Annotated in this window: 81 protein-coding genes (2 of these 81 cut by a window edge); 28 read left to right on the forward strand and 53 right to left on the reverse strand. The window is 50.8% G+C overall.

The annotated features are described in order from the left end of the window. From KWG64_RS06070 to KWG64_RS06180, 23 genes are all read right to left on the reverse strand, one after another. Positions 1-85 carry the start of a hypothetical protein gene (locus KWG64_RS06070; RefSeq protein WP_218521250.1) on the reverse strand. The gene continues 353 nt to the left of window position 1, outside the view, so 85 of the gene's 438 nt are visible here — the first part of the coding sequence; the start codon lies at positions 83-85; its stop codon lies off the left edge, out of view. Between the two features lie 181 nt (positions 86-266). After that, complete coding sequence (locus KWG64_RS06075; protein WP_218521251.1) at positions 267-653, reverse strand: hypothetical protein; 387 nt, start codon at positions 651-653, stop codon at positions 267-269. A 12-nt stretch (positions 654-665) separates the two neighbouring features. Then, positions 666-1097 (reverse strand): hypothetical protein, encoded by a 432-nt coding sequence (locus KWG64_RS06080; protein WP_218521252.1) that lies wholly within the window; start codon positions 1095-1097, stop codon positions 666-668. 44 nt (positions 1098-1141) lie between these two features. Then, on the reverse strand, positions 1142-2689 hold the full coding sequence (locus KWG64_RS06085; RefSeq protein ID WP_218521253.1) for a phage tail protein: 1548 nt from the start codon (positions 2687-2689) through the stop codon (positions 1142-1144). Between the two features lie 61 nt (positions 2690-2750). Next, the gene (locus tag KWG64_RS06090) at positions 2751-2948 is read right to left on the reverse strand and encodes a hypothetical protein (RefSeq protein ID WP_218521254.1); all 198 of its coding nucleotides are present in this window, start codon (positions 2946-2948) and stop codon (positions 2751-2753) included. Positions 2949-2951: 3 nt separating this feature from the next. Further along, positions 2952-3773 (reverse strand): hypothetical protein, encoded by an 822-nt coding sequence (locus tag KWG64_RS06095; protein ID WP_218521255.1) that lies wholly within the window; start codon positions 3771-3773, stop codon positions 2952-2954. Between the two features lies 1 nt (position 3774). Beyond that, positions 3775-4416: a hypothetical protein gene (locus KWG64_RS06100; RefSeq protein ID WP_218521256.1), complete on the reverse strand. Its 642-nt coding sequence runs from the start codon at positions 4414-4416 to the stop codon at positions 3775-3777. Position 4417: 1 nt separating this feature from the next. Next, complete coding sequence (locus KWG64_RS06105; RefSeq protein ID WP_218521257.1) at positions 4418-4810, reverse strand: hypothetical protein; 393 nt, start codon at positions 4808-4810, stop codon at positions 4418-4420. Next, complete coding sequence (locus KWG64_RS06110; protein WP_218521258.1) at positions 4810-4980, reverse strand: hypothetical protein; 171 nt, start codon at positions 4978-4980, stop codon at positions 4810-4812. The genes KWG64_RS06105 and KWG64_RS06110 overlap by 1 nt, the downstream gene beginning before the upstream one ends. A 50-nt stretch (positions 4981-5030) precedes the next feature. Beyond that, positions 5031-6155 (reverse strand): P22 phage major capsid protein family protein, encoded by a 1125-nt coding sequence (locus tag KWG64_RS06115; protein WP_218521259.1) that lies wholly within the window; start codon positions 6153-6155, stop codon positions 5031-5033. A gap of 15 nt (positions 6156-6170) precedes the next feature. After that, entirely contained in the window at positions 6171-6926 is a 756-nt protein-coding gene (locus KWG64_RS06120) for a DUF6651 domain-containing protein (protein ID WP_218521260.1), read from the reverse strand. Positions 6927-7047: 121 nt separating this feature from the next. Then, complete coding sequence (locus KWG64_RS06125; RefSeq protein WP_255562099.1) at positions 7048-8442, reverse strand: DUF4055 domain-containing protein; 1395 nt, start codon at positions 8440-8442, stop codon at positions 7048-7050. A 12-nt stretch (positions 8443-8454) separates the two neighbouring features. Then, on the reverse strand, positions 8455-9939 hold the full coding sequence (locus KWG64_RS06130; RefSeq protein WP_218521261.1) for a terminase: 1485 nt from the start codon (positions 9937-9939) through the stop codon (positions 8455-8457). After that, positions 9939-10457 carry a hypothetical protein gene (locus KWG64_RS06135; protein ID WP_218521262.1) on the reverse strand — a complete coding sequence of 173 codons (519 nt, stop codon included), beginning with the start codon at positions 10455-10457 and terminating at the stop codon, positions 9939-9941. Before KWG64_RS06135 ends, KWG64_RS06130 begins: the two co-directional genes overlap by 1 nt. Positions 10458-10460: 3 nt before the next feature. Further along, positions 10461-10838, reverse strand: a complete 378-nt coding sequence (locus KWG64_RS06140; RefSeq protein ID WP_218521263.1) for a hypothetical protein — start codon at positions 10836-10838, stop codon at positions 10461-10463. Between the two features lie 336 nt (positions 10839-11174). After that, positions 11175-11411 carry a hypothetical protein gene (locus KWG64_RS06145; RefSeq protein WP_218521264.1) on the reverse strand — a complete coding sequence of 79 codons (237 nt, stop codon included), beginning with the start codon at positions 11409-11411 and terminating at the stop codon, positions 11175-11177. Beyond that, positions 11408-11953 carry a KilA-N domain-containing protein gene (locus tag KWG64_RS06150; RefSeq protein ID WP_218521265.1) on the reverse strand — a complete coding sequence of 182 codons (546 nt, stop codon included), beginning with the start codon at positions 11951-11953 and terminating at the stop codon, positions 11408-11410. The genes KWG64_RS06145 and KWG64_RS06150 overlap by 4 nt, the downstream gene beginning before the upstream one ends. Positions 11954-12147: 194 nt before the next feature. Beyond that, positions 12148-12420, reverse strand: a complete 273-nt coding sequence (locus tag KWG64_RS06155; protein WP_218521266.1) for an Ig domain protein group 1 domain protein — start codon at positions 12418-12420, stop codon at positions 12148-12150. Next, positions 12417-12938: a DUF2514 family protein gene (locus tag KWG64_RS06160; protein ID WP_218521267.1), complete on the reverse strand. Its 522-nt coding sequence runs from the start codon at positions 12936-12938 to the stop codon at positions 12417-12419. Before KWG64_RS06160 ends, KWG64_RS06155 begins: the two co-directional genes overlap by 4 nt. Beyond that, entirely contained in the window at positions 12935-13141 is a 207-nt protein-coding gene (locus KWG64_RS06165; protein ID WP_218521268.1) for a hypothetical protein, read from the reverse strand. Before KWG64_RS06165 ends, KWG64_RS06160 begins: the two co-directional genes overlap by 4 nt. Further along, the gene (locus KWG64_RS06170) at positions 13132-13761 is read right to left on the reverse strand and encodes a glycoside hydrolase family 19 protein (RefSeq protein ID WP_218521269.1); all 630 of its coding nucleotides are present in this window, start codon (positions 13759-13761) and stop codon (positions 13132-13134) included. The genes KWG64_RS06165 and KWG64_RS06170 overlap by 10 nt, the downstream gene beginning before the upstream one ends. A gap of 2 nt (positions 13762-13763) precedes the next feature. Continuing rightward, positions 13764-14078 carry a phage holin family protein gene (locus KWG64_RS06175; protein WP_218521388.1) on the reverse strand — a complete coding sequence of 105 codons (315 nt, stop codon included), beginning with the start codon at positions 14076-14078 and terminating at the stop codon, positions 13764-13766. 167 nt (positions 14079-14245) lie between these two features. Further along, positions 14246-14791 carry a hypothetical protein gene (locus KWG64_RS06180; protein ID WP_218521270.1) on the reverse strand — a complete coding sequence of 182 codons (546 nt, stop codon included), beginning with the start codon at positions 14789-14791 and terminating at the stop codon, positions 14246-14248. A gap of 195 nt (positions 14792-14986) precedes the next feature. On the opposite strand from KWG64_RS06180, the gene KWG64_RS06185 reads away from it, so the two are divergent. Further along, a complete protein-coding gene (locus KWG64_RS06185) occupies positions 14987-15301 on the forward strand; it encodes a hypothetical protein (protein ID WP_218521271.1) in 315 nt (104 codons plus the stop codon). A gap of 222 nt (positions 15302-15523) precedes the next feature. Here KWG64_RS06185 and KWG64_RS06190 read toward each other — a convergent pair whose 3' ends face one another. The 22 genes from KWG64_RS06190 to KWG64_RS06285 form a co-directional block, all read right to left on the reverse strand. Further along, complete coding sequence (locus tag KWG64_RS06190) at positions 15524-16138, reverse strand: hypothetical protein (protein WP_255562100.1); 615 nt, start codon at positions 16136-16138, stop codon at positions 15524-15526. Beyond that, positions 16135-16269, reverse strand: a complete 135-nt coding sequence (locus KWG64_RS25615) for a hypothetical protein (RefSeq protein WP_255562101.1) — start codon at positions 16267-16269, stop codon at positions 16135-16137. Before KWG64_RS25615 ends, KWG64_RS06190 begins: the two co-directional genes overlap by 4 nt. Beyond that, positions 16266-16445, reverse strand: coding sequence for a hypothetical protein (locus tag KWG64_RS06195; protein ID WP_218521272.1), 180 nt, complete (start codon positions 16443-16445; stop codon positions 16266-16268). Before KWG64_RS06195 ends, KWG64_RS25615 begins: the two co-directional genes overlap by 4 nt. Further along, positions 16442-17080, reverse strand: coding sequence for a recombination protein NinG (locus KWG64_RS06200; RefSeq protein ID WP_218521273.1), 639 nt, complete (start codon positions 17078-17080; stop codon positions 16442-16444). Before KWG64_RS06200 ends, KWG64_RS06195 begins: the two co-directional genes overlap by 4 nt. After that, complete coding sequence (locus tag KWG64_RS06205) at positions 17077-17310, reverse strand: hypothetical protein (protein ID WP_218521274.1); 234 nt, start codon at positions 17308-17310, stop codon at positions 17077-17079. Before KWG64_RS06205 ends, KWG64_RS06200 begins: the two co-directional genes overlap by 4 nt. Before the next feature lie 129 nt (positions 17311-17439). Continuing rightward, the gene (locus KWG64_RS06210) at positions 17440-17868 is read right to left on the reverse strand and encodes an HNH endonuclease (RefSeq protein ID WP_218521275.1); all 429 of its coding nucleotides are present in this window, start codon (positions 17866-17868) and stop codon (positions 17440-17442) included. Between the two features lie 2 nt (positions 17869-17870). After that, a complete protein-coding gene (locus KWG64_RS06215; RefSeq protein ID WP_218521276.1) occupies positions 17871-18074 on the reverse strand; it encodes a hypothetical protein in 204 nt (67 codons plus the stop codon). Continuing rightward, the gene (locus KWG64_RS06220; RefSeq protein ID WP_218521277.1) at positions 18067-18423 is read right to left on the reverse strand and encodes a phage protein NinX family protein; all 357 of its coding nucleotides are present in this window, start codon (positions 18421-18423) and stop codon (positions 18067-18069) included. The genes KWG64_RS06215 and KWG64_RS06220 overlap by 8 nt, the downstream gene beginning before the upstream one ends. Then, positions 18420-18767 (reverse strand): hypothetical protein, encoded by a 348-nt coding sequence (locus KWG64_RS06225; protein ID WP_195812708.1) that lies wholly within the window; start codon positions 18765-18767, stop codon positions 18420-18422. The genes KWG64_RS06220 and KWG64_RS06225 overlap by 4 nt, the downstream gene beginning before the upstream one ends. Continuing rightward, positions 18767-19312, reverse strand: coding sequence for a phage N-6-adenine-methyltransferase (locus KWG64_RS06230; protein WP_218521278.1), 546 nt, complete (start codon positions 19310-19312; stop codon positions 18767-18769). Before KWG64_RS06230 ends, KWG64_RS06225 begins: the two co-directional genes overlap by 1 nt. After that, positions 19312-19779: a recombination protein NinB gene (locus tag KWG64_RS06235; RefSeq protein WP_218521279.1), complete on the reverse strand. Its 468-nt coding sequence runs from the start codon at positions 19777-19779 to the stop codon at positions 19312-19314. Before KWG64_RS06235 ends, KWG64_RS06230 begins: the two co-directional genes overlap by 1 nt. A 508-nt stretch (positions 19780-20287) precedes the next feature. Further along, positions 20288-20686 carry a hypothetical protein gene (locus KWG64_RS06240; RefSeq protein ID WP_218521280.1) on the reverse strand — a complete coding sequence of 133 codons (399 nt, stop codon included), beginning with the start codon at positions 20684-20686 and terminating at the stop codon, positions 20288-20290. A 3-nt stretch (positions 20687-20689) separates the two neighbouring features. Then, the gene (locus KWG64_RS06245) at positions 20690-21013 is read right to left on the reverse strand and encodes a hypothetical protein (RefSeq protein ID WP_218521281.1); all 324 of its coding nucleotides are present in this window, start codon (positions 21011-21013) and stop codon (positions 20690-20692) included. After that, entirely contained in the window at positions 21010-21279 is a 270-nt protein-coding gene (locus KWG64_RS06250; RefSeq protein ID WP_218521282.1) for a hypothetical protein, read from the reverse strand. The genes KWG64_RS06245 and KWG64_RS06250 overlap by 4 nt, the downstream gene beginning before the upstream one ends. Then, complete coding sequence (locus KWG64_RS06255) at positions 21279-21470, reverse strand: hypothetical protein (protein ID WP_218521283.1); 192 nt, start codon at positions 21468-21470, stop codon at positions 21279-21281. Before KWG64_RS06255 ends, KWG64_RS06250 begins: the two co-directional genes overlap by 1 nt. Next, positions 21470-21643, reverse strand: coding sequence for a hypothetical protein (locus tag KWG64_RS06260; protein WP_218521284.1), 174 nt, complete (start codon positions 21641-21643; stop codon positions 21470-21472). The genes KWG64_RS06255 and KWG64_RS06260 overlap by 1 nt, the downstream gene beginning before the upstream one ends. Then, on the reverse strand, positions 21640-21762 hold the full coding sequence (locus KWG64_RS25620; protein WP_255562102.1) for a hypothetical protein: 123 nt from the start codon (positions 21760-21762) through the stop codon (positions 21640-21642). Before KWG64_RS25620 ends, KWG64_RS06260 begins: the two co-directional genes overlap by 4 nt. After that, positions 21759-22490 (reverse strand): ATP-binding protein, encoded by a 732-nt coding sequence (locus KWG64_RS06265; RefSeq protein WP_218521285.1) that lies wholly within the window; start codon positions 22488-22490, stop codon positions 21759-21761. The genes KWG64_RS25620 and KWG64_RS06265 overlap by 4 nt, the downstream gene beginning before the upstream one ends. After that, positions 22487-23290 (reverse strand): replication protein, encoded by an 804-nt coding sequence (locus tag KWG64_RS06270; RefSeq protein ID WP_218521286.1) that lies wholly within the window; start codon positions 23288-23290, stop codon positions 22487-22489. Before KWG64_RS06270 ends, KWG64_RS06265 begins: the two co-directional genes overlap by 4 nt. Before the next feature lie 62 nt (positions 23291-23352). Continuing rightward, positions 23353-23958 (reverse strand): GIY-YIG nuclease family protein, encoded by a 606-nt coding sequence (locus tag KWG64_RS06275; protein ID WP_218521287.1) that lies wholly within the window; start codon positions 23956-23958, stop codon positions 23353-23355. A 34-nt stretch (positions 23959-23992) separates the two neighbouring features. Continuing rightward, positions 23993-24271 carry a CII family transcriptional regulator gene (locus KWG64_RS06280; RefSeq protein ID WP_218521288.1) on the reverse strand — a complete coding sequence of 93 codons (279 nt, stop codon included), beginning with the start codon at positions 24269-24271 and terminating at the stop codon, positions 23993-23995. Between the two features lie 138 nt (positions 24272-24409). Continuing rightward, entirely contained in the window at positions 24410-24643 is a 234-nt protein-coding gene (locus KWG64_RS06285) for a helix-turn-helix domain-containing protein (protein ID WP_218521289.1), read from the reverse strand. 103 nt (positions 24644-24746) lie between these two features. On the opposite strand from KWG64_RS06285, the gene KWG64_RS06290 reads away from it, so the two are divergent. From KWG64_RS06290 to KWG64_RS06390, 21 genes are all read left to right on the forward strand, one after another. Beyond that, positions 24747-25445, forward strand: coding sequence for a S24 family peptidase (locus KWG64_RS06290; RefSeq protein WP_255562103.1), 699 nt, complete (start codon positions 24747-24749; stop codon positions 25443-25445). 305 nt (positions 25446-25750) lie between these two features. Continuing rightward, the gene (locus KWG64_RS06295; RefSeq protein WP_218521290.1) at positions 25751-26539 is read left to right on the forward strand and encodes a hypothetical protein; all 789 of its coding nucleotides are present in this window, start codon (positions 25751-25753) and stop codon (positions 26537-26539) included. Between the two features lie 694 nt (positions 26540-27233). Beyond that, positions 27234-27437 carry a hypothetical protein gene (locus tag KWG64_RS06300; protein ID WP_255562104.1) on the forward strand — a complete coding sequence of 68 codons (204 nt, stop codon included), beginning with the start codon at positions 27234-27236 and terminating at the stop codon, positions 27435-27437. A gap of 5 nt (positions 27438-27442) precedes the next feature. After that, positions 27443-27649 carry a hypothetical protein gene (locus KWG64_RS06305; RefSeq protein WP_218521292.1) on the forward strand — a complete coding sequence of 69 codons (207 nt, stop codon included), beginning with the start codon at positions 27443-27445 and terminating at the stop codon, positions 27647-27649. Positions 27650-27668: 19 nt separating this feature from the next. Beyond that, positions 27669-27866 carry a hypothetical protein gene (locus KWG64_RS06310; protein ID WP_218521293.1) on the forward strand — a complete coding sequence of 66 codons (198 nt, stop codon included), beginning with the start codon at positions 27669-27671 and terminating at the stop codon, positions 27864-27866. Positions 27867-28303: 437 nt separating this feature from the next. Next, entirely contained in the window at positions 28304-28468 is a 165-nt protein-coding gene (locus KWG64_RS06315) for a hypothetical protein (protein ID WP_195812724.1), read from the forward strand. A 3-nt stretch (positions 28469-28471) separates the two neighbouring features. Then, positions 28472-28684: a hypothetical protein gene (locus KWG64_RS06320; RefSeq protein WP_218521394.1), complete on the forward strand. Its 213-nt coding sequence runs from the start codon at positions 28472-28474 to the stop codon at positions 28682-28684. A gap of 360 nt (positions 28685-29044) precedes the next feature. Then, complete coding sequence (locus KWG64_RS06325) at positions 29045-29251, forward strand: hypothetical protein (protein WP_218521294.1); 207 nt, start codon at positions 29045-29047, stop codon at positions 29249-29251. Beyond that, positions 29248-29523 carry a hypothetical protein gene (locus KWG64_RS06330; RefSeq protein WP_218521295.1) on the forward strand — a complete coding sequence of 92 codons (276 nt, stop codon included), beginning with the start codon at positions 29248-29250 and terminating at the stop codon, positions 29521-29523. The genes KWG64_RS06325 and KWG64_RS06330 overlap by 4 nt, the downstream gene beginning before the upstream one ends. Further along, the gene (locus tag KWG64_RS06335) at positions 29520-30449 is read left to right on the forward strand and encodes a recombinase RecT (RefSeq protein WP_218521296.1); all 930 of its coding nucleotides are present in this window, start codon (positions 29520-29522) and stop codon (positions 30447-30449) included. Before KWG64_RS06330 ends, KWG64_RS06335 begins: the two co-directional genes overlap by 4 nt. Continuing rightward, positions 30446-31126 carry a YqaJ viral recombinase family protein gene (locus KWG64_RS06340; protein WP_218521297.1) on the forward strand — a complete coding sequence of 227 codons (681 nt, stop codon included), beginning with the start codon at positions 30446-30448 and terminating at the stop codon, positions 31124-31126. Before KWG64_RS06335 ends, KWG64_RS06340 begins: the two co-directional genes overlap by 4 nt. A 2-nt stretch (positions 31127-31128) precedes the next feature. Next, entirely contained in the window at positions 31129-31425 is a 297-nt protein-coding gene (locus tag KWG64_RS06345) for a hypothetical protein (RefSeq protein ID WP_218521298.1), read from the forward strand. A 20-nt stretch (positions 31426-31445) separates the two neighbouring features. After that, positions 31446-31964 (forward strand): hypothetical protein, encoded by a 519-nt coding sequence (locus tag KWG64_RS06350; protein ID WP_218521299.1) that lies wholly within the window; start codon positions 31446-31448, stop codon positions 31962-31964. Next, positions 31964-32221, forward strand: coding sequence for a hypothetical protein (locus KWG64_RS06355; RefSeq protein WP_218521300.1), 258 nt, complete (start codon positions 31964-31966; stop codon positions 32219-32221). The genes KWG64_RS06350 and KWG64_RS06355 overlap by 1 nt, the downstream gene beginning before the upstream one ends. Before the next feature lie 2 nt (positions 32222-32223). After that, on the forward strand, positions 32224-32817 hold the full coding sequence (locus tag KWG64_RS06360) for a hypothetical protein (RefSeq protein WP_218521301.1): 594 nt from the start codon (positions 32224-32226) through the stop codon (positions 32815-32817). 59 nt (positions 32818-32876) lie between these two features. Continuing rightward, the gene (locus KWG64_RS06365) at positions 32877-33245 is read left to right on the forward strand and encodes a hypothetical protein (RefSeq protein ID WP_218521302.1); all 369 of its coding nucleotides are present in this window, start codon (positions 32877-32879) and stop codon (positions 33243-33245) included. Further along, on the forward strand, positions 33245-33481 hold the full coding sequence (locus KWG64_RS06370; protein WP_218521303.1) for a DNA polymerase III subunit theta: 237 nt from the start codon (positions 33245-33247) through the stop codon (positions 33479-33481). The genes KWG64_RS06365 and KWG64_RS06370 overlap by 1 nt, the downstream gene beginning before the upstream one ends. Next, entirely contained in the window at positions 33481-33771 is a 291-nt protein-coding gene (locus KWG64_RS06375; RefSeq protein ID WP_218521304.1) for a hypothetical protein, read from the forward strand. The genes KWG64_RS06370 and KWG64_RS06375 overlap by 1 nt, the downstream gene beginning before the upstream one ends. A 282-nt stretch (positions 33772-34053) precedes the next feature. Beyond that, positions 34054-34347, forward strand: a complete 294-nt coding sequence (locus tag KWG64_RS06380) for a DUF5405 family protein (protein ID WP_218521305.1) — start codon at positions 34054-34056, stop codon at positions 34345-34347. Next, the gene (locus tag KWG64_RS06385; RefSeq protein WP_218521306.1) at positions 34348-34557 is read left to right on the forward strand and encodes a hypothetical protein; all 210 of its coding nucleotides are present in this window, start codon (positions 34348-34350) and stop codon (positions 34555-34557) included. A 5-nt stretch (positions 34558-34562) separates the two neighbouring features. Then, positions 34563-35036, forward strand: coding sequence for a class I SAM-dependent methyltransferase (locus KWG64_RS06390; protein ID WP_218521391.1), 474 nt, complete (start codon positions 34563-34565; stop codon positions 35034-35036). A gap of 400 nt (positions 35037-35436) precedes the next feature. Here the strand turns inward: KWG64_RS06390 and KWG64_RS06395 are convergent, their stop codons facing one another. Beyond that, positions 35437-36618, reverse strand: a complete 1182-nt coding sequence (locus KWG64_RS06395) for a site-specific integrase (RefSeq protein ID WP_218521307.1) — start codon at positions 36616-36618, stop codon at positions 35437-35439. A 179-nt stretch (positions 36619-36797) separates the two neighbouring features. Between KWG64_RS06395 and sbcB the strand changes: the two genes are divergently transcribed. Next, complete coding sequence (gene sbcB / locus KWG64_RS06400) at positions 36798-38228, forward strand: exodeoxyribonuclease I (protein ID WP_218521308.1); 1431 nt, start codon at positions 36798-36800, stop codon at positions 38226-38228. A 649-nt stretch (positions 38229-38877) separates the two neighbouring features. Here sbcB and KWG64_RS06405 read toward each other — a convergent pair. Together KWG64_RS06405 and KWG64_RS06410 are read right to left on the reverse strand one after the other, a co-directional pair. Then, on the reverse strand, positions 38878-40254 hold the full coding sequence (locus KWG64_RS06405) for an APC family permease (protein WP_218521309.1): 1377 nt from the start codon (positions 40252-40254) through the stop codon (positions 38878-38880). 480 nt (positions 40255-40734) lie between these two features. Further along, positions 40735-42159 carry a glutamine synthetase family protein gene (locus KWG64_RS06410; protein ID WP_218521392.1) on the reverse strand — a complete coding sequence of 475 codons (1425 nt, stop codon included), beginning with the start codon at positions 42157-42159 and terminating at the stop codon, positions 40735-40737. Positions 42160-42508: 349 nt separating this feature from the next. On the opposite strand from KWG64_RS06410, the gene puuD reads away from it, so the two are divergent. Genes puuD through KWG64_RS06425 form a run of 3 tightly spaced genes read left to right on the forward strand, consistent with a single transcriptional unit; the run spans position 42509 to position 45237 of the window. Then, entirely contained in the window at positions 42509-43312 is an 804-nt protein-coding gene (puuD, locus tag KWG64_RS06415; RefSeq protein WP_217153051.1) for a gamma-glutamyl-gamma-aminobutyrate hydrolase, read from the forward strand. A gap of 4 nt (positions 43313-43316) precedes the next feature. After that, positions 43317-43874: an HTH-type transcriptional regulator PuuR gene (gene puuR, locus KWG64_RS06420; RefSeq protein WP_195812747.1), complete on the forward strand. Its 558-nt coding sequence runs from the start codon at positions 43317-43319 to the stop codon at positions 43872-43874. A 49-nt stretch (positions 43875-43923) separates the two neighbouring features. Continuing rightward, the gene (locus KWG64_RS06425; RefSeq protein WP_195812748.1) at positions 43924-45237 is read left to right on the forward strand and encodes an FAD-binding oxidoreductase; all 1314 of its coding nucleotides are present in this window, start codon (positions 43924-43926) and stop codon (positions 45235-45237) included. A 38-nt stretch (positions 45238-45275) separates the two neighbouring features. Here the strand turns inward: KWG64_RS06425 and KWG64_RS06430 are convergent, their stop codons facing one another. Further along, a complete protein-coding gene (locus tag KWG64_RS06430; RefSeq protein ID WP_195812749.1) occupies positions 45276-45470 on the reverse strand; it encodes a hypothetical protein in 195 nt (64 codons plus the stop codon). 195 nt (positions 45471-45665) lie between these two features. Here KWG64_RS06430 and KWG64_RS06435 point away from each other — a divergent pair, with 195 nt between their 5' ends. Next, positions 45666-47393, forward strand: a complete 1728-nt coding sequence (locus KWG64_RS06435; protein WP_195812750.1) for a potassium/proton antiporter — start codon at positions 45666-45668, stop codon at positions 47391-47393. Positions 47394-47437: 44 nt separating this feature from the next. Here KWG64_RS06435 and osmE read toward each other — a convergent pair whose 3' ends face one another. After that, positions 47438-47770 carry an osmotically-inducible lipoprotein OsmE gene (gene osmE, locus KWG64_RS06440; protein ID WP_195812751.1) on the reverse strand — a complete coding sequence of 111 codons (333 nt, stop codon included), beginning with the start codon at positions 47768-47770 and terminating at the stop codon, positions 47438-47440. Positions 47771-48014: 244 nt separating this feature from the next. On the opposite strand from osmE, the gene KWG64_RS06445 reads away from it, so the two are divergent. After that, the gene (locus tag KWG64_RS06445; protein WP_218521310.1) at positions 48015-48614 is read left to right on the forward strand and encodes a cupin; all 600 of its coding nucleotides are present in this window, start codon (positions 48015-48017) and stop codon (positions 48612-48614) included. A gap of 14 nt (positions 48615-48628) precedes the next feature. Here KWG64_RS06445 and KWG64_RS06450 read toward each other — a convergent pair whose 3' ends face one another. From KWG64_RS06450 to KWG64_RS06460, 3 genes are all read right to left on the reverse strand, one after another. Next, positions 48629-50254, reverse strand: coding sequence for a methyl-accepting chemotaxis protein (locus KWG64_RS06450; RefSeq protein ID WP_218521311.1), 1626 nt, complete (start codon positions 50252-50254; stop codon positions 48629-48631). Positions 50255-50366: 112 nt separating this feature from the next. Further along, entirely contained in the window at positions 50367-50867 is a 501-nt protein-coding gene (locus tag KWG64_RS06455) for a GNAT family N-acetyltransferase (protein WP_195824428.1), read from the reverse strand. A gap of 57 nt (positions 50868-50924) precedes the next feature. After that, positions 50925-51856, reverse strand: the 3' portion of a protein-coding gene (locus KWG64_RS06460; RefSeq protein ID WP_218521312.1) for an ABC transporter ATP-binding protein. 160 nt of this gene lie beyond the right edge of the window; 932 of the gene's 1092 nt are visible here — the last part of the coding sequence; its start codon lies off the right edge, out of view; the stop codon is at positions 50925-50927.

Below are 51856 nucleotides of genomic sequence, written 5' to 3' on the forward strand. Positions count from 1 at the left end.
CTACCATTTTAAACCTGACAGCCATTTCGATAGGTATTGCTTTTGAAGAGGCTGCAAATGCATTCGCGAATTCTTCCAAATCCATTATGTAACCTCCTCATACTGCATTGTATTCCAATTGAATTTATTGCCGTCCAATTCACTAATTACCACACCCATAGCTTTACGCTCGTGAGGTAGAAGTTCAGTTATTCCAGGGAAGATTACATTGAAAGGAACCCCGTTTTTCATCAAGTGGCACTGATTAACGAAAGCGGGGTTCTGGGCTAGTTTTTTGCTGCTTTATCCTGCGCAGCAGCCTCTTTCTCTGCATCGGCTTCACCTTTGCTGCGCAGGTACTTATTTACGGCAGCCATACCTTCCTTGCCAAGCATCACCAGCATGCTCTCTACCTGCTTGCTATTTGCCGGCACTGGGCAATCATCGCCATCCAGACTCTCTACCGAAGCCACTGGGAACACATACATGTTCATGTACATAACATTGAGCGCATATTCAGCACCCACCGCACACGTCAGTCTGGATTCTTGCAGCGGGTTAAGTTCGCGAAATTTAATAACGCGGCCTTTAGAATCGGTGATCTGATTTGGTTTTTCTTCCGCAACAACCGGCGCTTTTTCTTCTGGATTCTGATGCACTTTTAAATTAGCCATTTTATTCCCTTATTAAGCTACTTGAACTCGACGAGTAGCGGTAAATGTCATTGTCTGGCGTACAGTTTTGTCGCCTTCTTTTTTGCCAGGGTCAGTGAAATGGAGTTGCACTTTCTGATAACGCCAAACAGAAACGGAGCCGTTGGCTTCTGTGATAGTTTCAGTGATCGTCCCCGGCAGTCGTTCAATGCCGTTGTAGTAATCTGCTTCAAATTGAGCCCAATACGCGTCCAAGGTTGCGTCTTGACGCTCAGCCTCAATTGTCCCACCCCAGTTTTTCGGGATGAGCAACTCATCGGTTTGTCCGTTAAGCGGGATCACTTCGATGCTGTTTACTTTCGGTTTTGCATCAAAACTGATGATTACCGGAATGCGAATCGGCCCATTTGCCGTTGTAATGTCGACGGCGATGTCGCGGCCTAATGTGTAACCATTCTGCGGCATGTTATTTCTCCGAATAAAAAACCCGCCGAAGCGGGCTTAGGGGATTATGAGTTAGATACTGTTACGGAGACGCTGCCGCCGCCTTCCAGGTTAATCAGGAAGTAGCGAACCACGTTGAGGTATTTGACCTGCACGTCGGCGATCATGTAGCCCAGCGCGACTTGTGAGTCTGGGTTGTTTGATGCGTCCAATTTCACAGAAAACGCAGGGCCACCATTAGGGTCACCAATCATGCCTTGCAGTTCAAGGTTCGACAGGAACGACTCGATAGTGCTTTTTGTCTCACGGCGCAGGTCAGCTGTCTGGTCTTGGCCTACAACATCGCCGAAGCTTGCTGCAAGGGTGAGTGCCAGATAGTTGGTCATGCGGGTATAAGTGTCATCGTTGGTCGTGCTCAGAGAGCTGGTATTTCGACCTGACCGCATGCCGTAGTAATTACCGCCCGGACATGGGTTGGTGATGACATCTAAACGCGCTGAGTTAATCGCGCCGATTTCAGCGATTGAATAAGGCTGGTTAGCCAAATTGCGCTGCGTTGAAACCACTGTGCTGATGGACTTGTTCAGCGTTGAGATGTGTGGAGCACGTGACGCGATATTGGCAGCCTCAAAGGTTGCCGGTGCAATCATGCGATTGATGCCATTAACCGTATCTTTCCAGTAAGGCCAGTCGCCGACAATTGCCTTAAATCCATAGCTGTCCACACCTGCGGTATTAAGCAAGGTTGCCAGTGCTGCATACGTGGTACCAGCAGCGCCCTGCCCGATCACATAAGAGCCTTCAGCCATCGCAAAAGTCGCCATGGTAGGCCACGATGTGGTATCGGTCAGATCAATAAGGTTGATGACCTGCGAGTTAGTGCCGCGCAGCGCATACATCCCCTTGCGGGTTGTACTTGTCCCGTCCGTGCCGAGCAACACGGTATCGGTAATTGTAGCTACACCGTCTGTACCGCCGGTCAGGGTATAGGTCTGCGACACGTTTGGCAGGGCTGTACTCGTGCCGATTGTTGCTACGGCCAACTGACTTGCACCGCGCACGCTGGTTTGGCCGTTGTTCACCGCACTGACCAGATTCGCCCAGAGCGTTGCACCGGTACCGGCGATATTGTCGAACACTTCCGCACTTTGACCTGGCAGATTAATCGTCAGCTTGAACGTGTTGTTCGCGGTGCCAGCCGTAATCGCTGCCTGCATCGTGTTACCACGCGTGCCGGTGTAGATGGCTGTAAGCGTTGCACCTGTTACCGGGGTGGTGGCCACATCTTTAAGCGGGATGCTTGCTGCAACATCTGTACCATCAGTGACGCGCACGGCATTGATGTTTGTCGCGCCGAGTTGCAAAGAAATGGCGACTGCCGTGGAAAGGTCATATTTCCGCACTTGCTGAGCGCCGAGATATTGAGCCTGATCGTTAGCTGAACCGATGAGGTAAGCGCTGTTTACCGGCCCCCAACTGCCAATCCCTACAATACCGAGACCATCAGTGGCAACGCCGTTGATATAGCGGGTTTTCGGAGCCACCACCTGAACGTACAAATCAGGAGCCGTGAGCGCCGTCGTATTTAAACTGCCAGCTTGATAAATCGGCATGTTTTTACTCCAATAAAAAACCCGCTCAAGGCGGGTTCTGATGTGAATTTAGGGAGAGGATTTAAGCGGCGCGTTTAATCACGTATACAGCCTGCTCACCTTCGACAATCTCTTTAATCAGCGCTGCGTCCGTAATCTCTTCACCGATTTGATAATCGGCAAAGGCGTGGCGAACGACCAGGATAAAGCCAAGCCCTTTGTTCGATGCGCTCGTTACGGTTGAAGTGGCAGCGGGTGCCAAATCGTCAGAATCTGCCATGGTTTACTCCAGAATTGTTTTGATGGGGTTGTTTGATGTGTCTGCAATATGCATGACAGGCGCGACGACCTGAGCGGCATCGATTGTTTGAGTTGTTGCGTAATTCACCGTGTAAACAAAGTCACGGCGGTAGACGAGATAGTTCTCGCTGGCGTCGGACTGAAATGATCGGGTGTAAACCATGTAGGCCGGCGCTCCGTCAGAGAGTGAAATATTGCTCTCTTCTGATAGGGCTATATCGAGAGCCGAGGCTACCTTGTCGCGTAGCGCTGGCGTAGGCGACCAAATGGTTATCTGGAAGTCTTTCACCTGTCTGCGTAGCTCTCTGGCTGCCGTGCCGATACCACCAGTACGAGCTACGATTGAATTTCCGTTTGGGATTGTCACGACAGCTCCGACACTCGTTGCCCCGGCTATCTGAATTGCCATTGCCGTTGCAATAGTCGTCAGCGTGTCATTGCTTTGCACTGAGTAGTGATATCCGGTTTTATCAATCAGGAAATAGACGTTTGTGGGTGTTGAAACTGCACCGCTGAATGTGACGGCATGCCCTGACACGGTAGCAACCAACGTTGGCGTTCCCGTTGTGATAACTCGGTATGGCCGACCTAGCGTCACGCTCACTTTCTTCTCTGTAGGTAGCGGGTAAATGGAAATATGCACGCCGCCTGCGTTGATGTCAGTTTGCAACTTATTCGGAACCGGCCAGCCTGGGTAAACTTTGACGATTGCGCCGGTAATGCTCGGTGCGCCGGTTCCGTTTGGGTAAGCCACTGCCGCCGCCTTGGCAGCCAGCAGGTTCATTACGTCTGATTGGTCAGCCATATCACACCAAACCTTGCATGGCAGTTACACGCCATCCCATATCAGTGAGTTCAGCGCTGGAAACTACGTATCTGCGCCCGATGTCATCTGTGATGATGTCACTCGTTCGCAGGATAATGTCGCCGTAAGACGGGAACAGTAGGAGATACCACGGCGTTTTCGCATCTGCTGGCAGGTTGACCGGTAATTTCTCGCCCTTCGTGCCATTCAGGATGCTTGCAGGCCACCCAGTCATCAGAGCGACTTCGTTTTCCGCTGTTGTCCCGCCGTACTCGACCACACCACCGGCATCCGACTGACTGGTTCTCAGCACCGAAATAGTCCGGTTACACTGAACGCAGTAGATGGGCAAAGTCGTTTGCATTGCGGCCACGAAGAACACACCGTCCTCAGAATTTGAGAGAAAATCACCGACAACAAACTGTCGCCCGTCAAATACTCCAAGCCATGTGGCCTGCCCGTATTTGTTCGGTGCGCTGTAGGTAAAGTTAGTAGTGAATGAGGCATGAAGCGACTGTAATGGCGTGGTTTGCATGGGATTGAATGCGCTGGTAGCCCTGAACTGCTGAGCCACATAGCCAATCCTCTGTGCTGCCTTACCATAGCCGATATAGACTTTGTTTCTCAGCTTTGCTGCGTCCATATCAGCCCCTTATCAGCCGTGTTCCGCCCTGACCGAGAGATGGCCCCGGAGCCAACCCGATGAAGGCACACAGCTGGCGTCGCCAGAGGTTGTAAAGCTTCATCCGGTCATTCACTTCATTTTTGTTGTGATACCAGACGGCGGCCTGATCAGTGTCCAGATTGTCGCTTGAATCGGTCACTGCGACTTCTAAGGTCGCAATTGTCGTTAAATAATTAACAACTATCGTTTCCTCTTCTGGCCTCAGACTAATCAGGCGGTGGTATAGAGTTTGCCAGGTGCCGGGAGACACCCAGCCGTAGGCGAAATCGCGGCTATTATCAGCAACGGTATCGCCAAGCATCGGATAGCCGACATATCGCCTCACGTCTGCCATTTGCTGATCGGTTAGCATTATTTCGCCTCGTCTTTCTTCTCTAACCAGCCGCCGGAGTAATAGTTCTTCACTTCGTCTGGGTGCACTTGTGCTTCGTGCGGTGCCGGATGAACGGCAGCGTCACGAACCATCGTTACAAATACGATTTCTGGCTGGCCGTCATCGGTGCCATCAGCTTTCTTAGCCATATTGAATCTCCAAAATTAAAGCGCCGCCAGTTGCCCAGCGGCAGGCTTGATTAACCCAGCAGGATTGCAGTGTGAGCAGGCTTGATGTTCTGGCAGCCCCAAGCAGCAGCAATTTCGTAGCGAACGCGACGATACTGTTTGTACATGGAGACTTCGAACGCCATGCCGGTACGCGGGTCTTGGATCATGATGCGGTCATCAGCCATATCGCCTTCTTCCGGCAGTGCAGGAGCACGAGTTGCCAGAACAATCGCAGAGCGACTGAACGCGAAGTTAGCAGTGAACGCCGACACGCCAGTGATGGTTGAGCCAGTTGCTACCGCTGCGCGGAGACCAGGAGCGCCGATGGTGAATGAACCACCAGAGAGAGCTGTGGTAACGACATATTTGTATGCGCCGATAGTCACAACGTCACCAGCCAGAAATGTTCCGGTACCAGTCTGTGCAGGGATTGTGGTTGCGCCAACAGCAAGCGCACCATTAGTTACATAGTTTGCACCGGTGCCCGGCGTATGTGATGCCACGCCAGCAGACTCACGAATGGTGAAGCCGTGCAACTCCAGCAACGTACCCTGAGCACGAAGTGCGGTAGTACCGGCTTCGTTCGCTTTGGTCAATTGAGCCAGAGTACGCAGTGACGCACCGGAGGTGGTATCGATGACGCATTGCAGGTCGCTCAGCGGAGCACCGTTATCAGAGAGGATTTTACGCACCTGAGCAGTGTCGCCGAGATTGGTTGCAAACGGAGTTGTGCCCGCAGTGCCTGACGCACGAGACGACAGGAAAGCGAGGTTGCCCAAGTCCACTTCAATTTCGTTAACCAGAGTACGCATCGCTTGGGAAATCTGGTCGCGGCGGATATTTGCATAGCCTGGCCCGGTGATAACGCCTTTCTGTTCTTCACCAGTCCAGCGGAATGGAACCATGCGGGATTTGGTGATTGAGAACGGGATGTTGCTAATAACCTGATCACCGTCATCAGGTGGTAACTGACCAGGTGAGACGTTTTCAGCAGGTGCAGCTGGAGTGATTGGAATGCGGATCGCCTGATTAAGAGAAGCGCGTTCTGCTGTGGCATCCATGGTTACGGATGGAATAAAGCCAGACAGTTCGCGGGACACGACGTCCAATGATGCGTACAGGTCTGGAATAAGGCTGGTTAAGGTATTGGACATCGAATTTGATTCCTATTAATCGGTAATTTGAACACCAGCAATCGCCTGAGCGCTTTGTTCTTGCGGACTCAGTGATTCAAACTGGGAGCGTGTAATTGTTTTAGCGCCCGAACCACTACCGCCACCGCCTTGAGCACCTGAACCGGATGAGCCGGTGCCTTTGAGGATTTGGTCTTTGTACGGGTAATGCTCGACGAGGATTTCCATGGCTTCATCAAACTTCGCGACTTCACCAGGATTGCTGCGGCTGAACAGTTTGTTGCCTGCTTTGTCGTATGCGACGACTTCGCCACCTTCAAGTTTGAAATTGCTACCGAAACGCGCTTCTGCCAGATCGAACGGAATTGCGAGTTTTTCGGTGATGAACTTGGAGCGGGAGAAGCTGCCGCCGACCTTTTCGTTTACCAATGCTGCATTCAGGTCATCACGCTCTTTCAGGACAGGTGCGTATTTTTCCTCAACAGCTTTGATAGCCTCAAGCTTGACCTTTTCGACTTCACCGGCATCCACCAGTTTTTTGTCATCGAAATTTTTCAGGGTTTCGAGAGCTTTTTTCGCTGCCGCAGGGTCTGCAATCCCGTCAAAGGATTTCAGTGCTGTTTCAGCAGTTTCAGCGCGTTCTCGGTGTGATTTGGCTTCACCGTTAAGGCGTGAAATTGTCGCTACAGTACCAACCGCATCGAAAGCCACTTCTTTGCCATCGTCATGCACGTATACAGGCTTGCCATCTTGAACAACTACATGGCCTTGTTCGTCGAGTTTCAGTTTCATACTGGTCATCCAACCTTATTTCGTGAGCCATCCGACTCGTTGCGCTGGCCTGCATCCGCAGATTTCAGCAATAAAAAAGCCCACGCGTTATGCATGGGCTGATATGGGGTAATTAAGTGATTTACGCGCTGAGCTGAGTGGTTCCTGGCTTAGGCGGCTGCGATTTGATTTTCTCCTGCTCTTCCTTCCATTTCACTTCGGGACTAATCATCCCTCGGCGCTGAATTTCGGTGAACAGGGTTTCATTGGACAGGGTGCCGGCGACATTCATCTCAATCAGGATGTCGGCTGAAGCTTCTGCAAGCGTTGCTGCGCCGAAGTCACGGAAGATAGAGATATGTCCACCTTGTGGCTCCTTAATCCAGTCGGCGAGCAACTGAAGCGCCTGATTTGCGGCATCCTGCAAGTCGCCAACAATACGCTGCAATGCACAGGTGCCTGATTCGTCTTCTGCCATTGTCTGGGCTACGGTGATTCGCCCTGGCTTCACGACGAGCAATTCTGCGCCGATCTGACGCATCTTGTCTTCAAGGTCGAGAATATAAAGTCGGCCTGATTCGATAGCCTTGCCTGAGTGCTCGACATATTTCAGGTCAGCGTCGTCTTTGTCAGAAATTACGGCACTTGCTGCCCCTACAGTTATATCCTGATCGCTGTCCATGCCTTTGCCGAAAAGAATCGGCACGCGAGCAACATGAAGAATCGTCTGCTGGTCGCTTTTCGTTTGCCAGTGTTCAACGTTCAGGTAGGCAAGTTCTGCCATCGGTGGCCGTGAGCGCATGAAGCCTATCTTCTCGCCGTAAATCGGCACGAAAGGGATCTTGTTCAGGCTTGTTTTGCCTTCTTCATGGAGCAGCCACTTCACTTCTCGCGTTTGTGGGTCTTCTTTCTTTCGGTATGTCCGCCACCGGCCAATGTCCAGAACGCGCACTTGCTCAATAGTTTCTTCCTTGAACTCGTTTTCAGGTGATGTTTCGGCGACCATCTCAACAAACCGGAGTTTGGTGATCGTCTCAAGACCGTTGATACGCTTAGATTGGAAATCCAACAGGCATTCAGCATCAATTTTCACAAAGTAAGGCCGGAGACCTAGCGCCTTTTCTTCAGCGATGGTTTTTACGCCCTCTGAGTGAGGATAATCAACCAGTATGCCAGCAATGCCGTAGCCGAGAGCCGCCTCGCAAGCGTTAGCCAGGAAGCTATGCAGGTTAGTGCCTTGCAGGTCGATGTCGTCGAACATAACTTGAATGTTTTTAGGGACGTCATCGCCGGTTGTGATCGGACGGGAAAACGGCTTCCCGCTCAACACCTCAACCGTGCGTGGGAAAGCTGGGAACAGCGTCGCCGTATCTTTCCTGTTTTTGTAAAACCCTTCGTCTTCATTCGGCCATTGTGGCAAATATATCTTGCCTGCCTGCCGCATTGCTGGTGTGCCGCCGAGTAAGGCAGTAATCATCGGCCAACACGTGGCGATGGCCTCGATTTTTGCTGACCTTTTACGAACGTCATCAGTCATTTTTTTATCCAATTAAGCAGTGAATGGGCGAACCGTGGTTTTGATTGGTTTCTTGTTGTTTTTGGCTGCGGCGAAGTAACGGAAGGCATCAGCGCCGTGAGACGTGAAGTCATGAAGAGGTTTGTCTTTCCAGCAGCCGCGTTTGTCGTCCCACTCTTTCCGGTAGCCTTCGAGGTGCGATATACCGACTTCGCATTTGGCCGCATCGAAAACGCAACGAGGCAGAATTTCACGCACTGACTCTATGCCCGTATCAACGCCAACTTTTGGCACGACAGTGAAGGTCATTGAGTAATTCTGACCGTCGATTTCATAACCTTCTTTGGCGAGCTGCTTACGTGACTTAGCATCAGAACCGAACTCACGGTTCTCTATATCGTGTGGCCCCCAATGCTGGGCATAGTTGTAGCCACGATCTTTCAGCACCTTCATATAGTGCCTCAGGCCTTCACCGGAGTTTTCGTAGTAGTCGATAACGTGGAACTCTTCACCCACTTCACGCACGAACCAGATAGCCGTAGAGTCACCTACACCGATATCCCAGAACGTGTGAACGGGAAGGTGTGAGTTTTCAGGCAGCGTTCCGACCCGCTTGTTGGTATAGAGGAAACGGAATTGCTGAGCGTAGTAAGCGCCTTCAACTGATTGCTGGAATGCCTCTGCGGGTATGGTTGGGTATTCCCGCTTCATGTCATCGCCGAGCGTCTTCTCTTTGGCGAAGTACCAAGCTTTCTGACGCTCATTAAGGTGAACGTCGTGCTTGGCTTCCATCTCGCCGAAGTAATCAATCAGGCGCTGCGGTAAAGCCTCTACCGGGTCGATTGCATACAGCGGATTTTTCCACCAGGAGAAGAAAAAGAATTTCCAGTCGAGAGCGGATAATCTCTTACCCTGTAGCTGTGCTTTCTCTGCTGTCTGGCAGTAATCGAAGAAGTAACCGGCTCGACCTTCAGCAGTGCTCTCGATAGTGGCAAAGCATCCGGTTGATACGGCCTCAAATGCGCCTGTAACAATCTCACGGGCTTTGTCTGGATACTTAGCGCATATCTTGCCGAACTCTGACACGTGCAGGTAGCGCAGCGTTCCGCCACGAAATGAGGTACTGACGTAGAGTGATCCACCCTTCTTGAATACCAACTCGCCCGCAGAGTCGTTACTGGCCTGGTTAGCGGCTTTAATCTCGTCGGGTAATTTGTCGTAGGCGTATCTCACCTTTTCACGGAATAGTCGCTTAGCGTCGTTCAACGTGTGGGCGATCAGGGCGCACTTAGCAGACTCAAACAGCGCTGCATCCAGCTGAATGATACAAACCTCAGTCGTGAAGCCGAGCTGACGAGCTTTGAGAATGATGTTTCGGGTGTGGATACCTTCGAAGTATTCGCGCTGCTCAGGTGTCATCCTGAAGCGAACCGGCTTGCCTTCTTTATCGGTGATCCAATAGAGATTATTCAATCGCCAGTCTTTATCAGCCAACAACTTGAGGTGCTCAGGTTTCATTACGCCCCCTGAGACAGTGAATCCATCAGGTCAGAGATGTTATCGACTGATTTGTTTCCTTCGTCAGTATCGAGGTTGTAAGCCTTGCGCTCTGCTGCGATCACTTTGATTTGAGCATCAACACCGGCCGCGATTGTGCGAGCCATTGAAGCGTGATTCTCAGTGGTGATGACGGTGTCTTCAACAAACTCTCTAAGCTTGTTCGTAATTTCTCGCCAGCCCCTCAACCCCTCTCGGTGGCTGAGTACTAACTCGGCGGTTGCATCTGATGCTTCATCAACGATTTCTTCATCAGTTCGCACCTTTGACTGCGAACCGTCATTGCGAACCTCTGTGCGAACAAGCTTTAATTTGGTGGCCGTCTTTACCTTCTCGGTAAGGTCGCGCTGCCAATTGTGAAGTGTTGCTTTCTTGCGGATGGCGGTATCACTCACACCATGCTTTTCTGCAATTGCCCGGATAGACAAAGAACCAGCTCGGTACGCCGATTCGATGGCCTCCCAATCTGGTTTGGTCATTTTTTAATCCTTCGGCTGCTGTTGAGCATCTATGTGGTTCATCATGAAGTTGTTCACCTGGCGAGATAGCCAGCCTGCCAGATAGGCGAGAGGCTCTTGGTTATCAACCGATACTTTGATGCCAACGAGTTCAAGAACTCTCCATGCTGCGTGTACGCATTCATGGGTCAATGTCTCGCTGCAATAGTCTTCTAAAGTTCTGAAGGTGATGGCGATGTAGTCAATGCCTTTTGAGCACTGAAGGACGCTTACCATGGCTGAGTAATTTGTATCGATGCTCTCGTAGCCGAGGAACTTGTCTCCAGCCACTTTGGTAGAGAAGATCATCACGCGTACGCCATATAGCGGCACCTTGAGTTCTTTCGTCGCTTTCAGTGCCATGGTTACCTTCTTGGATGTCACAATTCTTCTGCCACAGCTTGCTTTGGCTGCTATGACCGGTAATTTCGGGGCATTCTCCGTTATCCAGAAGCCCATGCGCTCTACAGTGAGGAGATGTGTCATAGCTAACATGGATGGAGGCGAGACGGGGCTACTCGCATTAATGAGGTTTCGCAGCATTCATCACGGCTCACGCAGTTAATGTGCCACTTCCGTCTTTCCGGCTGCCGAGATGTGATCACCTCCTGCATAGGTTGCACACCTAATCCCTTGTCGAGGGGAATGCGTCATTATCAAGCGCCCGTCATACAGACGCTTTGTAATGACAGGCATTCATCAGAATTTGATGTCAATGTGATGCGGCTGTCCGCGATCATGGATGACAACCTGATAACTGATTGCTGGCAATATTCTGGCGATTATTTCTTTGCGCATCGTATTCAGCATGTCCTCTCCCCATTTTTCACCGATATGGCTGGCAATAACATCTTCTATGACTTTCTGAATCTGCTGTTCATTTGGGTAATGAGTCTTTACTGATACGTCGATATTTAGTTTCGTTGCCTCTGTCATGCTGCTTTCCCCTGCATTATGGCGACCATGTCTGGATCCATCTGCTCAATGATGTTTTCACGGGTCTCGTTGAGCATCTGCTTGCGACCACCTACGCCCCAGCGATTCATCGTGCGTGCGCTTTCACTTACTGCCTTCGTCTCATTGGCAATCAGAAGATCTAGTCGGTTGAGCCGCGTCATATTTCCAATTCCGCTCAAGACGGCCTCACGGAAAGTTTCATAAACGCTGATTTCAAACTCTGGGTTTATCCAGGCTGCATATCTTATGGCGAGCAACTCCACACCCCAGACACCTTGTTCCATACCACCGTTAATGACTCTAAGTGACTGATATTGTTCCAGAGGACTTTTTTGTCCTCTGCTATCAAGCGCGCGGACAAACCTCTTAATTGCGGCACTGCGGATGAACTTACTTGGCCGCTGCGACTCTGTAGCCTCACCTTTAATTACTGCGGCGGCGTGCAAGTCATTCAGGTTATAGCGACCTTCACTATCCACTCGAACAGAAACGCCATTCACGATTACCGTTGGATATTGCATTGTGTGTTCCTTTTGGAAGCAAGCCTCGTTGCCCAGAAACGACGCCCACAGAGAGGTCACCACCTAAACGGCGTTTCTCCGAGGCTTGTTTCCAGAAGGCTCTGTGATTTGGATATGCCGGGCATGGCACGGTTTTTCTTGCGGGCATAAAAAAAGGCCGCCGATTGGCGACCTCTTAATATTTGGTGATGGTGTTACAGGTATTTCTTAGCCAGCGCGACCAGCTCTGCTTCCGCTTCGCTACCGAGCTTCTCAATACCGTGTTCTACAAATGCCACAAAATTGGCGAATGCAGATTTTTCGGCATCCAGGGGAGAAGTCACTGCTACAACCGGCGCTGCTGGTTGAACGTCTGCTGCTACGTTTTCAACAACTGGTTGCGGGTCTGCTACGGCATCAACTAATGGTTCGGACATGATGGTTTCCTTGATGAATAGGCTTTTGAGCCATGCGATAAGTTTCTTCATTTCTTTGCGCTCAATGCTGCGTATGAGGATTCACACGCTAATCCCCTGACTCTTGACTGGTCAGCAATGTCTGCCAGCTTTGTTGCTCTTTCGTCAGCGCGGCGGAACAACTCGGCAAGCACAGTGGATCCGCTGGTAGTTGTTTGGCCTGCTCCGGCAGTTGAGGGTTTGCAGGCTCTTTCACGCTCTGAAAGTCTGGCGGCAAGCTTGTCTGCCTGTTTGTGCAGGCTGTCAGCTGTAGAAGCAGCAACGGCAGCGTCACCGTGAGCAGCATCAATCTTTTTCTGGGCATCTGTTGATATCGCATCGATTTCACCCTGCTTACGTTGTTCTTCCGCTCGCACTGCAGCTTCTCGCTGAGCGAGTGCAATGGCGTCAGCCTTATCGCGCTCACTCCATTTGAGTTGCCATGAAGTATTTGCTGAGTCGTAACCTTTGAAATAACTACCTGCATCGAGTGCCAGGATAAATAACACGGCCAATACCGGCTTCCAGTATTTCAGCAGGATGGCAATCATGGTTTTTTACTCTGGTCTGTCAGGCGGCCAACAACCCCACTGACGGCAATAACCGCAGTAATCACACCCATCATTGATGGAGGAATATATGATTTCAGGTCAGGAGGAAGAGTTACCCAAACCGTTGGAAGGATGCCTAAAATAAGGATGGTATGGACGGAAAACCATTTCCAGCACTGCTTCCAGTTCTCTACTAAGCGCATAGAACCTTCTCCGCAATTTTTAAGCGTGCTTGCCTATCAGCAAGGCCGTTGAAACCGCCATTAATTCTTTTGGTTAGCCCGGTGAAGTCCCCGGAGTCTGCAAAGGCATTGCATCCGTTAGCTTGCCAGAACCACCCAGCAGAACGAGCAGCGGGAATGTCTTGTGTCAGCAGGTCAGGATTTGCAATCAAGTCCAGTCCCAACACTTTTCCGCAAACCAGATAGTTATCATGGAAAGTGACCTGCTTCAGGCCACGACCACGAAATTTATATCCATCACCTGGCTGAGTGTTTCCGTATCTTCCACCGTAAACAATATTGGCGATGGCTTGCTGTCGTGCCGGTGATAGCGCCAATTCGCCATTACCACGTCCCAACTGTTCACGCTGCGCAGCTGTCAGTCGCGTTCCGAATACTGCCAGACCTGCGACTGAGTAGTTGAACGATTCGGACAACTGTTTAAATCCAGCAGACTCAGTGCCAATTTGTGCAATGAACGCAGCCTGACGTTTTGGCGTGTCGATACCAAACTCTTTCATTGCAGAAACAAGCGGGTTGAACCAGCGGACAGCCAGATCAGCCGTGATATTGGCAGCAGCCATAAATTGGGACTGGTTCATAGTTAGACCTTCGGAGGGGTTGATACACCAAAGAAGCGATCCCAGAAGTAAGTCAAAGCAACGCTACCCATAGCTCCGCAGAGTCCGGCGCACACATACGTCATGTTCTGACTTGCGTGTGTTTCCTGACTTACCAGCCCACCAATTAAACCGGTGAAACTGGATACCGCTATCTGAGCTAAGGCCGCAGCCCAACTCCACTGAGTTTTGTTCGATTTAATATCCATCAGGTACCTCACTATCCCTCCCCATGCGGAGAGGCCAACGACGATCAGCCAACTAATGGCTGCGTAGTTGTTTGGGTCTTTTTCTGGCATAAAGCCACCTTTTGAATGGAGTCGCCAGACGTGTTGCTGGTTAATAGTCATAGGAATAGAGCCTCGACCGCATGGTTTCATGAGGGTGAGGTGACTGATTGGTCGGGCTCTAAATTTGGGTAATAAAAAAGGCCACCCGAAGGCAGCCTTAAAGTTTTTCCTATCTTCTAGAAGCTTTTATCTTCTTCGAAAATTAAATTCTCATCATTTACCGACATAAGGACGCGAAGTTTTATTTCTTCACATACGTCTTTATATTTGTTTTCCGTCGCTGCTATATCAAATATCTTCTTTCTCCCATTGGGCTCTAATGAAACGCCAACAGTCCCATTTCCATCTTTAATTGAGAGATTGATATCCACGCGTGACAAAGCACCACCACGAGGAGAATCATCTATAACAGTGCTAATGGAAAAGCTAAGGCTGTAGTCGTTGTTTAGTTCAATAGTATTGAGAGCGCAGCGCTTGAAGTGTTGTTCGTCATACACCCTACCTGCCATAACATACGGGATGCTAATGCCTTTTATGTCTTGCCAGGTGTTCTTTTCAAGGTTGAGCGATGCCTCATAAGCTTCTACTAACGCCTGCGCCTCGCTAACAACCACATTCTGACGGTCAATCCTAGCCTGTTCTACTTGTTCGCGCCTTTCTCGTATCTGTGCGTACTCAATGGTCATTACCGTACTCCAAAATCCATTATTAGGAATGAGCATAGTTACCACCATTTTTGTTTGCTTTCAGAGAGTCAGCGCCCATAAAACACATCGGAAAGAGCACTGACGAGCGTCGTCACACTGATAGCGGCGTTTCGCGATTGCTACTCCGAAACTAAACAATGCCGTCTGCCTAATGCTCTTACCTGATGTGATAACTTGATTTTGAATACAACTACTTCTTAGGAGTTAAAAATGGAAAGCTTCGACACGCCACACTTGCTCCAAAACCTTTTTGATAATGGCTACTGCAAATATAAATTATACCCATCCGTTGAATGGTTTGATCCTAAATCTGCCGCATACATACTTGATGCTCAAGGCGGAATAATATGCTCGTTCGATACGTCAACTCTCTTATGGCACTTCAGCGTAAGCAGGAAAACTTACGCGGAGGCAAACGCCATGATTTTGACTGATCAGCAACTTTCAGAATTTGATGTTGCTAACATATGCCTCACTCATCAACTTGGGATTCAGGAATTTTCACCAAGCTTAGAAAATGATTAAAAGCAAAAAGCCCCGCATTTCTGCAGGGCTTCTTATTCTGACCTCTCAGCCAGTTCGATTGGAGTTCCAGCCTTACGGCGAAGTGACCAATTCGGCAGTTTCGATAACTCAGGGGCTGTCGCTTATTTCCTGAATCACCGCTCTTCGCCTTCGACGTCCGAGCATAGCTACTTTTGCATAGTTCGGCGTCGCGTTCAAGTTAATTAGATAAAATATTTCTATTTAAGCGGCAATATGTAGTTTTTCATTCTCCATTTCATCAATCATTGCAGAAAAAAGCATGTCTTCAGCCGCTGTTTCTGCCCACCGGACGCGTCTACGGGATGATTCCAGATCAATACCTGTCTTGGCTGAAAGCTCTTCAGAGATAAGTTGCGGTAACTTGCGGTCGCGATAGTGTCTAATCATTACATCGCGAATAGGGTTGTTTACTGATAGCGTCTTTGTAATAACTGCTTCTACGAATTCAGCGTCATCTGTTTCTTTGGCGAGAGTAATGGCACTGGCTCCGGAGTTTTTAGGGAGAAATATCTCCTTCACTTTTTTGAGTAACTCATCTCCTGAATACCCCTGCTGAGCAAGGTTTGAGAATATCACCTGGATACGTTCACCCTGCTCAGCGTTCCATTCTTGATTCCACATGAGGCGGCCTAGAATATTCATAGCGCCTCGCGCTGGCCCTTCGCTACCTCTGTGCTTCGAACCCCAGTTCATGAGCATGTAGCGAGTCCAAGTGCGTTGACGTGGTGTGATCTTCTTAGCTCCGACAGCCCACTTACCTCTAAGCTGAGTTTCACGCGCAAAGCTGGCTAACTCTTTCAGCAATTTGTCACTCATACCTTCACCTTATTGGCATCTGATCTGTTGATGATTTCGCGGCGCTGTTCACGAACACGATTTAGCTTTTGTTCGAGCTGCTTTTCTTCTTCGTTGAGGCGGGATAGCTCGTGTTTGTCGTATTGGGTCATTTCTGCCACCTGATAGCTGCGTCCAGTTCGCTCTGAGGGATTGCCAGCAGAGTTTTCTTCTCATTTAGCTTGAGGTTTCTGGCACCCATGAAGACAATGCCGGAGGGTGTGCGTACTGCGGCCACGCTGCGATGGATGTACATTTCGAGTAGAGCAATGGTGTTTTGAATACTCATGCGGCCTCCTGATATCGCTTACGGAGTTTTTCGTAATGACGAGCCCGGCGAGTGAATATTGCTTTCACGCGCTGAAGATATGGGATGTCGAATTTACGAGGAGTGTTGTCGTGCTCTATGCGCTCTACGCGCTCAACGCCGTAACGTGCGATTAGGTTTATGCGGAATGGTATTAGGTTGCCTGATAGCTCACGATTGCACCTGACGCATCCTGCTGCGATGTTGAAGGTGTAAAAGCGAAGGTGTGATGCTGAACCTCTCGACCGGTAGTGACTGGCATCCACTGCCCCGCCACGAACGCCGTAATTAAGTGGCTTACCGCATGCTATGCATGGCTTACCGTAATCACGCCAGAATATGAACCTGTTAACCGCTACCTGAGCCTCTTTGTTCCAGTCCGATTTTGTCTTGAGCTTTTCCCTTCGCTTCTTCAAGTCGTCGCGTTGTATGCGTTCCTGCTTGCGAGATTCACGCTCTGCTATCTCAGCATCACGTTGTTTGTTGAAGGCGATAGCGCATTTGTAGTTGTGGCAGACTTTTTGGAGAGAACTTCGGGGGGTGTATTCAGTGGAGCAGATTGGGCAGATTTTCGGTTTGGGTTTCTTTGGCTCTTTGCGTAGCCTCGGGTCTTTCATCTTGCTCTACCCCGCTTTTTGGCTGCTCGTTTAGCGCGGGCAAATCCGGCATTACGGCTTTGTTTTTCTTGCCATGCCTCACTTTGTTTTTCAGTTTTAGCCTCGACAGAGAAGTAGGCCTCTTTCGGAAGGCTGAAGGCGCTTGATACATCAACGCTACGACCGGCGCGAAGCATTCCCACGAAGGACTCTACCGAATCGCCAATCACTAAAATAATAACTCTACTCATCGCTCTCACTCCTCAGATGTTCAGAAACCTCGACTCCATTTAGCGCCCACCAATCTGTGCAGTCTTCGCAGCAGTAATTTTTCGTCTGGGCTTAGTGGTACGCCGCAGCCTTGGCAGACTGGTTGTTCATCAGGCGGCGTTTTCATTGAGTTGCTCGCTGTATTTTTCGAACCAGAAAACGATTGGCGTTGCCGTTATGCGCACCTGACCGAACCTTTCCGCCGTGCGGAAATTTACGCTATACAAACGCGCCCTTTCTGCCTGCTGAGCTATTTGCTCCCTGAGGCATTCAAGGTCGAACGATGCTTTGAATAGATTGCATGGTGCGCACGCTGGGAATAGATTTTCATGCGTGTCATTTTCAGGCCTAAAGTGCTCGCCGGTGGCTACAATTTTCCGCATTCCATTTGGCTGCCTACCACTAAATTCCAGTTTTCTGATGACAGCCTGAACATGGTCGGCGTGCCAGCCCTTCTCCGGTAATTCACATCCGCAATATGCGCACTTTCCGCCGAACATTTCTCTCAACTCTGAGCGCTGCTTTTTGGTTAGCTTCACGTTTATCTCCACATAGGGTTCTGCCAGACGTAACTCTGCCTTGGCTGATTCTTGTATTCGGGTAACAAAGCAGAGACGTACCAGCCGCGATAATCAGCGGATAGTTGCTTTGAGGTTTGGATGTTTCGGAGGGTGTACTGCTTGATGAGGTCGTTGGCTTGCTTGGTGGACATGATTTCGTGAGTGAACCATGTTGATTTAGCCATCGCATTTCTCCGCGTCTTTCATTTGCAAAAAGACAATCATTGCTGCGCGGAGGGGTGATTCATTCACATGCTGCAAAAACTCATGATTACCTGACCGCTCTGCAATCCATAGTCCGGTAGGGAAAACCTCAGCTTCACTTTCGTCAATAAATTCATAGTCCGGTTCGATGGTGATTAGATTTCCATAAATAATCGGCCATGCGTCTGCAGGGTTGTTGCAGGGGTCATAGTCGCTCAACAGAATATCCAGCATCATTTTTCCAAGAAGCCTGACTGGATGCTTTCCCCACGTTTCGTGCAGCACTGCCTGCTGAATATCAAAGTCACTCATTGCTGAATAATCTTTCATGCTTTCTCTCCATATGAGCCGTACCACCAGCCGTCATCGCCTTTAGCTAACTCAACCCTGACAGATGAGTTTGAGCCTTTAGCCACCATCCGCAGAACGCGCTTTGATACCGAAAAAGAACCTTGGTCACTTACCTTGTATGCGTTTTCGGACTTGCCGATGCGTAGCTTTGACTCCTCTTCGTCGATTTGAATGTCTATGCTCTCGCTATACAGGCCAGTAACTTTTGTGACCCGACAGCCAGTTGAGCCAGATTTAGTCATTCGAAATGATATCGACGGAGTTTTTGAGCCTCGACCCCGACCCAGTTCTTTGGATATGTTTGCTTGAGATACATAAGCCATTACGCCGCCCTCTTCATCAGTCGCGCACCAAACGACAGAAGCGCATCCCGATCGATAGTTTTCATCTCGCAATGGGTGCGAGGCCATGGATGCCAGATAATCAGCATCTGCCCTTTGTTGTTTCCAGATACCGGCTTGCCAGTTTCCGCGCTCAGAAACGCCAGCCTGCCGCCAGTGATGAATCTCACTTCGTGCGCGGTAGATATTGCTTCACGGAACCAGCCTACTGACGTGTCGGCGTTGAGAAGCATCACGCAGCCGGTGAAGTGTTCTGCATTCTCCGCCGCCGCCTTCTGAACGAACGGGGTGACATTGCTATACGGAGGGTTCAGCCATGCGTAGCCGGGAATGTTTGGCATGACGGAGTTCCACGGGGTTTCCAGTGTGTTTTGTTCTTCAGTGATGAAGTGTTGGCACAATGCATTTGTTGCGCTTGCTGCGGCATCAAGGATGAAACCGAACTCCGCATTGAGTGCTGAAAATAATTCCGGCGGGGTTCGCCAACCATCCTTGTACTCGGCTGGTGTATTCGATTTATCTGTCATTACGCCACCTGCTTAAGTTTGTTTGATTCACCCCAGCGATTTGCCCATTCGATGTTCAACTTGGACTCTTCACTGAACTTGACGCCATGCTCTGTGCCAAACCAGTAGATAGCCTCAATGACTTCTACCATCTGAGCTACGCGCATCTTGCTGGTACGCTGACCGAACATCACAACTCCGCCGCCAATGCCAGGAGCGGTGCGCTGCTCTTCTTTCTTGGTTTTTGCAACCAGAGCGGTGATTAAATCCTTCCAGTCTTCCTCGTCGTACTTCTGGTCGAACCAAACGACCTGCACAGAAAGGTCATGCAGCAGAGGCCACATTTTCCGATTCTGTGAGAGGGTTCTTTTGGGAGGGGATACTTCAACTTCGAAAGGTTTGGACTGGTCTAGCTGGATGTTCTTGAGATGGTCTATCAGGTTTCTTCGGATATCTTCACTTCGTAGGTAGAACGTTTGTTTGTCCACTTGTCACCTCGCTTCCCGCCTTCGGATTGGTGAGCACGTAAAGCTCGCCATCAGAAATCATCCTCATGGCTGACTCGGCCATCCACGGGTATCTTTCGCCAATTTCTCGCAACTCGTGATACTCACCGTAATTATTTGCAAAGAGCCTTTCCTGTGATGACATCATGCGCAGCCAGTCAGGCGTAGCTGACCTCACCTTGCAGTAAACATTGGGCATCATTTACCCTCCGGTTCGACTACATCCACCATATGCGAAGATCGAACAGTAATGCCTATCACATCATTGCAAGTAAACGGTGAGAGTGGTTCGGAAGCGGGCTGCAATGAAAACTCAATTTCGCCGCCTCGGTACCGGATATAGCGAACAAAATATTCAACTGAGAAAACCGTTACGCAGTCGCCGGGCTTAATCTCATGCGCTCGGATTTGTTTCATAGTTCACTCTCCGGTTTAGGGGCGGCGGCGAGCATATATAGGTAAGCGCAGCTGAATCCTGCTGATTGCATACCTAAAACATGCGCATCAACCATTTTCTGAGTAGGCTCAATCGGAACCAACGCCCATCCATCCGGCGTGAAATAGTTTGTGATAACGGTCGCCTCTGAACCAGCCAGAGCTGGGTCAAAGCCAAGCATATCTGGCACCTGCTCTGTACGGGCTGGTTGGGGGGGGTGGTGTAGATTAAGTCGTCAATTTCAACGCCGGAGTCCTGTGGCGGCATAAAATAAGTCATTGTGTATGACTTACCTACGAAGCCAACCGGCTTGGCCTGCTTTGCTGCCAGGGCTATGCGGGCGAGTGAAATCATCTCGAACAATTTTGGTGCGTCTCTCATATTCCCAGCTGACAGCCTATTAATAAACCCTTCCAGCCTTTCTTCGCTGAACTGCTCTAAATCGTTATTCATGGCTTATTCATTCTCCGATTCAACAACCAATCCCGCCTTAACAGCTTCGATGATTCTTAGTAGGTAAGCCGTTTTAGCCTTCGTGCGTTTATTTCCAGCCGATAAGTTATCAGCGAGATATTCGCCGCAACATCTCAAGAAAAACTTTTCAACACTATTGCCATTCATTCCACCCCAGAAGCTAGTCCAAACCTCACCCCAGCAAATGATAGTGATGCGACCGACACCAGCTGCGAAATTTTCCAGAATAACAGTCACAGGGTCTAGACCCGGCACGTCCTCGATATACAACCGACTTATCGTTCCAACTCCGTTAGTTACTTTCATTCCGTCTTCCCCTTAATTCTGATTCCGTGGGAGGTGATGGCCTTCTCAATATCACGCTCATATCTCATGCGCTGAAATGTGCCTTCGAACCAGTATTCACTGTCACTTGTGGCTGGGATGATGATTTCTAGCGTGTTACGACTGGCATCCCAAGCTTCCATCTGCGATTCACGGCGACGCCCAATTGCGGTCACTCCAAGACCATGCCTACGCATAAAATCAAGCTTCGGTTCAAACCACTTCTCAAATGCTGCCTTAGTGTCCATCACGCCTCTCCTTTCAGGTTTTTATATACGGCAGCCAAGGCCAAAATAATTTCAAGAACTAGCGTCACTCGCAGGACGAATCCCCATCCCACAAACTTGAAAGCGTTATCCCACATAACAAAGCTCATAAATGCCATGTACGCAGGCGTGATGAGAGCAAACCCTATTGCCCACAGAAAGTATTCAATCATCAGAATTCCCCTTTCACTTGCCCGGCACCCATCTGCACGAATATCTCAGCAACCTTCTCGCTGAATTCAAGCATGTTGGCTCGCTTGGCTGGTGTGCTTATGTCCTGTAACCAGTCGTAGTCATCAGCCGCGTAGCTGGCTATTACGGTGTAGTCGTCTGGTGTGATTTTCATGGGTTAGCCTTCTTCAGCCCGAACTTTTCACGAAGTTCTGCCAGTTTGTCCAAGCCATGTTTGCGTTTGGCTGCGCGGTTGAAATCAACAACCGGTTCGTACTTCGGTTTCTCGTTCATGCGACCACCTTCCGGCGATAGCTCGGCCAGTCAAAATTCACCCACAAGCCGCCGTCCATTGTCATGCGATCCATGATGCGAACGCCCAGCAACTCAGTCATTCCCTTAGCGTCGAGATTGGTCAGCATGCCGACAGGTTTCTTTCCTGACAGACGGCGATCGACAATCTGGAACAGCACAACACCCTCGTTCGTGTTGCCGCGCTGCACGCCGATATCGTCCAGCACAAGCAGGTCAACTTTGCAGAGGTCATCCATCAGCTTCGACTCGGTGGTCTTAGCGCCGTCCTGATACGTCTCACGGAATTTCATCATCAGGTCAGGGATTGTCACGATAAGAACCGATTTGCCGTTTTCCAGAAGCTCGTTGCCGATTGCCGCCGCCAGGTGATTCTTCCCGGTACCGCAACCACCGCTGAAGATGAACCCGCCGAACCCTGAGCCAAACTTACCGGCGTAGGTCTTGGCCTTCCGCAGCGCTTCCTGCTGTGCTGGTAGCTCAGCGTTATAATTGCCGAACCGGCACTCACGGTGAAGCTCCTGAATGCCTGAGCGACCAAGAACGCGTTGCATTCTGGCAAGACGGTTGGCCTCGGCGATCCGCTCAGAGTCGATGCGCCCCTGTTCTTTCTGCCACGCCATCAGCTCTTCACCAGTGGTGAACTTAGGCGTTACACCTTCGGGCATTGCAGCTCTGAGGCGTTTGATAACATCGTATGCGCTCATCATTGGAATCCTTCTGGGATGTGGTTGGATGGCTTAGCAGGCTGAGCTACGCCGGTGCGTTTTGTTGCTGGCTTGCCAAACTTGATGGCGTTGCGTATCCACGTGTTGAAGGCCAGACCCCAGTCCTTGTAGGTTGAACCTTTCGACTTGTGATAATCCGTGAAAGCATCAAGCTCGTTTTGCAGGTCAACCCCCAGCGTATTAGCAAGCTTGGTGTTACCGGCAGTTGGAGAGAAGTCCGTTGGGAATTGCGTAGCCCTCTTGGACTTCTTTTCGTCCAAGGGGGATAAAGGGGGTTTATTGTTTATATTCTTGTTATTACCTTCTTGTTCATGATGTGCGGCTTTAAGTGCGGGGTAGTGTGCGGCACCACCATCTGAGACCGCGCCATTACTGGCTTCGTCATGTGCGGGGTAGTGTGCGGCTTTATGTGCGGGTAAATTGTCTATTTTTTCGGCATATTCAGCGTAATTTAGGATGGTAATTACCGTCCCTTTTCGCTTCTCACCGTCCATGGAAATCATTCCTTCCTTTGCGAAAAAATTAAGCATCCTACCCACTGCATCACGGCTGGTTGGCTTCCCTTCCCTATCGCAAAGAGAGAGGCCTAAATCAGCCGCTGTCACGACCAGTTGACCGGCTTGAAGATTCCATTGGTTACCTTTGAAATTCACTGTGCGGGGCTTTCGCTGCGCCCCTAATAACAGGTCTTCCCAGAGAGTTCGGAGATAAACATCCTTCGCCCATGATTTCTTCTTGATGCTTCGGTACAACGGGACGTAACCAAGCTTCTGGTTATCCATCCGGTTGCTCCTGAAATGTCCCGTCGGCTGCTCGGGGAAAACTAATATTTGTGCTGTATTCATCAATCCGCTTTCCCTGTTGGTTTGACGAGTTCGAATCCCTCTCCTGTAAATACCAAGGTTCCACCGTCTTCAGTTAATTGCTTAACCAATGCCGCCCCTATATTTGCCAATGCCCAATAAGCATTACCCTTACTTCCAAATGCACTTATGCCCATCTCAAGCAGCATGAATTCAGTGTCATGTGGCAAGAAGTAATCGCCGAACGTCACGAAGTTGAAAGTGCCGCACAATTCCTCCACAGAAGTGGATTCTCCGTAGGGCAGAAATCTTCTGCATTCAACTAGGATTCGGTCAAGTGGACACGAGAAGAACTCCCTGGACTGATTTACTCGAAATCGAGAGAGGGCTTCGTGGAGAATTTTCTCGTCTCGCTCCGGATCCGTAGAAATGAATTTTGCTTCGATAATAAATGGAGTTGGTGATCCGGATGATTTGGATAATTGCCCAGCCCGCTGGCGAGGATGATTTCTCGTCATTCCGACCTTGAACATTCCGGGCATTGATTCGCTTGAAAGAACATAAATCCAACCTTTAGGGTTGAAGTCTTCAGCGAAAGGAAGCGACTCCAGCGATTCCATCTTTAAAAGGTCTTCAATGAGTGGCATAATGACTCCTGTGAATATGAACAGTTATTTGCAACTACGCCTCGAAATGCTCGATACATTCCGGGGCGTTTTCTTTTGTGAGTAACCGCGCTACTGACTTAGCCAGATTCGACAATTCCTCGTCCTCTACTCCCCATTCCAGAACTGCCAAAAGCATTCCCATCTTGGGGATCATCGTTTCTTTCCATCTGGTGATTTGTGACTCGTTAACGCCTACAGCTTTTGCTACTGCTCGCTGACCACGAATAGCTATGCCATTCATAATCTTGCTTGTGATTTCATTCGCTTTATTGCGAGTGCTTGCAATGTCCATGCGTGATACTTCCGTTGTTGGTTAGTTGTGTGTTTGCGTGATCAGCCCGTGGGGATGACCACAGTTAGATTTAGTTTTTTTTGAATTCGCTTTGCAGCGACGTAGGACGAATGTCCATTGTGAAAAGAGCGGTGAGGATTAAGCGGCTTCGGCCAGTTCAGGCCAGATTTTAAACCAGTCATCTGGGTGCAGGTCTTTACGCAGAACGCTGCACTTAGAATTGACTTCAATTTGCACTGAAAGAGCTGCGCCAAGCTTTTGTTTGGTACTGATTGCCTTACGTAGATACTCAACAGATGTTCCGCAATTGGTTGCGAAATCACGCTGCATTGATATCGACAAGGCGTTTAAATAACTTCGTAGAGTTTCCATACGAGCTCCTTGCGTGATAATTAACTCAAGTATACTCGCAAGTATAGAACTTGCAATACTCTCAGGTTATTTACCTAAAGGTATTACTCGTTAAGATAACAACATGAAAAGTGATGATGGTTTTGACATGTACGAACGCAGACGTATTGCGTTGCAAGGGCTGGTTGATAGCCATGGCTCTCAGAAAGCTCTTTCTGAAAAAGTAGGGATTGCTGAGTCAGTGATCTCTCGAATGCTCTATCCAGAAGGCAAAAAGAACAAAAGAAACATTGGCGAAAAATCCGTTCAGATGATTGAGGAAGGTCTCAATTTACCTAGGGGTTCGATGGATGGCATTGCCGGAGCTGGCACAACAATTCCTGATGAGATCGAATTCGTCGGTAAAGTACGATTAGGTGCTGTGCCTGTCGTAGGCGAAGCTGCGTTGGGAGTTGATGGCATGATTCAGATGGAAGAGCATCCGGCTGGCTGGTTACAAATTTATAGTGCCGATCCTAACGCATATGGACTCCGGGTTCGCGGCGACAGCATGCATCCCCGCATTCAATCAGGTGAATTCGTCGTGATTGAACCTGGAACGAGGGTACAGTCCGGCGATGAGGTGTTTGTCAGAACTACTGACGGTCACAACATGATAAAAGTTATGACCAAGATGCGCGATGGAGCATTTCAGCTCTCAAGCATTAACAACGATCACCGCCCTATCACGCTACAGCAATCCGACATTGAGAAGATGGAGTACGTATCTGCCATCATCAAAGCCACTAGGTTTGTAGCAAATGGTGATGTGTCAGATGAATAGGCATTTGCCTGAGCCGGTTACAGTGGCATGAAGAGACTTTCGTCAAACATTTGGATTCGAGCATGAAATTTAAATTTATACCCCCAGTTATCATACTGGCAGGTGCTGTAGGATTTATGGTGTGGTTCTTTGCTAGCGGCGCTGCGATGCCTGGTGGCTGAAGAATAGCTCACGCAAAGAGGTTACTTGCTTTAACTGTAATTAAACCTAAAGTTAAATTCGTGATTACCGATAAGTATATTTGATTAGTAATTTGCGAATATTAATGTAAAGTCTTGAACCTCGACGTAGGATGAGCGTCTATAATGACAACAACGGTATACGATAGGCTGTCTCGTGCAGTAACTAGCGACTCTCGCTGGTCTTGTGATTTAGACCCATTCGACCCTGGATATGTTGGACATATCCTATATGTCGATGACACTGGTTTTGGCAAACTCGCGATGCGAGAAGATACAGTGATGGTCTTAGCTGGAAATGGGACTCTTATTGAGTTGTGGAAGGAGTGGCTAACAAGAGATGAACTATCTTTTGAAGTAGAAATGCCGCCTCTTAATATTCCAGGAAAAATGCCATTCTCAATTTACCTCATTGAAATGTCTACCAACACGGTGCTATTCGATGAGGGACATAAACATACCGTTTTCAACCTCGATGCTAACGAGGTTTTAGCTTCGTTCTCCGGCTCAGGTGGAGTTCACGCCGCAGACAGTTGGATTGAGTCTGCTTGCTGCAGAACAGCTATAGATTACGCAAAAACGAAGGATCACTATACAGGCGGCACAGTCCGTTTTGTAGATTTCGCATCTAGAAAATGTGATTTAGAAAGTGGCCTTACTACTATTCAGGAAGTTGTAAATTTGATGCTTGAGAGGGGATACATTATGGATACGAAAAAGCCCGGAGCCACCCCAGTTTCGATTAGTGCACAGGAAGTAGCACATGTTCGTCAACTGCTAGCAAATGGTAGCTTGATGCCCTCCGCACCGGTAGGTAAAGGCGCAAAAGAATGGGATGAGAATTCCAAGGCTAAATTTGTTCAAGCTATTGAGCATATCAGGCAGGCAGAGGCTCGAAAAAAAGCTGAAGCATAATCCTCGTGCATAAACCCGGCCACCGAGCCGGGTTTTTTGTACCTACGATTCGCTAGACTTCTTGGTTAACGCCCTCTTTACTTCGATCCAGACTATAACTAACGCCAATCCTAACCCGCCCCAGCCGATACTTTGCATCAATACATATCCTGACTGGCCTAGCGTGTAAGTCATGCCAAACCCAAACAGCATCAGACACGCTACAAATATAACAGCCTTAATAATCCCCATCCCGCTCGCCCTCACTAACACCCGATAATTTATCCCATCATAGCCGCATTTAAGTAGATGCGATGAGTCACGCCTGAATGAAATTCAAAATAAATTACCTTAACTATCAACATCTTTACTCGTAAGTAGATAAATAATTTACTTGTGGGTATAGACAGGTAATTTACTCGCGAGTATATTTAATTCATCGAAACGAAACGACCCGCTCGATACGCTCTTTGAACAACGGTGAGGATCACCTACGTGGCCGAAAGGCCAATTAATACCAAAGCGTAAGTTTTGGGATGTAATGAATTGCAGCTCATCGAAGCAACCAGAAGATCAGCACCTGGCATCGCATCCCAAAACTCACACAGGAGGTTTTATGACACGCAGAACGCAATTCACTGGCACAGCAGAGAGTCGTCGTCGTGAAGCTCGTAAGCACCTACAGGCGCTTCCAGTTAATGACTTCTCTACTGGTATGGATGTATCACCGGCGGCACCGAGCAAAGCTGAGCTGACCTGCAAACGTAAGCCAGCGATGAGAGCGGTAGTGGCGACCATCACCACGACTACGAAGCATTACCCGAGCGCAGACAATATCTGTTTGCCTGACGTGGCAATTTTCGCCGCCGGTCATCGCAGCGATAAATACGAGCATCCATATCACGTTATTAAGGGGTAGAAATCATGGCATCAAAAAAACCTGACTACAGCGCAAAAGTTAAGTTCTGGCTTCCGACCTATTCCGGAGACTTTGAGGGCGGCATGTACGGTTGCACAGTTGAACTGTTCGGTATGCTTCCATTGGCTCAGCAAGAAAAAGCCCTTGAGAAGATGACTGCCAAGGTAATGAAGGCAAAATCCGAAGCTGCTGATTCAGTTCGGCAACAGTAACTGCACTATGAGGTGAGAGATGAAGAAGTTGTTATGCGTGAAATCGCAGGATTCTAAATGCTTCACTGAAGGAAATATCTATGAAGCGGAGGACGAGATGGATTTCATTGTTGGTAATGATCTTGACGCTCAGCAACCGTGGGTGCTCACAGGAATGGACGTAATTGCATTCAACTCCAAGTTGGCATCTTTTGAGTTTGCCGCATCACATAACTAACTGAGACTACCGATATGAAGGTTATAAATAATAACTACACGCGAAAGGTTAAGTATTTCGACGTTGAATTCTCAATTCCTGAAAATCACTCTTACATTGCAACCGACAGCGATGGAACGATTTACAGCTTTTATTTAGCACCCGATTTTAATGGTGAAGACTGGTATGCCGAGGAGTCGGGATTTTGCAGGATTGGTACCGCAGAACTTCACTCTTCCGAAGCGGCAACATCACTTCAAAGCTACACCAGATAACACCCACCGGAGTCATCCCCATGCGATTAATAAACACTTTAACAGGTGAGCACTTTCTCGTCGTGAGGATGGCTAACCAGTACGAATACGTCATTAAAGAGATAGGCACACGAAATAAGTTGCGCATGAACCATGAGCAATATGCGGCTTATCGTTTGAAACCTGAAATTGAGGAAGTTGACCATGACCAAAGAACAATATGAAAGCTTCGAAGTTGCAGCAAAGCCTTTGATTCAGTGGCTTGCTGAAAATGTTCACCCACATCATTCAGCCGTTGTTACCAGCACTGACGCAGAGTTGTTTATGAGTGAATGCGTAGTGAAAACCGAAGAGTTTCTTAAGGACTAACAGATGAATAGTGACTATCTGCTGACTGTCTATCCCACCACGGAGGCCAACTGGCTTAACGAGAACGTGCGAACTGAAGGTCTGGTTTTGCGCGACCACTTCGCAGGTCTTGCAATGCAGTCAATCAGCCTTTCCTTAGACAAAAATGAGCAACAACTGATCGCCAATGCTGCATACCAGATGGCGGACGCAATGCTCGAAGCCCGTAACAAGTGAGCCACTTCCTGCTGCGCATTCACTGAGTGCGCATCGTGATAAGCGCCCCTTATCAGCTAAAGCTGTGAACCACTTCGCCCTGTCACCCCGCAGGGCTTTTTTATATCTGCTGCATATCAAATCGCCCTCCCTCAGGGCTATTCGACATGCAAACACACAATCACAATCGGAGTATCCCCACATGATGACCTTAGCCATCGTAGGGCAGTCCACATCGGGCTGCTCTACTAACTATTTGACCAAAATGCAGCACTCACCAGCTTTTCGCGTTACCTCAGCAAGTTTTAATCAGCCGCCTAAATCATTCCTTCAGAAGTTATTCGAGCGCCTGGTAGCAACCTTAAATCAGGAAGGTCAGCCATGAACATTGAACTCACCTGTCGAGGAGAAGTGAAGTCTAAGCACGGCATCAGGCCATATGAAACGGACGTGATCATTGAATCTGTGAGTCACATGGATATCTCAGAAAACTTCGACATCTTGCAGTGGATAAGCGACGAAACACTGGCTGCTTACCTCCGCTCTCGTGGATTTTCGGTAACCATGCCAGAGGAGAAAGCAGCATGAGACACAGCAGCTACGACTACATCAGAGACCAGCATGAAGATTTGGATGCTGCAATCGAACGAGTGGAAGAAAACCTTCGCAAGCGCACGATGAAGATTGCAGAAACCTACCCCGAAACACCTCTGGAATTCGCTGATAAATCCAAGCTCACAGCACAGCAGATTCACGCTCTGGACAATGAATGGGCTCAGGACGAGTACGCAAAGTTCATTGATGCAATCAGCAGCCATGAAGCACACGGAAGAATATCAAAAATGGAGAGCGCAGCATGAACCAACTTCTGGTAAATCAGGTTCACGACATCATCAACCCGCTGAAGTTAGATTTCGAGCAGGTGTGTTCTGAGCCGAGCCTGACCTTTAAACGTGAGTCAGAGTTTGCCATGCAGATATTCGCAAACAATGACTATCTGGCAGGCGTGGCAACCAAGAATGGCGTATCGACCCGCAGCGCGATAATGAACGTTGCAGCGATTGGCATTTCTCTAAACCCAGCTCAAAAGCTCGCATATTTAGTGCCACGGAAAGGCGCTATCTGTCTGGACATCAGCTATATGGGTCTGATGCACATTGCCCAGCAGTCTGGTGCAATCAAATGGTGCCAATCAGCGATAGTCAGAAAGAACGACCGCTTCATGCGTACCAGCATTGACCGCCCACCAACGCATGAATTCAATGAATTCGACACCATTGAGCAGCGCGGAGAAGTGGTAGGCGCTTACACGGTAGTTAAGACGGATGAAGGCGACTATCTGACGCACACCATGCGAGAAGAAGATATTTTCTCAATTCGCGACCGGTCAGAGGCATGGAAGAAATATCTTTCTGATAACACCAAGCGCTGCCCTTGGGTCACTGATGAAGAACAGATGATCTTGAAGACAGTCGTGAAGCAGGCCACCAAATACTGGCCTCGCCGTGAGCGTCTGGATGCGGCTGTTGATTACGTAAATACCGAAAGCGGCGAAGGTATCAACTTTAGCCAGGAACGCGGACAGGAAAAGGATATCTCACCTTCCACCGACGACACCATTCAGGCGATTAATGACTTGCTCCTGCAAATGGACAAAACATGGGATGCCGACTTGCTCCCTATTTGCTCGCAAATATTCAAGCGCCCTATCACCTCACCGGAACAACTCACCGAACCTGAAGCGCTGAAGGTGGTGGACTTCCTGAAGAAGAAGGCAGCCGCATGACACCTGAAATCATCTTGCAGCGGACAGGGATTGACGTCCGCACCACACAGCAGGGAAGCATAGATTGGCTCAAACTTCGGCTCGGCGTCATTACCGCCTCGGAAGCCGGAAAGGTCATCTCAAAGCCACGCAGTGGAACCAAATGGACAGAGACCAAGCTCACCTATTTCTACACACTTTTAGGCGAGGTTTGCACAGGGAATGTGGTTGAGGTAAGCGCAAAGCCTTTGGCGTGGGGGAAGGAATACGAAGCATCAGCACGGTCGCTGTTTGAGTTCACCACTGACGTGAAAGTTACCGATGTGCCGATCATCTTTAAAGACGAAACACTTCGCTGCGCCTGCTCACCTGATGGTGATTGTAGCGACGGTAAAGGTCTGGAATTGAAGAGCCCTTACACCAGTGCGGTATTCATGAAATTCCGACTCGGCGGTTTCGACGCAATCAAAGCTGAGTACATGGCACAGATTCAGTACAGCCTATGGGTCACCGGCAAGGATGCCTGGTACTTCGCAAACTACGACCCACGTATGAAGCGTGAAGGGCTGCATCACGTTGTTGTCGAGCGTGAGCAGAAGTTCATGGATGAATTCGACGAAATGGTGCCCGAGTTCATCAGCAAAATGGATGAAGCGCTGGCTGAAATTGGTTTCGAGTTCGGAGAGCAATGGAGGTAGCCATGTCACAGCAACCCTGGGAGCGATACGAACTGGATTTCCTCGCAGAAGTAGCTGGAACAATGACGCTAAAAGAGGTGGCTGAGAAACTTGAAAGGACTCAAGGCTCAGTTAAAAACAAAGCCATGTATCTCGGTATCACCCTCTTCTCTGCCAAAGGATGGCAGTCATGGACTCCAGAGCACGCCGCCCTATTCAGCTCTCATTCAGATAAAGAAATATCCCTCATTACAGGCCGCTCTCTACGTGCAGTAGCCACTAAGCGCTACAACCTCAGAATTCACGCCAGAGCAGCCTAACCTCTTTCAAGGAACACATTATGCAACTATCCGAAATGCAGGGTCTCCTTGCAGGTAAATGCCTGCCCGGTGACATGAAAGTTAACGAGTCACTGGCTGAGTATCTGCTGCGTAAACTCGAAGACCGTAACGAATTGGAACGCCAGCTCTCCGCCAAAACAATCTCCGAGCAAAACATCATCAACGCTTTCGGCATCAAAGGTGAAGGCGCACACAGCAAGCTGGTCATTGAGTATGTGAGCGGGCTGGTGGCTCTGGCAGAAGAACGCCGAGAATTCATAGTTAACGGTGTCGAATACGACTATATCGAACTGCCATTATTCGAAGAAGACCGCGCTAATGCGACATACCAGCGCTGCCTATTAAAAGATGGTTATGCAGCTGCTGACATCACCGCAGAACTCCGCGCACAGGGTGTAGATGAGTATGCCAACGCAACAATTGCAATCGGCGAGGATGAAAGGAATTTAGACATCATCTACGCGGGAAATCAGGCCAAGTTATTCGCCGCCAATCTGCGCGCTGGGAGGAAGGGATAATGGCAAAGCTCACTGCAAAGGAAAAGAAATGGGTTGCCGAGGTGCAAGCCGTATTAAACCGATGCCCCTCAAATCGTATCGGCTTCGCGACGATCGGAGACCCTAACGTAACTCTGTTCGACGTGACACGCTACAAAGAAATTTGCGCCGAATTAGATAAGGGAGGCCGCGACTTCATCCCTTGTTCTGACAGGGTGGGTGCTACGTTTGATGAAACGCTAGATTTTCCAAACTCAGTTGAATCCACGGCGGGCTAATCATGACTGATACAACAGATATAAAGGCGCTGCGTGAAAGCGCTGAAAGCATCATGAACCTGCTGGATAATCTGGCAGGTTTCGATCCGCAAGATATCGACATGGACGCCGTTGAGCTTCGCTTTGAAGATGAAAATGGATTTGATGCCGGCTGTGACATTTCCATTGTAGATACCGCTCAGCAGTCAGCAGACATAATCCGCGCCCTACTCGACCAGTTCGAAGCAGAACGCCAGCGGGCTGATGTAAATGAGCCTGTGCACTGTGAAGGTGTTCCGCAGCACGTTCACGACATGATCGATCTGAAAGAAACTATCGACGAACTTCGGGCAGAACTCGCAGCGCTGAAAGAGAAACATGCAGCACTTAGGGAAAGCATGGCGGCAATCCATAACACGATTCGTGGCAGCGGCGGACATGTCTCATTGAGTGTTCTTTTAGCCGCGTCAGAAAAAGCGTGGCGTGATTCGGCACCCATCGAGAACTCGGTCAAAGAAAAGAATTGTGACAAATGCGGTGGAAGTGGCTCTTATCACTGCCCGCAAATGCTTGGAACGGTCGAATGTGAGTGCGGCATCGTGAAGGATGGTGAGTGATGTGATTGGCATGGAAGCCAGTGCTATAATCGAAGCATATAAAATTGAAAGGAATCTCAATGCGTATTTCACCATTAGCTTTAATGCTTATACCTGCCTTGTCTTTCGCCTCACTCAAGGATTTTGATTTGGAGGTGATGGGTCAACACCTCACCATTCCAGCCTCTTGCATTAATAAAGTTCAAAATAATGAAAATGAAGAAGCGGTCAATAGTGGTGTTTATTTAGAGATTGCTTCGCCATGTTCTGAACCCTTGTCTGACCTCACTAAAATGAACATTGGCAAAACAATGACCATTTCTTATGGCGGTCAGCTAGTGCAAAAAGCAACCATAGCATCTCGATTGTCCAATGGGTTTATGTTCAACATAAACGGTGGCAACATGATGGTAATTCGTCAAATCGTCGCTGATTCTGAGGCAAAGTAATGTCATACAATCTTGCAGACCTGCCCAAAGACGAGATGGACAAAATCAACGTGGATTTAGCCGCGGGTGGTGTTGCTTTCAAAGAGCGATACAACCAGCCGGTAGTCGCTGAGATTATCGAACGTGAACAGCCTGAGCATCTGCGTGAATACTTCAGGGAACGCTTGGCGCATCACAGAGAAATGAAGGCGACATTGGGTAAGATGGATATTCAACCGAAAGAGGAGCGAAAATAATGGAATGTGATTTTATTTTATTTGGGTATGGTCACGAAGGTTCGCTTCGCTCTACTGACTACCACGGCGGTGATGTTGTTAATTTTATGCCAGCGGTTGTAGTGCAGGGCTTCAGGCCGGGCGAAGTAAACGCTGTGCGAGGACAGCCACTGATGCTGGTGAGCTTTAACGTAGTTAGGCACACATCCGGCATTGATGGCCGCACATATTTCCTGGCAGTCGCTGACGGAGAAACGCCCGAAAATATAGACATCAGGATACTTGGAGAGAATCCAAATCCAGCCCCTTAAATAGAGTGCTCGCTTCAAAATCTAACCTCGCAAATGCGGGGTTTTTTATTGCCTGCAACATGAGGTATCCCCCGATGATCACAGTCAAATTACCCCGCGCTTATTACTACGCGGGTCGAGTAGACACGGATGAATTAAGCCAAATACTCAAACAGGGATTGTGGAGCATGACAGGAGTCGAGCCAGCCGATGTGCGGGTATCACTGCACGAAGGGACGAACATTCTTGCGTCCGGCTGTGAGGTCGGGGCAGTGACCGGAATACTGAAGATTGGAGAACACAATGCGCATTGAAATCGACAACAAGTGGGTAATTACCAGTGACAAATTCCAGTTCATTTTGCAGGAGAAAGGCATCGCCAAATCCGGCAAGAACGAAGGCGAAGAGGTGCTGAAGAATGCAAGCTTTCACTCAAAAATGGACTCCCTGCTCCGCTCTCTCATCATGAAAGAAGTTCGTGATTCTGACGTAACTTCGCTGCGGGAAATGGACGCCAAAATCGACCGCGTTTGCCTGGAATTATCAAAAGTCTTCACTCACCTGACGGCGGAACAACTCTCTGCGGAGGATGCATAAATGGCCGACGAAATTGATAACGCAGCAGCATTAGAAGAACTGGAACGCGAGATTGCCCTTCTCAACCGGTCACGCGATTTCCTTAAGTTTACCGGCAAGTGTCACTACTGCGAGCATCCATTATCAGTGGGTAACTTCTGTGATTCTGGATGCAGGGATGATTACGATCTTGAGAAGAGACAGAAGGCACAGCGGAGGCATGCTGCATGAGTGCACTGACAGGAAAATCAATTTTAGACATGTGTTGTGGTAGCCGAATGTTTTGGTTTGACCGCACGGACAGTCGCGCCCTGTTTTGCGACATCAGAAGCGAGTCACACATTTTATGCGATGGACGCTCACTAGAAGTTAAGCCGGACATTGTGGCCGACTTCCGCGAACTACCTTTCGATGATGAGCAATTTAGTCTGGTGGTGTTTGACCCTCCCCATTTGGAACGCGCAGGTGTTAATGGCTGGCAGTGCAAGAAGTACGGCGTTTTGAATAAAGAGACTTGGCGTGACGATTTAGCCGCGGGGTTTAAGGAGGCATTCAGAGTGCTGAAACCAATGGGCGTTCTCATCTTTAAATGGAACGAAACGCAGATTAAAACCAGCGAGATTTTAGCACTTACGGATAAGCAACCTGCGTTTGGCCACCCGAGCGGTAAGCGTTCAAATACACACTGGGTTACCTTCATGAAGGACTAACCCATGACTCCCGAGCAAGAGATTGCATCCCGGGCAATAGCCAAACAGATACTCACCGAACGCCGCAGTAAAACAAACCAACTCACCTACCGCCAACTACTCGATAAACACTCACCTACCGCCTATCCATTCTGCCCTGCTAAATATCGCAAACGGGTATGGATGTGGCTTGCCTGTTGGGTCAAGAGAGTGGCGGAGGGTAAATAGCAGAGGTAAGCATGAACGTAATGACGAAAGAAGAAGTAATGGTTTTTTTGCAGGTGAAATCTCGCGACACACTTTATCGCTACGAGCGTAATAGCGGCTTCCCTCACCCCATTAAGACCCACCCAACCCTCTACCTTAAATCGGCGGTAGAGGCATGGGTAATCCGGCGCTCAGAGCCTAAGGCTGCATGAACTCACTTCACATTCTTAATGTGCCAGAACAACTTATCAGCAAAGATTTCATATCCCCGCCTCTGCTCATCCAGCCAATCGTGTTTGTTATAAACTGCCATCACTCCACCCAAATCATGCCCCATCATCTTCTCAGTGACGTGTGGGGCAACGCCTTCTTCCGACAATCTGGTAACAACGGTGCGTCGGAAGTCGTGCGCCCTCCAGTAACCCATCCCATTCATTTCATCTCGAATACGACCAATGTACCGGTTGGCAGCGGCTATGCTGATCGGCTGATTAATGTCATGCCCGGGGAACATAACGTTGTCATATGCATCCATTAATCTTTCTATTATGGGCTGAGCTTGTGAGAAAATAGGCCTGCGAATAATATTTCCCATCTTGCTATGTTCTTTCGGCACGGTCCAAATCAGATCAGTCAGGTCGAACTCCTGCTTAAGCGACAGGCGAAGCTCAGACAGACGACACCCCCACAGCATGACGAGCTGGTGAAGATATTTGTTGGCGGGTGATGCGCGGGTTCTTTCGATTGCGATCCAGATCTGGGCCAGCTCGTTGAATGTCAGAACGCGCTCCCCAGTCTCAGACCGCTGACCAACATCCTTGGGCTCAATGCGCATCATCTCGCATCTGTCTATCAACTGGCGACGTAGGCACCAACTAAACGCCGACTTAGCCTGAATAAACATCATGCGTGCACGCTTCTGGCCTTCCTTTTCTTGAGCGCCGAAGAAGCCGATCCACTCTTTAACTGATATTGAACTTACCGAGCGGCCTTTAAACGAATCTTTCATGTGCTTTACCACAACTGCCTCGTACAGATTAATGGTGTTTGTACGCAACTGAGTGCGTACATAACCATTCATCCAATGCTCCAGGCATTCGCCGACTGTCAGATCGGATGAAGCATGTTTTGTGTCAAAGTGAGTGCGGGGATTTATTCCCTTGTCGTATAACAGGCGGAGTTCGCCAACAAGGGCTCTGGCATCTTTCAGTCCCATTGCGGGATACTTGCCAAGAGATATGCGCTGAGCTTTACCCTCCCAGCGATAACGAAACTGGAAGGCCATAGCGCCGAGAGGTGATATTCTTACACCAAGCCCGTCACCATCAGAAAGCTCTGGGCTCCCTGTGTACGGCTTGCCATGAAGTGAACGTAATTTAGTATCGCTAAGAGCCATGATATATTCTGTACACAGGGAAAAATGAATTTTGTACCCAATGTGTACCATTGATCAACTGGACTAGCTTAGTTTTATTTGGAATTTATAAGACAGGATAGGACGAAATAAGACAAAGAATGTAGTTAACACGTTGGTTTGAATAGACAAATACATACGAATATAGGCGCAATAAAGCAATGTCAGACAAACCAGTACAACCTACTTTCTACTTTCATGATTACGAGACATTCGGTAAAAATCCGGCGCTGGATCGCCCGGCGCAGTTTGCCGGGGTGAGAACTGACGAAGATTTCAATATCATCGAAGAACCGTTAGTGATTTATTGCCGCCCTTCTGATGATTATCTTCCAGAGCCGGAAGCGGTGATGATCACCGGAATTACTCCGCAGATTGCGCTGGAACGAGGCGTGATAGAAGCGGAGTTCACCGCGCAAATCCATAAAGCGTTTAGCGTGCCGGGCACCTGTATTGTGGGCTACAACAACATCCGTTTCGACGATGAAGTCAGCCGTAATATCTTTTATCGCAACTTTTACGATCCGTACGCCTACAGCTGGCAGAACGGTAATTCCCGCTGGGATTTGCTGGATGTGATGCGCGCCTGTTACGCGCTGCGCCCGGAAGGCATCAACTGGCCGGAAAACGACGACGGTTTCCCGAGTTTTCGTCTTGAACATCTGACCAAAGCCAACGGCATCGAACATGAAAATGCCCACGACGCGATGGCCGATGTTTACGCCACGATTGCGATGGCAAAACTGGTTAAACAGGCGCAACCGCGTCTGTTCAGTTTCCTGCTCGAACACCGCAGCAAGCACAAACTCAATACGCTGATTGATATTCCGGCGATGGCGCCACTGGTGCATGTCTCCGGCATGTTTGGTGCTGCGCGCGGCAATACCGCGTGGGTCGCGCCGCTGGCCTGGCATCCTGAAAACAAAAACGCCGTGATCATGTGCGATCTGGCGGGCGATATGTCCACGCTGTTAGATCTCGACCCCGACCAGATGCGCGAGCGTTTGTACAGCCGCCGCGACAGTTTGCAGGCCGGGCAATCTCTGCTGCCGGTCAAACTGGTTCACATCAATAAATGTCCGGTGCTGGCTCCGGCCAAAACGTTGTTGCCGGAAAACGCCGAACGTCTGGGCATTGACCGCCAGCGCTGTCTGGAGAATCTTCAGATATTGCGCCAGAACCCGCAGGTGCGTGAAAAAGTGGTGACGATGTTTGCCGAAGCCGAGCCGTTCACCGCTTCCGACGATGTCGATGCCCGTCTGTACGACGGTTTCTTCAGCGATGCCGATCGCGCCGCAATGCGGATTATCCTGGAGACACGCCCGGAAAACCTTCCGGCGCTGGATCTGACGTTTAATGATTCGCGCATCGAACCGCTGTTGTTCCGTTTCCGCGCACGCAATTACCCCGCAACGCTGACCGACGCCGAGCAAAAGCGCTGGATCCAGCATCGCCAGACGAAGCTCACCGATGAGCGTGTTCAGGCGTACATTTTAGAGCTTGAATCGCTCTATAACTTGTATGAGGGTGATTCTGAGAAAATAGCGCTTCTCGGGGCGCTGTTTGAATACGGGAAGAAATTGGTTTCTTAATTGCAGGAGGCCGCTGCAAGGGCGGCTTTTCAACACTGACCGAGAACTTTTCGGTTTCTCAATTGCAGTGATCACTTAACGCACTGCACTGAAACCGCCAAAGAGGGAGGAAAGCGCCTCCCTCTTTGATCTCCCACGCTTGTTTCCAACACGCGCTACCGCTGGGACGACATACATGTTCTGTTCCTCCTGCGTGTGGCGCGAAATCTTGCCGCTGCGCGGTTCCTTCCTCGAGGGCTTCGAGCCTTGCGGTCTCGAACCCTCGGTCAGCAAAATTTCTGAGCGCGCCATCTCACCTTTCTCAAACCAAACACTCTGGCGTTGAATTTAGATAAGCCTCCGGCCGCTTTCAAAACGACGTCGAATGAACGGTGAGAAACAGCGAGAGTCTTTTTTCGAGCAGGTTCGAACCTGAAATGAGAGGACCGCGCAGCGGCGGCGTTTGCGGCACTAGCCGGAGTTGCTGAAACATAGCCAGCGAGCGGTAGCGCGCAGTTGAAAAACGCGGGAGTCCAGAGGGAGAAGGTTTATTCTCCCTCTGGTCGGTGTGGGCCGACGCCCACGACTTTGAATTTTGTTTTTGAAGCCGCCAATTTACAGCGGCCTCCTGCAAAACAGAAAGTTTCAGCCCTTTTCAAAGGGCTATAAATCAAGCTTCCGGCGCTATCTCCCCGCTCATCTGCGGCGGCTGCTTACGAAACGCATTGGTGATAAACGCCAGATATCCCAGGCCAATCGCGCCCCACACCAGACCGAGCGTCATCGAACTGGCTTCGAGGTTCAGCCACAGCGCACCGACGGTCAGCGCACCGATCACCGGCAGGACCAGGTAGTTGATGTGGTCTTTCAGCGTACGGTTACGCTTCTCACGAATGTAGAACTGGGAAATCACCGACAGGTTCACGAAGGTAAAGGCCACTAATGCACCGAAGTTAATCAGCGCCGTGGCGGTCACCAGATCAAAGGTCACGGCAGACATCGCCACAATACCGACCAGCAGAACGTTGAACGTCGGGGTGCGCCATTTCGGATGCACGTAACCGAACAGTTTCTCCGGGAATACGCCGTCGCGGCCCATCACGTACAGCAGACGGGAAACGCCCGCGTGCGCGGCCATGCCGGATGCCAGAACGGTGACACAGCTGAAGCACAGGATGACGGACTGGAAGAATTTACCGGCCACGTACAACATGATTTCAGGCTGTGAAGCGTCCGGATCTTTAAAGCGCGAGATGTCCGGGAAGTACAGTTGCAGGAAGTACGACACCACCACGAAGATCACGCCGCCAATCAGTGCGGTCAGGAAAATCGCTTTCGGGATGACTTTACCCGCGTTTGGCGTTTCTTCAGACAACGAGCTGATGCCGTCGAAGCCGAGGAACGAGAAGCACAGGATGGTCGCGCCGGTAATCATCGGCACCACATGCGCGTTTTCACTGAAGAACGGTTTCGTTGTCGCCAGCGTGCCCATGCCCTCGCCCATGTAAACACCACGGACCAGCAGGCCAAGGAAGACCACCATGATCGCGACCTGAACCACAACGATGATGCTGTTGAGGTTAGCCACCACTTTGATGCCACGCAGGTTGAACGCGGTCATCATCGCGACCAGTGCGGTCACGAAAATCCACGACGGGACACCCGGGAAGATGGCTTCCAGGTAAATTTTTGCCAGCAGGATGTTGATCATCGGCATGAACAGGTAGTCCAGCAATGATGACCAGCCGACCATAAAGCCGACGTGCGGGCTGATGGCTTTTTGCGCGTAAGTGTAAGCAGAACCGGCAGACGGGAAACGCTGCACCAGTTTGCCGTAGCTGACGGCGGTAAACAGCACGGCGATCAGCGCAAAGATGTACGCCGTGGCGACGTGACCATCGGTCAGGCCGGACACAATGCCGAACGTATCGAAAATGGTCATCGGTTGCAGATAGGCCAGCCCCATCATTACAACCTGAACCAGCGTCAGGGTTTTACGCAGTTGTACGCGCTGAGTCGCCGGAGCGGCAGAAGGTTTAGCAGACATGGCTCAGTCCTCCCTGAATTGCAGACACCGGGCGTTTAAAAGCCTCTGAAAGCAACGTACAGGGAAAACTTCGTGAGTTATTACCAGTAAACGGGGGGTAGATCTTCACATCGCTGATGACGGAGGTGAAGGCTGTGCGAATTTGGCCGCAGCTGAAAGAAGCACCGGCGGGCACCGGTACAGGTTTGAAGTATTGCCCCATGTTACATTTCCTCATAGTGGCGACCGTTGTTAATTTGGGGTCGCACACGAACCTTGTTATCTATCCGGATCTGGGTCCGGCCTCTGTTGAATTAGTTTGGGTACTGCACATACAAAAAAAATAACCGGCGCCTTTAAGCGTCGGTTATCTGCAGTGCTGCGTATTTTGCACAAATCACGCATAAATGACAACATTCAGAGGCGGTGAGTTACAAAATCTTTTCCGATTTTAAACATCTTGCCCGGCCAGTGCCGGTGCAACGCCAGAGGTGATGAGGATCAGGCGTTTTTAAGCATCCAGTCGATCTCTGTTTCTGTCACGCGCCGTTCGAACTGCAACAGTTCGTCAGATTTACAGGCGTGATAGACCTGCGAAAAACGTTCGCCGAGGATTTTCTTCAGCGCTGGCTGGTCATCAAAATCATACAACGCATCGCTCTGGCGTATTGGCAACGGGATCCCTTCCTGCTCCAGACCGTTTCCGGTCACCGGTTCGGGCAGCGCCAGATCGTTATCCAACCCGAAAAGCATCCCGGCCAGCACGGTGGCGACCACTAAATAAGGGTTAGCATCAGCACCGGCCACGCGGTATTCCACACGATGATCGGCGGTTCCGCTGCATGGCACGCGCAGTGCGACGGTGCGGTTATTGTGCCCCCACGACGCCTGCGTCGGAACATACATGCCCGGCTGGAAGCGGCGGAAAGCATTCACGTTGGGCGCTAAAACGGCCATCGACGCGGGCATCAGGGCAATCATCCCGGCGAGCGAACGTTTCATCAGCGCGGAATCTTTACCGTTTGCATCGGCGAACAGGTTTTTGCCGTTGTCATCAAGCACGCTGAGATGAATGTGCATCCCGCTGCCCGCATATTCGTCATACGGCTTCGCCATAAAAGTGGCGTCCATTTCATGATTTTCCGCCACCAGCCGCACCAGACGTTTAAGCATCAGGGCATGGTCACAGGCACGCAGAATATTTTCGCTGTGGTGCAAATTGATTTCGAATTGTCCCGGAGAGGACTCCGCCACCGCGCCATCCGCCGGTAAACCCTGGATGTGCGCCAGACGGTCAATATCACTGAGCACATCGGCAAAGTGATCCAGATTATCGACGGAATAAACCTGCGTATGCAGGCTACGTTCCTGCGTGCCGGGCGTACACGGCGGCTGAATATAGCCTTCCGCGTCCCGCTGCCTGTCGAGCAGATAGAACTCCAGCTCTACCGCTACCACCGGGAATAAGCCCCGCTGGCGCAATGTTTGCCAGATATGGTTCAGCACATTGCGTGGTTCAACGTTAAAGGGAGTGCCATCTTCGTCAAGCATGGTGAGAAGCAGCTGGCCGATGTGTTCGGGGTCGGAAGCCGAAGGCGTTAACGTGCCGGGAACGGGAATACAGGTGCGGTCGGGTTCGCCCAGTTCCTGGCCTAAACCAGCTTCTTCCACGACATTACCGAGAATGTCCATGGCGAAGACCGATGCCGGGAAATAACAGCCTTTTTCGAGTTTGCGCAGGGCGGAGACAGGAATGCGTTTGCCACGGAAGGAACCATTGAGATCGGTGAGCAGGACGTCGACGTGCAGGGTAAGCGGGTGACGCTCCAGGTATTGAGACACTTCATCCTGGAACGCGCTACTTCGCTCTTCCACCGGCTTAGCAAGGGGCTCATTCTCGCTAATCTCTTTCTTAATATCGTTCATCAGTTCAGTCGTTTGCATAGGTTTTCCGCCATTTGCTGGTTTCCGGCGTCAATGGCACCACCATGATGCCTGCCGGTTATGCGTTACCGTTTCATTGTGCTGTTCAACGCAGTCTTCTCATTAGTCGGGATCCTCACGGGCGTGCTCAAAATATAGGCCATATGATTAACCCTAGCTGTAACATTAATTATTTGCAACACCTACAATCACGCAACATATCAGTTTGAAAAGCCATCAGTGCGCTGCTAAATTGTTCAACAGGAGTTCATTATTATTGACAGATAACGACCCTTTGCGTGCGGGGAGGCACGCGCTGGCGACACATTCATCAACTCAAAGAGGCGGTATTATGGGCAATATATTTTCCACGGCATCCGCAGGAAAACAGACAAGCTACAGACCGGTCATTGGGGTTGTGATGTGCGAAAACACGGTGGATGAAAACCCGGCGCTCACCGTCCACGAGAAGTATCTGGACGCTATTTTTAACGCCGACGCCCTGCCCGTTTGCCTGCCACACGAACTGGCGGCACGCGACGGGGCGATAGACCAGATCCTGCGCGGTCTGGACGGCATTTTCCTCACCGGCAGCCCGAGCAATATTGAGCCGCATCAGTACGGTGAAGAAGGCGTCGAAGCGCTGGCCGATCCGGGCCGAGACCGTCTGAGTTTGCAGCTTATCCGCGCTACGCTGGATAAAAAAATTCCGCTGTTTGCCGCGTGCCGTGGTTTACAGGAGCTGGTGGTTGCGACCGGCGGCAGTTTGTACCGTAAGGTGCAGGAAGAACCCGGCTTTATGGATCACCGCGAAGACACGTCGTTGCCGCATGACGCGCAGTACGATCCCGCGCATCCGGTGTTTATCGAACCGGGCGGCTTACTTTCAGAATTATTACCCGACTATCAGCAGTTTCAGGTGAATTCCCTGCACGGTCAGGGAGCGAAACGTCTGGGCGCAGAACTGGCTGTCGAAGCCCGTGCGCCGGACAATCTGGTGGAAGCCGTGAGTGTCCGCGGTCACCCGTTTGCGTTGGGTGTGCAGTGGCATCCGGAATGGCACAGCCTGACGGATCCCGTTTCCCGTCAGCTGTTTAACGCTTTTATCGCGGCGTGTCGCAAAGGCCATCAGGCCCGGAGCGCACAAGAGGAATAAAGGGATGAGCGAAGTCAGTCTGGCGCCTGGTCGCCGGCTTTCTGAAATTCGTCAGCAACTGGGCATGTCACAACGTAAAGCCGCCGAGTTGTCTGGCCTGACGCACAGCGCCATCAGTACCATCGAACAGGACAAAGTCAGCCCCGCCGTCAGTACGTTGCAAAAGTTATTGCGGGTTTACGGGCTGTCGTTATCGGAGTTTTTCGCCGAAGAGCGCAAAAGTGACGAACCGAGAATCGTCATTAATGCAGCAGATTTGATTGAGATCGGCAGCCGGGGTGTTTCCATGCGAATGGTGCATAACGGCACGCCAAACCACGCGGTCGCCATGCTGCTGGAAACCTATCAACCCGGCAGCACAACGGGCGACAAAATTAAACATCAGGGAGAGGAAGTCGGCACCCTGCTCGAAGGAGAAATCATCTTAACCATCAACGGTCAGAGCTACCCGCTGCGTGCGGGCCAAAGCTATGCCATTAACACCGCGAACCCTCATAGTTTCAGTAATATTTCGACGCGGATTTGCAGGATAGTCAGCGCACATACCCCTAATACCTTCTAGTTGTCAGCGTTCTGGGCCTGACGACGGGAACCCAAAGAAGGATGTCATCATGAGTGCTCAAACAGGAAGTCCCCGCGCTGCCGGTGCGCCTCACACCGACAGCTATTACGCCAGTTCTGTCAACGCTCACGCGCCGTGGCCTGAGCTTAATGACAATATTGAGTGCGACGTTTGTATTGTCGGTGCCGGTTATACCGGCATCTCTTCAGCGTTATATCTGTGCGAAGCCGGTTACGACGTGGTGGTGCTGGAAGCCGCGCGCGTCGGCTGGGGCGCCAGCGGGCGCAACGGCGGTCAGGTGGTCAATTCTTACAGCCGCGATATCGATGTGATTGAAGACCGTTATGGACGCCAGACCGCCGACATGCTCGGCAGCATGATGTTTGAAGGCGCAAATATCATCCGCCAGCGCATTGATCAGTACGCGATTGACTGCGATTACCGCCCCGGCTGCATTTTTGCGGCGCTGAGCACAAGACAGCTCAATAAATTGCGTGACCAGCAAAAACTCTGGAACCGCTACGGCCATACCGAACTGACACTGCTTGATGAAAGCGCGGTTCGCCGCGAAATCGCCACCGACCGTTATGTCGGGGGTCTGCTGGATAAAAATGGCGGGCATATTCATCCGCTGAATCTGGTGCTGGGCGAGGCCGAAGCGATACGCCGCCACGGCGGACGCATTTTTGAAGGCTCGGCGGTCACGCGCATTGAACACGGCGAACCGGCCATCGCGCATACGGCGAAAGGCACGGTTAAAGCGAAATATGTGATTCTGGCGGGCAATGCGTATCTGAGCCAGCAACTCGCGCCACGCCTGACGCGCCTGAGCATGCCGTGCGGTTCGCAGATTGTTGCCACGGAGCCGTTGTCCGATGACATGGCACTGTCGCTGCTGCCGAATAATTATTGCGTGGAAGACTGCAACTATCTGCTCGACTATTTCCGTCTTACAGCCGATAACCGCATGCTCTACGGCGGTGGCGTGACCTACGGCGGGAAGAATCCGCCGAACATTGATTCGGTGATCCTGCCAAAACTCAACCGCACGTTCCCGCAGCTCAAGGGCGTGAAGATTGATTACCGCTGGGGCGGAAATTTCCTGCTGACGCTCTCGCGCCTGCCGCAGTTCGGGCGGCTGGAAAAAAATATCTACTATATGCAGGGCGACAGCGGCCACGGCGTAACGCTCACGCATCTGGCCGGAAAGCTGATTACCGAAGTGCTGCGCGGAGATGCGGAACGTTTTGACGCATTTGCCCGCCTGCCGCACATGCCGTTCTTCGGTGGCCGCAACTTCCAGGTGCCGTTTACCATGCTCGGCGCCGCTTATTATTCACTGCGCGACCGGTTAGGGGTTTAAGCGGCTACAGCCCTTCCCCGCAGGCACCCTGCGGGGGCTTACCCTTTTCCGGCGACCGGAAATTCACTATCCGTACTGACTTCGGGCAACTCATTCAGATCGGGCAGGATCCCTTGCGAAATGTAATCTTTTGCCGCGATCGCCTGTTCAGTACCGCCAGCATCGCGGATAACCACATGTTTTATCGCGCCGTCTTTCAGCACCTCACGGCGTACACCGGTATATTCACTCATTTTTAGTTCCTTTTGTGTTCACTACTCATGGACATTACTCATCTTTAAGCATAGTTTTTTATTCTTAAGTGCAACTAATAAAAATCCTAAATGACCTCAGCAAGACGCTCATTTTCCTGATAAATTAGACCTGTTGTCATTGATAACTCAACCGCACTTCCCCCGCGCCCTTAAAGCTTTACAAGGAGATCTCTCTTGGACGCCAGCACGATTAATACCCTTTTCTTTATTGGCGCCCTGTTAGTCGCAGCGAGCATTTTGCTCAGTTCGTTCTCTTCGAAGCTCGGTATCCCTATTTTGGTCATTTTCCTGGCGATCGGCATGCTGGCCGGCGTCGACGGGATCGGTGGCATTGCCTTTGATAATTATCCGGCCGCGTATCTGGTCAGTAACCTGGCGCTGGCGGTGATTTTGCTTGATGGCGGAATGCGCACCCGCGCCTCTTCGTTCCGTGTCGCCCTCTGGCCGGCACTTTCACTGGCGACGGTCGGCGTGCTGATTACCGCCGGTCTGACCGGGCTGGCGGCCGCCTGGCTGTTCCACATCAATCTGATGCAGGGCTTGCTGATTGGCGCGATTATCGGCTCCACTGATGCGGCGGCGGTGTTTTCGCTGATCGGCGGAAAAGGCCTGAACGAACGCGTCAGCGCCACGTTAGAAATTGAATCCGGCAGCAACGATCCGATGGCAGTCTTCCTGACCATCACGCTAATCGACATGATTTCCAAAGGTGAACACGGGCTGAGCCTGATGTTTGTCGTGGACGTCGTGCGCCAGTTTGGCCTCGGCATTGTGTTTGGCGTCGGCGGCGGCTGGCTGCTGCATAAACTCATCAACAAGATTACGCTGGCCGCCGGGCTCTATCCGTTGCTAGCGTTCAGTGGCGGCCTGCTGGTTTATGCGGCCACCATGGCGCTGGAAGGCAGCGGTATTCTGGCGGTCTATCTGTGCGGCCTGATGCTGGGGAATATGCCAATCCGTAACCGTCACGGCATTTTGCAGACCTTCGACGGGCTGGCGTGGCTGAGCCAGATCGGGATGTTCCTGGTGCTCGGCCTGTTGCTGACGCCGAGCGATTTGCTGCCGATTGCCCTTGCGGCGCTGGCGCTTTCCCTGTGGATGATCCTGCTGGCCCGACCGCTCTCGGTGTTTGTCAGCCTGATCCCGTTCAAAAACTTCACCCTGCGCGAGCGTTTCTTTATCTCCTGGGTCGGCCTGCGCGGCGCGGTGCCGATCATTCTGGCGGTTTTCCCGATGATGGCTGGCCTGCCAAACGCCACGCTGTATTTCAATGTCGCGTTCTTTATCGTGCTGGTATCGCTGTTGCTTCAGGGCACATCTCTGGGCTTTGCGGCCAAAAAAGCCAAAGTGCTGGTGCCGCCGCAGCCGACGCCGATTTCCCGCGTCGGGCTGGATATCGACGTTTATAACGACTGGGAACAGTTTGTTTATCAGCTCGGCTCCGACAAATGGTGCGTCGGCGCGGCCCTGCGTGACCTGCAAATGCCGCAGGCGACGCGGATTGCGGCACTGTTCCGCGGTAAGGAAATGCTGCATCCGACCGGCAGTACGCGGCTCAAGGAAGGCGATATCCTGTGTGTCATCGGTCAGGAAAAGGATTTACCGGAGCTGGGTAAACTGTTCAGCGACAGCAATAAAGTCGTGCTCGACGACCGTTTCTTCGGGGATTTCATTTTGCAGGCCGATGCGCCGCTGGATGCAATTTCACAACTGTATGGCCTGAACCTGGAAGATTCCGTTGACCAGTCGCAAACGCTGGGCCACTTCGTTATCCGCCTGCTGGGTGGCGAACCGGTGATCGGTGACCATATCGAATGGGACGGGCTGACGTGGACGATTGCAGAAATGGACGGGAATCAGGTGAGTAAAGTCGGCGTGAGGATTGTGACGGAGAAAGCCTGAGAATAGGGCTTCTCCCCCTTCGCCGGGGGAGAAACCAGGCCGTATTACTGAGCGGCCTGTGGATCTTTGTCATAGTCTGAACAAGACTGATAGCCTTTATTCATGACATGACCGGTGTCGTTAAAGCTGACGAAGTAAGTCTGCGCCTTGCCGTCACGCGGGGCGACAGCGTAAGTCTGACAAGTCCCTTTCGCGTGTACCAGCGTCGCTTCCGTTGACGGTGGCCCTGCAATAGCACGAACCTGAGATTTGGTCATACCGACTTTAACGTCGCTGACGACAGGTTCTTTCACGTAACTCGCTGCACGATCGTAAGTCTGACACCCTGCCAGTACAGAAACTGCTGTAGCAACCATAATTAACATTTTCTTATTCATAACATCTCCTCCTGAGGTCTTTTTTGTATTGTTAAGACTAGAAGAGATGGCCGATATAGCCAGCCAATATGACTTATATTTGTTGATTGCTACAGTTTTTAAGTTTTTTCTGATAACTGTTGTTGCGAATTTAACCGGTTTCCGGCGGGCAAAAAAATGCCCGTTAAAAAGAGGCCAGCCCGCCATTTATGATCTATACATGAATGATGTAAGCCTTTGATTGCGCGACAAGGAGCTAATCCTGATGCATTTGGACCGACGCCGGTTTGTGACTTTGCTGGGTGTGATGGCCCTGTTGCCGATCCCCCGTTTGGGCTTTGCGGATCCCAGAGAGGTCGCGATGGACACTTTGCTGATTGATAAACCCGATGGCGGCGTACCCAATAATCCTTTACCGGTGCTGATTTATCACCGCGTGATCCCGCCCGATGCCGTCGATAACGCCGATTATCTCGAACACCTTTTCCGCTCCAACGGCTGGCCGCCGCAGTGGCGTTATCCGGTTTATACATTCACGCATTTCCACTCAAATACGCATGAAGCGCTGGGCGTTTTTTCCGGCACGGCCAAGCTGCAACTCGGCGGCGAACACGGCAAGATTATTGACGTGAAAGTCGGCGACGTCCTGTTACTGCCCGCTGGTATCGGCCATAAACAGATTTCCGCCGACGAGGATTTTATGCTGGTCGGCGCTTATCCGCCGGACATCAAAGCCGATTTGTGTCATGACGAGCTGCCGCTGCTGGCCGCGCGCACTAAAGCGGTCAAGGCCGTGCCGCTGCCGGCGACCGATCCGGTCACCGGGCACAGCGAAGGCAGCATGCTGGTCTGGCATAAAAGCTAATCTTTAATCTTTACTTACGCCGCTGCCAGCCCGAAACGCGCTACAGCCCTTTCCAGCCGCTGCGACTGGTCGAGCAATTGCTGGGAAGATGCCGCCGCGTGATCGGCCAGTTTGCCGTTTTGCAACGTCACATGGTTGAGCGCGGTGATCCGTTCGGAGACATCGTGAACACTTTGCCCCTGATACAACGTCGCTTCTGAAATTTCATTCACCAGCGCGCTCAGACCGTTGAAGATGTTGATGATTTCCTCCAGGCTCTGGCTCAGCACGCTGACAGACGCCGATCCGCGTCCGATTTGCTCTACGGAATCGTCAATCAGCTGATGAATGCCGCGTGTGGAATGGCTGCTTTTTTGCGCCAGCAGGCCGATTTCTTTTGCCACCACCGCAAAGCCGCGCCCGTGCTGCCCGGCATGCGCCGCTTCGATGGCCGCATTCAGCGCCAGAATATTGGTCTGAAACGCCACGCTGTCGATCATCGACACGATGCTGCTCATTTCCGTCGACTGGCTGACAATCTCTTTCATCGCCGTATCCACCTGCCCCATCACTTCGCCGCCGCGCGTCGCCACGCCTTTGGCCTGTTCGGCGCGTTTGCTGGCCTGCTGCGCGTGCAGGGCATTTTCTTTGACCCGCTCATTCAAATGGGTGATGTGTTCGGTCGCCGCTTTCAGTTCTTCGCTCTGAATGGCCGCTTGGGCGGAAAGCTCTTCGTTGCCTTTCGCCATCTGGTTGATGTTAAGCATGATGTGCGAGGAGGCATCGCGCACTTCGCTGACCAGCTTTTGCAGGCCGCGCTGCATGTTGCGCAGGCTTACGCCCAGCTCGCGCATTTCAATCACACGTGAATGATCGTCTTCGACGTCGCGGGATAAATCCCCGGCGGCCAGCACGCTGATATGCCCGATCATCCGTTGCAGCGGGCGGATGATCCACGCCGTGACCCCGCGCCAGACCAGAACGGCGATCACCGCCAGAATCACCAGCGCGCCCATAAATAACGTTTTCGCCTGCGTCAGCGAGCTGAGCAAACGGTCGCTGAGCGACACCGCCATGTGTTCGTTGACGTCCAGATAGGCGTAATACTTCTGGCTGAAATCATCCTGAAATGCCTGAATCGGTACTTCAAAGAAGGAATCAATGGTGTTGTTTTTTTGCAGTCCATCCGACTGTTCGCGCAGCCCGTCAAAGAACATCTGGTAGCTGGCTTTAAGCTCGGCGGTGGCTTTGTCGGCGTTCTTCGTCATGACGTCGAAACGGGCAAACGCTTTTTGCGAGGCGGTCAGGGAATCCAGCGATTCCTGCATCAGGCTATGCCAGCTGCCGTCGGAACCGGTTTCTTTATCCTGCATGTAATAAATGCCTGCGCGGTTGAGTTTGTCGCTGGCCATCAGCAGTTCCATGCGGGCTTTATCCATCACCGCCTGTTGCTGACGCAGGTTTTCCGTCGCAATGACGTTGTTGCGCGCGTCCTGAAGAATATTAGTGAGCACAACGGTGGAGAAAATCTGTAAAGCAGAAAACAGGGCGATAACGCAAATTACCCCGAAAAGTATTCCCCGTGGACGCTTTGTGAAAACAGATCGAAATAATCTGTTGAAAGGTATTTTACCAATACGTGAATGAGAAGTTAAAATCATGATTATTCTGCATTATTTGGATAAGAAGCAGAATTTTACGCGCAGGAAATGACAGAAATATTTCAGGAAACCGCAGGACGCGGTTCCCCTGAATGGAAGAGCATGAATAGCTTCAGCGGAGCGAACGCTGCATCACGGTGACCTGTTCATTATCGACTTCGCGATTTTCCACTTCCTGCCAGCCAAGACGTCCGTACAGCCCCTGCTGATCCGGCGTGTACAGCCAGAGCGTTTCCAGCCCGGCATCGCGCGAGCGGCTGATACAGGCTTTGACCAGCGCCGTACCAATCCCTTTTCCACGCAGATGACGCGGCGTAAACACTTCGCCCAGCCAGTATTTGCGTTCCGCAACATCGCTGAGTTCGTAACGCATCACACCCGCCGTGCCCACAACCTGCTCATCTTCATCAAGCGCAATCAGCACACACTGGCGTCCGCGGCTGTTCATCCGCTGTATAAGCCGCTGGCGGATATACTCTTTCTGGGCCCAGTGAGGAAAGTCAGACCATTCGCCGTGAAGGTATTCGGTTACGACGTCCAGATACTGAGGAACGTCGGCCAGGCTGACAATTTTTAAGGTGCTGTTAGCGGTGGAAGATGAAATCTGAGTCATGGAAAAACCGTTTTAAACAAACAAGGGGAACCAATCTGTCGATTCCCCTTGTTTGTGTCAAGCGCCCTGAGTGCTTCCCTGTTGTTTAGGGAAGATCCACACATGTTGCTCCGGTAAAGACAGATGACAATGCTGCGGATCGCGCACATCAGAGCCGTACGCACGGATCACAAAATCATCGCCGGACGTGCGGAACAGATATTCCCATCGGTCGCCGAGATACATGCTGGTCAGCAGCGGTAATTCCAGCTGATTATCGCCCGGCCCGTCTGCCAGCACCACGCGCTCAACGCGGATCACCGCTGTGCCTTCCTGCCCGGCTTGCACGCCGTCGCCCGCCTGCCCCCACAGCGTCCAGCCACTGCCTTCGATCCGCGCTTTGCCGTCGCGGACTTCGGCGATTTTCCCGTGCAGGCGGTTATTGCTGCCCATAAATTCCGCTGTAAACAAGGTTTTTGGCGAACCGTACATTTCCTGCGGCGTGCCCTGTTGCTCAATTTTGCCGTTATTGAGCAGCAGAATGCGGTCGGAAATCGCCATCGCTTCGTTCTGATCGTGCGTGACCATCAGCGCCGACAGCCCCAGTTTGATGATCAGCTCACGCAGGAACACGCGGGCTTCCTCACGCAGTTTGGCATCCAGGTTGGAGAGCGGCTCATCGAGCAAAATCACCGGCGGGTTGTAGACCAGCGCCCGGCCAATCGCCACGCGTTGCTGCTGTCCGCCGGAAAGCTGATGCGGATGGCGTTTACCCAGATGTCCCAGCCCGAGCTGATTCAGCACATCCTGCACGCGCTGAGTGATTTCACCCGCTGCGATTTTGCGCAGTTTCAGCGGATACGCCACGTTCTCGAACACGGTTTTGTGCGGCCACAGCGCATAAGACTGGAAAACCAGCCCGAGGTTGCGCTCTTCTGCCGGAATTTCGCTGCGCGGCGTGCCGTCGTAGACTTTGTTTTTGCCGATGATAATGGTGCCCTGCGTCGGCT

The organism is Rahnella sp. PD12R, assembly GCF_019200965.1.
Classification (GTDB): Bacteria; Pseudomonadota; Gammaproteobacteria; order Enterobacterales; family Enterobacteriaceae; genus Rahnella; species Rahnella laticis.

Coding starts and splice junctions, on each gene's coding strand:
- KWG64_RS06075 (WP_218521251.1), bottom strand. CDS start 653: ATGGCTAATTTAAAAGTGCATCAGAATCCAGAAGAAAAAGCGCCGGTT.
- KWG64_RS06080 (WP_218521252.1), bottom strand. CDS start 1,097: ATGCCGCAGAATGGTTACACATTAGGCCGCGACATCGCCGTCGACATT.
- KWG64_RS06085 (WP_218521253.1), bottom strand. CDS start 2,689: ATGCCGATTTATCAAGCTGGCAGTTTAAATACGACGGCGCTCACGGCT.
- KWG64_RS06090 (WP_218521254.1), bottom strand. CDS start 2,948: ATGGCAGATTCTGACGATTTGGCACCCGCTGCCACTTCAACCGTAACG.
- KWG64_RS06095 (WP_218521255.1), bottom strand. CDS start 3,773: ATGGCTGACCAATCAGACGTAATGAACCTGCTGGCTGCCAAGGCGGCG.
- KWG64_RS06100 (WP_218521256.1), bottom strand. CDS start 4,416: ATGGACGCAGCAAAGCTGAGAAACAAAGTCTATATCGGCTATGGTAAG.
- KWG64_RS06105 (WP_218521257.1), bottom strand. CDS start 4,810: ATGCTAACCGATCAGCAAATGGCAGACGTGAGGCGATATGTCGGCTAT.
- KWG64_RS06110 (WP_218521258.1), bottom strand. CDS start 4,980: ATGGCTAAGAAAGCTGATGGCACCGATGACGGCCAGCCAGAAATCGTA.
- KWG64_RS06115 (WP_218521259.1), bottom strand. CDS start 6,155: ATGTCCAATACCTTAACCAGCCTTATTCCAGACCTGTACGCATCATTG.
- KWG64_RS06120 (WP_218521260.1), bottom strand. CDS start 6,926: ATGAAACTGAAACTCGACGAACAAGGCCATGTAGTTGTTCAAGATGGC.
- KWG64_RS06125 (WP_255562099.1), bottom strand. CDS start 8,442: ATGACTGATGACGTTCGTAAAAGGTCAGCAAAAATCGAGGCCATCGCC.
- KWG64_RS06130 (WP_218521261.1), bottom strand. CDS start 9,939: ATGAAACCTGAGCACCTCAAGTTGTTGGCTGATAAAGACTGGCGATTG.
- KWG64_RS06135 (WP_218521262.1), bottom strand. CDS start 10,457: ATGACCAAACCAGATTGGGAGGCCATCGAATCGGCGTACCGAGCTGGT.
- KWG64_RS06140 (WP_218521263.1), bottom strand. CDS start 10,838: ATGGCACTGAAAGCGACGAAAGAACTCAAGGTGCCGCTATATGGCGTA.
- KWG64_RS06145 (WP_218521264.1), bottom strand. CDS start 11,411: ATGACAGAGGCAACGAAACTAAATATCGACGTATCAGTAAAGACTCAT.
- KWG64_RS06150 (WP_218521265.1), bottom strand. CDS start 11,953: ATGCAATATCCAACGGTAATCGTGAATGGCGTTTCTGTTCGAGTGGAT.
- KWG64_RS06155 (WP_218521266.1), bottom strand. CDS start 12,420: ATGAAGAAACTTATCGCATGGCTCAAAAGCCTATTCATCAAGGAAACC.
- KWG64_RS06160 (WP_218521267.1), bottom strand. CDS start 12,938: ATGATTGCCATCCTGCTGAAATACTGGAAGCCGGTATTGGCCGTGTTA.
- KWG64_RS06165 (WP_218521268.1), bottom strand. CDS start 13,141: ATGCGCTTAGTAGAGAACTGGAAGCAGTGCTGGAAATGGTTTTCCGTC.
- KWG64_RS06170 (WP_218521269.1), bottom strand. CDS start 13,761: ATGAACCAGTCCCAATTTATGGCTGCTGCCAATATCACGGCTGATCTG.
- KWG64_RS06175 (WP_218521388.1), bottom strand. CDS start 14,078: ATGCCAGAAAAAGACCCAAACAACTACGCAGCCATTAGTTGGCTGATC.
- KWG64_RS06180 (WP_218521270.1), bottom strand. CDS start 14,791: ATGCTCATTCCTAATAATGGATTTTGGAGTACGGTAATGACCATTGAG.
- KWG64_RS06185 (WP_218521271.1), top strand. CDS start 14,987: ATGGAAAGCTTCGACACGCCACACTTGCTCCAAAACCTTTTTGATAAT.
- KWG64_RS06190 (WP_255562100.1), bottom strand. CDS start 16,138: ATGAGTGACAAATTGCTGAAAGAGTTAGCCAGCTTTGCGCGTGAAACT.
- KWG64_RS25615 (WP_255562101.1), bottom strand. CDS start 16,269: ATGACCCAATACGACAAACACGAGCTATCCCGCCTCAACGAAGAAGAA.
- KWG64_RS06195 (WP_218521272.1), bottom strand. CDS start 16,445: ATGAGTATTCAAAACACCATTGCTCTACTCGAAATGTACATCCATCGC.
- KWG64_RS06200 (WP_218521273.1), bottom strand. CDS start 17,080: ATGAAAGACCCGAGGCTACGCAAAGAGCCAAAGAAACCCAAACCGAAA.
- KWG64_RS06205 (WP_218521274.1), bottom strand. CDS start 17,310: ATGAGTAGAGTTATTATTTTAGTGATTGGCGATTCGGTAGAGTCCTTC.
- KWG64_RS06215 (WP_218521276.1), bottom strand. CDS start 18,074: ATGGCTAAATCAACATGGTTCACTCACGAAATCATGTCCACCAAGCAA.
- KWG64_RS06220 (WP_218521277.1), bottom strand. CDS start 18,423: ATGAAAGATTATTCAGCAATGAGTGACTTTGATATTCAGCAGGCAGTG.
- KWG64_RS06225 (WP_195812708.1), bottom strand. CDS start 18,767: ATGGCTTATGTATCTCAAGCAAACATATCCAAAGAACTGGGTCGGGGT.
- KWG64_RS06230 (WP_218521278.1), bottom strand. CDS start 19,312: ATGACAGATAAATCGAATACACCAGCCGAGTACAAGGATGGTTGGCGA.
- KWG64_RS06240 (WP_218521280.1), bottom strand. CDS start 20,686: ATGAATAACGATTTAGAGCAGTTCAGCGAAGAAAGGCTGGAAGGGTTT.
- KWG64_RS06245 (WP_218521281.1), bottom strand. CDS start 21,013: ATGAAAGTAACTAACGGAGTTGGAACGATAAGTCGGTTGTATATCGAG.
- KWG64_RS06250 (WP_218521282.1), bottom strand. CDS start 21,279: ATGGACACTAAGGCAGCATTTGAGAAGTGGTTTGAACCGAAGCTTGAT.
- KWG64_RS06255 (WP_218521283.1), bottom strand. CDS start 21,470: ATGATTGAATACTTTCTGTGGGCAATAGGGTTTGCTCTCATCACGCCT.
- KWG64_RS06260 (WP_218521284.1), bottom strand. CDS start 21,643: ATGAAAATCACACCAGACGACTACACCGTAATAGCCAGCTACGCGGCT.
- KWG64_RS25620 (WP_255562102.1), bottom strand. CDS start 21,762: ATGAACGAGAAACCGAAGTACGAACCGGTTGTTGATTTCAACCGCGCA.
- KWG64_RS06265 (WP_218521285.1), bottom strand. CDS start 22,490: ATGATGAGCGCATACGATGTTATCAAACGCCTCAGAGCTGCAATGCCC.
- KWG64_RS06270 (WP_218521286.1), bottom strand. CDS start 23,290: ATGGATAACCAGAAGCTTGGTTACGTCCCGTTGTACCGAAGCATCAAG.
- KWG64_RS06275 (WP_218521287.1), bottom strand. CDS start 23,958: ATGCCACTCATTGAAGACCTTTTAAAGATGGAATCGCTGGAGTCGCTT.
- KWG64_RS06280 (WP_218521288.1), bottom strand. CDS start 24,271: ATGGACATTGCAAGCACTCGCAATAAAGCGAATGAAATCACAAGCAAG.
- KWG64_RS06285 (WP_218521289.1), bottom strand. CDS start 24,643: ATGGAAACTCTACGAAGTTATTTAAACGCCTTGTCGATATCAATGCAG.
- KWG64_RS06290 (WP_255562103.1), top strand. CDS start 24,747: ATGAAAAGTGATGATGGTTTTGACATGTACGAACGCAGACGTATTGCG.
- KWG64_RS06295 (WP_218521290.1), top strand. CDS start 25,751: ATGACAACAACGGTATACGATAGGCTGTCTCGTGCAGTAACTAGCGAC.
- KWG64_RS06300 (WP_255562104.1), top strand. CDS start 27,234: ATGGATGTATCACCGGCGGCACCGAGCAAAGCTGAGCTGACCTGCAAA.
- KWG64_RS06305 (WP_218521292.1), top strand. CDS start 27,443: ATGGCATCAAAAAAACCTGACTACAGCGCAAAAGTTAAGTTCTGGCTT.
- KWG64_RS06310 (WP_218521293.1), top strand. CDS start 27,669: ATGAAGAAGTTGTTATGCGTGAAATCGCAGGATTCTAAATGCTTCACT.
- KWG64_RS06315 (WP_195812724.1), top strand. CDS start 28,304: ATGACCAAAGAACAATATGAAAGCTTCGAAGTTGCAGCAAAGCCTTTG.
- KWG64_RS06320 (WP_218521394.1), top strand. CDS start 28,472: ATGAATAGTGACTATCTGCTGACTGTCTATCCCACCACGGAGGCCAAC.
- KWG64_RS06325 (WP_218521294.1), top strand. CDS start 29,045: ATGAACATTGAACTCACCTGTCGAGGAGAAGTGAAGTCTAAGCACGGC.
- KWG64_RS06330 (WP_218521295.1), top strand. CDS start 29,248: ATGAGACACAGCAGCTACGACTACATCAGAGACCAGCATGAAGATTTG.
- KWG64_RS06335 (WP_218521296.1), top strand. CDS start 29,520: ATGAACCAACTTCTGGTAAATCAGGTTCACGACATCATCAACCCGCTG.
- KWG64_RS06340 (WP_218521297.1), top strand. CDS start 30,446: ATGACACCTGAAATCATCTTGCAGCGGACAGGGATTGACGTCCGCACC.
- KWG64_RS06345 (WP_218521298.1), top strand. CDS start 31,129: ATGTCACAGCAACCCTGGGAGCGATACGAACTGGATTTCCTCGCAGAA.
- KWG64_RS06350 (WP_218521299.1), top strand. CDS start 31,446: ATGCAACTATCCGAAATGCAGGGTCTCCTTGCAGGTAAATGCCTGCCC.
- KWG64_RS06355 (WP_218521300.1), top strand. CDS start 31,964: ATGGCAAAGCTCACTGCAAAGGAAAAGAAATGGGTTGCCGAGGTGCAA.
- KWG64_RS06360 (WP_218521301.1), top strand. CDS start 32,224: ATGACTGATACAACAGATATAAAGGCGCTGCGTGAAAGCGCTGAAAGC.
- KWG64_RS06365 (WP_218521302.1), top strand. CDS start 32,877: ATGCGTATTTCACCATTAGCTTTAATGCTTATACCTGCCTTGTCTTTC.
- KWG64_RS06370 (WP_218521303.1), top strand. CDS start 33,245: ATGTCATACAATCTTGCAGACCTGCCCAAAGACGAGATGGACAAAATC.
- KWG64_RS06375 (WP_218521304.1), top strand. CDS start 33,481: ATGGAATGTGATTTTATTTTATTTGGGTATGGTCACGAAGGTTCGCTT.
- KWG64_RS06380 (WP_218521305.1), top strand. CDS start 34,054: ATGCGCATTGAAATCGACAACAAGTGGGTAATTACCAGTGACAAATTC.
- KWG64_RS06385 (WP_218521306.1), top strand. CDS start 34,348: ATGGCCGACGAAATTGATAACGCAGCAGCATTAGAAGAACTGGAACGC.
- KWG64_RS06395 (WP_218521307.1), bottom strand. CDS start 36,618: ATGGCTCTTAGCGATACTAAATTACGTTCACTTCATGGCAAGCCGTAC.
- sbcB (WP_218521308.1), top strand. CDS start 36,798: ATGTCAGACAAACCAGTACAACCTACTTTCTACTTTCATGATTACGAG.
- KWG64_RS06405 (WP_218521309.1), bottom strand. CDS start 40,254: ATGTCTGCTAAACCTTCTGCCGCTCCGGCGACTCAGCGCGTACAACTG.
- KWG64_RS06410 (WP_218521392.1), bottom strand. CDS start 42,159: ATGAACGATATTAAGAAAGAGATTAGCGAGAATGAGCCCCTTGCTAAG.
- puuD (WP_217153051.1), top strand. CDS start 42,509: ATGGGCAATATATTTTCCACGGCATCCGCAGGAAAACAGACAAGCTAC.
- puuR (WP_195812747.1), top strand. CDS start 43,317: ATGAGCGAAGTCAGTCTGGCGCCTGGTCGCCGGCTTTCTGAAATTCGT.
- KWG64_RS06425 (WP_195812748.1), top strand. CDS start 43,924: ATGAGTGCTCAAACAGGAAGTCCCCGCGCTGCCGGTGCGCCTCACACC.
- KWG64_RS06430 (WP_195812749.1), bottom strand. CDS start 45,470: ATGAGTGAATATACCGGTGTACGCCGTGAGGTGCTGAAAGACGGCGCG.
- osmE (WP_195812751.1), bottom strand. CDS start 47,770: ATGAATAAGAAAATGTTAATTATGGTTGCTACAGCAGTTTCTGTACTG.
- KWG64_RS06445 (WP_218521310.1), top strand. CDS start 48,015: ATGCATTTGGACCGACGCCGGTTTGTGACTTTGCTGGGTGTGATGGCC.
- KWG64_RS06450 (WP_218521311.1), bottom strand. CDS start 50,254: ATGATTTTAACTTCTCATTCACGTATTGGTAAAATACCTTTCAACAGA.
- KWG64_RS06455 (WP_195824428.1), bottom strand. CDS start 50,867: ATGACTCAGATTTCATCTTCCACCGCTAACAGCACCTTAAAAATTGTC.